This is a genomic window from Megasphaera massiliensis (genome assembly GCF_036305205.1).
GTDB classification, from domain to species: domain Bacteria; phylum Bacillota; class Negativicutes; order Veillonellales; family Megasphaeraceae; genus Megasphaera; species Megasphaera massiliensis.
Window position 1 is genome coordinate 1 of record NZ_JAXIXE010000038.1, and the last position, 57,671, is coordinate 57,671.

Below are 57,671 nucleotides of genomic sequence, written 5' to 3' on the forward strand. Positions count from 1 at the left end.
AGAAATCTGGGAGTAGTAACGCCAATGGAAAAACATGCCAGCTATTGGCTGGCAGCATAAAAAACTGCCACCGGAAACCGGTGGCAGAAACAAAATCTATTTATGTTTTTTCGAGTGTCTACTTGACGGGTAGCAGTTCAACCAAGGGCTCATTCTATTTTTATTTCAAGCGTAAAAAAGACGTCGGTTTTGCAGCTGCGGAATTTTATGAAAAACGGGTCTTGGGGATGATGGAAGAGATCGCCGACCGGGAAGGAGCTTGGGAACCTTTTATACGAGGCGTCGCAGCGACTATGATACAGGAGGCCGAAGAAGGCCGTTTTTATGGGTGTCCCTTTTCGGTGCTGGGCATGGAAATCGCCTTTAGCGAACCGGATTTGGCAGCAGCCTTCTTACAGGGACTGGAAAAGATACGGGTCTTGTTTCAAACCGTCCTTCGTCAGTCGGGGGTGCCGGAAGGGAAGGCGGAAGGGATGTCGCGGTTGCTATTGACCTCTTACGAAGGCTACCTCCTGCAGTACCGACTGAGCAAGGATATTCGCTGGCTGACATGGATGAGGGACGACTTGTCAAGGGCAAAGAGCCAATCAGATCTGGTGGAATCGGAGGAAGATTGAGGGTAAGTCTGTTTTCATCCGCTCGGGTCAGCTCGCTCCGACAGAAATTTTATTTCTGAAAATAAAAATCAAAAAGCGTTAGAAAAGCAACATACCTCCTGTACATAATCTGGTAGGATAAGATCATCAAGCGAGAGCTTATGAAGATAAGAGATTGCGTCAGGAGGTATTCCTATGTATAACGAATGGAAAGATAAAAAAGAACAGTTTAAGGTCATCGATCTGCGTCAGGCGAAGGGCAACTTTTCCCAGGGCCTCTTCAAACAGGCCGACCAGGTTGAAGCCGGCAGCGGACTGCACCTCATCCAGAGTTTTGAACCGTACCCGCTCTATGAAGCCATGACCGACCGGGGATTTGAATACTATGTCGAAGAAGTACAGCCTCATGAATACCACATCTGGTTCTATCGCCGTGAAGCCAAGGCGGCATCGGGGAAGAAGCCCTTCGGTCCGGCAGCCCTCTTGAATTTCCCCATCATCGATAAGAATTTGGGCCGCATTGCCGTCGAATTCTGGGATGAAACGTGGAACGACGAACGCCATTACCTACCCTATGAAATACGGCTCATGTTGTCCCTGGCCAATGCCGTCGGTGCCGGCCGCCATCGCCAGGCTGTGCGGGAACTGGTCAAAGCCTATATCCACGGCATCGATTCTAGGGCTTTAGACGACGTATTCGAACTCATTGCCTGGAATCAGGGCATCGGCTTCTTCAGTTCTGAAATCGGCCCGTCGCCCTTATTCGGAGCCTATAAATTAATCAAGCAGGAAGAAGAAAAGGGGACCGATCGGGAATCCATTAAGCACCTCTTGATGGAACAGTTCGGCGAAAAGAATCAGCAAGTCAAAGTATTATAAGCGATGGCATAGGATGTTGAAAGAAGGATTGCACAGAAGGGCTTGAAGGGGCCTTAATGCAGCGATCCTTCTTTTTTGTTATAATAGAGGCGTAATATTGTAGTACAGAAAAGGAAGTGTTACCATGCTCCATCGCGATGCATTGATCAATCGTTTTTTGAAATACGTCTCTTTTGATACCCAGTCGGACGAAGAAAATGACGCCGTTTGCCCGAGTACGCCGGGCCAGCTCGTCTTTTCCAAAGCCTTAGCCGAAGAATTGAAAGGCCTCGGCCTTTCCGACGTTTCCATCGATGAACACGGCTACGTCATGGCCACCTTGCCTGCTAACGGCGTCGACGGCCCCGTCGTCGGCTTCATTTCTCACGTCGATACCAGCCCCGATGCCTCGGGGAAGGACATCAAGGTCGTCCGCAAAGATAATTACGACGGCAAGGATATCGTCTTGAATGAAGAAAAGAACATCGTCTTTTCGACGGAATCCTTCCCGGAAATCCTCAAATATAAGGGTCAGGACATCTTGTTCACCGACGGCACGACCCTCCTCGGTGCCGATGACAAGGCCGGCGTCACGGCCATCGTCAGCGCCGTCGAATATTTGATCCAACATCCGGACGTGAAGCACGGCAAGATTCGCATCGGCTTTACGCCGGACGAAGAAACGGGCCGCAGTGCTGCCTTGTTCGATGTCGAAAAATTCGGCGCTCACTTTGCCTACACCGTCGACGGCGGCGAATTGGGCGGTCTTGAATATGAAAACTTCAACGCTGCTAATTGGACCATTACCTTCCACGGCCGCAGCGTCCATACCGGCGATGCCAAGGGCAAGATGAAAAACGCCCTGACCATGGCCGCTGAATGGCAGCAGCTCCTGCCGGCCGGGGAAAAACCGGAATACACCGAAGGCCATGAAGGCTTCTTCCACGTCTATAAACTGAACGGCGACGTCGAAACGTGCACGATGCACATCCTCATCCGCGACCACGACCGGAAACTTTTTGAACAGCGAAAGGCCTTCCTGCGGCAGATGGCTGCTCTCTTTACCGATAAATACGGCCAAGGGACGGTGGACCTCGACGAACGGGACGTCTACTATAACATGCTGGAAAAAATCGAAGACGGTCATATGGACGTCGTCGACCTGGCTAAGACGGCCATGGAAGCCGTCGGCGTTACGCCGGAAGTCGCTCCCATCCGCGGCGGTACCGACGGGGCTCAGCTCTCCTTCCGCGGCCTGCCGTGCCCCAATCTCTTTACGGGCGGTGCCAACTTCCACGGCCGTTTCGAATACCTGCCCATTGAGTCTTTGGTCAAAGCCTGCGAAACGGTCATTGAAATCGCCAAACGGGCTTATACGTTACAGAAATAGGAGGTACCATGAAAGAAATTACGCAAGACTTGTTACAGGGCTTTCACAAGGCCTATGCATCCGATAAAGAAGCTCAGGTCCTCCATTCGGCCCTGGCTAAGACCGATATGGCGGAACTTTCCTACGTTCCCGCAGCGGGGGCGAAATTAAAAGGCGCCTTTTCCGTCGAAGTCGTGACCCGAGGGATTACGGCCCAACAGAAATCGGGGCGCTGCTGGCTCTTTGCGGCCCTCAATATCCTCCGGGAAAAGGTGGCTGAAACCTGCCGTCTCGACAGCTTTGAACTGTCACAGAACTACCTCTCTTTTTATGACAAATTAGAAAAAGCAAACAACTTCTTGGAAATGGTCATTGAAAATGCCCATGAACCGATCAAGGGACAGGCTATGCAGTATGTCCTGCGCGGCATGACCGACGGCGGCTACTGGACGGAAGCCGTAGACCTCATCGAAAAATACGGCGTCGTTCCTAAACAGGTCCAGCCCGAATCGTACCAGTCGGACCATACGGACCGCTTCGTGGCCATGATGAACCGCCTCCTGCGCAAAGACGCCATGGAGCTGCGGGAATTGGTCCTGGCCGGCAAAGATCCTTATGGACGTAAACAGGGAATGTTGGCTGAAATCTATAAGGCCGAATGCATCGCCTTCGGTCAGCCCGTCCAGACCTTTGACTTCGCCTATCGCGACAAGGACAAGGTCTATCACGAAGAACGGAATCTGACGCCGCAGGAGTTTTACCAAAAGTACGTCGGCATCTCCCTTCGCGATTACGTACCGGTCATCCACGAACCGACGCCGGATAAGCCCCTTCATCGCCTCATCCGCTTCCATGGGATTGAAAATATGGCCGGCTCCGATATGGAAGCCCTCCACCTGTCCCAAGAAGAGCTGGAAGATTTGTGCATCACACAGCTGAAAGCTGGCCAGGCCGTGTGGTTTGCCTGCGATGCCGGTGCCTTCGGGGCTCGAAAAGACGGGGTCTGGGATCCGGACAGCGTTCAGTATGAAGCCTTATTAGGCGGTTTTTCGACAGACATGCCTAAGGGAGAACGCCTGCAGTACGGCAGCAGTTCGGCGACGCACGCCATGCTGCTCACGGGCGTCCACTTCGATGGCGACGGCAAAGCCGACCGCTGGAAAATCGAAAATTCCTGGGGCAAAGACGTCGGCGATCAGGGCTATTTCGTCTGCTCGGCCAAGTATTTTAAAGAATACGTCTATGAAGCCGTCATCGACCGCCGCCACTTCAGCCCGGATCAGACGGCCATGCTGGAAACGGAACCGGTCGTCATCAACGCCTGGGACGAAGATTGTTAGTCCGTACCGTTGGATAGTAAACATAGCTTTGCCAGTTCGACGGCCGGAGCATGAATGAGAGAGGACTGCCGCTCGAGCGGCAGTCCTCTTTGTTTAGTTCAATATTCCCTACGGAGATACTTTTTAAAAGGAGTGATTTCTATGGCTTTTTCAATCGTTCACGGCGATATCGTTACCATGGACACCGACGCTATCGTCAATGCGGCCAATTCTCAATTGCTGGCCGGAAGCGGCGTCTGCGGGGCTATTTTCCGCGCCGTCGGGACGCGGGCTGATGAACTTCAAAAAGAATGTCTGGCCAAGGCTCCTTGTCCGACAGGGCAGTCGGTCCTTACCGAGAGTTATGGCCTGAAGGCCCGATACATCATCCATACGGTCGGTCCCGTTTGGCAGGGAGGAGGGCAAGGCGAAAGGGAACTCTTGTACAGCTGTTATGAGACGGCTTTAGGCTTGGCCGCGGAAGCGAATTGTAAGTCTATCGCTTTTCCCCTTATTTCAGCAGGTATCTTCGGTTATCCCAAGGAAGAAGCCTTAGACGTTGCTCGAAAGGCTGTACGTGACTTTTTAAGACACCATGACATGGACGTTCGCCTCGTCCTCTATCCTTGAAAAAGTTCCGGGGACTCTTGGCACCGAGGGCGATGGGAACCGGCTGCTCTTACGGGAAAATGCTGTTTTTGCCTTGTGCCTTTAGCTTCTTTGCTATAAAATGAAATTAAGCGTGAATCTATGATTATGGGAAGTGGAACCTGTTATGAATCGAACGATGATTGCCAATTTGATGAAGCCTTTGACCTTGGTACTGCTGGTCGGCATCTGTCTGGCCATTCATTGGCTTATGCCGTCTTTTTACAGCACCCTGTGGCAGCTGACGCTGCAGCATGATATTCCGGGACTGACCGATTATATCTCGTCCTTTGGCAGCGTAGCCGTCTTTATCATGATCCTGCTCATCGTGCTGACCAATATGACCGGTTTGCCGTCGGTCCAGTTCGTCACCGTCAACGGCATCCTCTTCGGCCTCGTGCCGGGGATTCTCATCTCCTGGGCCGGGCAGGTCATCGGCAACGTATTGGCTTTCATCATCATGCGCTACGTCTTTCGGCATAAGGCCCAGGCCTTAGTCGATAAGAGCCGATGGTTGTCGCAGCTCAACGGGAAAATCGACTGTAAGCTGGTCTTCTTCTTTCGGGCCATTCCCTATTCTCCCAACTTTGTCGTCACGGCCTTTGCAGCCCTGAGCCGCATCGGTTTTGCCGAACACGGTGCAGCGACCATGGCCGGGAAAATCCTCGCCGTCTGTATGGAAGTCTGGCTGGGCTACGACCTCATCCATTTTAACCCCCACAGCCTGATAGCCGTCTGTCTGATGGTCTGTCTTTTGGCGGTCCTGCTCTTCGGCAGCCGCCGCTGGCTGAAGCATAAAAGTAGTTTAAAATAATATCACATATATGTAGGAGGTATTTCTTATGGGCTTAATTAAGGCAGCTATCGGCGCCGCAGGCGGTGTCTTGGGCGACCAGTGGAAAGAGTTCTTTTACTGTGACAGCCTGAACGAAACGATTTTGATGGCTAAGGGCCAAAAGCGAATCAGCCGGTTCGGCCGCAGCAGCAATACGTCAGGCGAAGACAACATCATTTCCAACGGCTCGCGCATTGCCGTCAATGACGGCCAGTGCATGATGATCGTCGAATCGGGGAAGGTCGTCGAAGTCTGTGCCGAATCAGGGGAATATACCTACGATACGTCGACGGAACCGTCTATCTTTTCCGGGGACTACGCCGGGGATTTAGGCGAAATGCTGCATCAGCTCCTGTCGCAGATGAAGGAACGCTTTACCTTTGGCGGCGACGCCGGAAAGGACCAACGGGTATACTATTTCAACTTAAAGGAAATTATCGGCAATAAGTACGGTACGCCCAGTGAAGTGCCTTTTAAGACCTATGACGATACGACGGGCCTTGCGCTCCTCGTGCGCCTGCGCTGTTTTGGCGAGTACAGCTACCGCATGGTGAACCCCATCTTGTTCTATACGAATGTTGCCGGCAATGAAGCGGATTTTTATGACCGCAGCCGTCTCGACAGCCAGCTGAAATCGGAACTGCTTACGGCACTCCAACCGGCCTTTGCTAAATTGTCGGCCCTGCGCATCGACTACTCGCAGATTCCGGGCCATACGGAAGAACTGACGCAGGCCCTGAACGACGTCTTATCGCCGAAGTGGCGCGATTTGCGGGGCATTGAAATCGTCTCCATGGGAATGAACAGTGTCAAGGCCAATGAAGAAGATGAAGAAAAGATCCAGAAGGCTCAGATGGGCATGACCATGGGCCGCCCCGATATCGGACTGGGGACCTTGGTCGACGCTACGGCGGACTCTATGCGGACGGCTGCCGGAAACGAAGGTGCCATGGGCGCGGCTATGGGCTATATGGGCATGAATATGGCCGGTCAGGCCGGTGCCGGATTGGCTCAGGAATTGGCGGCCCGCCAACAGGCTCAAGCACCGGCAGCGACTCCGACAGCGGAGACGGGCTGGACCTGCTCCTGCGGTCAGCAAGGGAATACGGGGAAATTCTGCATGAACTGCGGGAAGCCGAAACCGGAACCTGCTGCTTCCTGGACCTGCCCGTCCTGCGGTCACAGCGGCAACGAAGGGAAATTCTGCACCAACTGCGGCAAGCCTAAACCGGTGGAATCACCGGACTGGACCTGCCCGTCCTGCGGCCAACAAGGGAATACGGGGAAATTCTGCATGAACTGCGGTACGAAGAAACCTGAAGATTGAGGTGATTCCCATGGCCGATACGTCAGTCAGTTATAAATGCCCTCACTGTGGGGCGCCGATTCAATTTAAGCCCGAGGCGCAGACTGTCACCTGTGACTACTGCGGTACGAAATTCGATGTCGCCATACTCGAAGGGCTGTACGCGAAAAAGGAACAATTGGCGGCTGAAGCCGATGCGGCCCGACAGGCTAAGTGGCAGACCGAAAAGGCCGGCAACGAATGGAGCGATGAGGAAGCGGCCCGGCTGAAGGGCTATACTTGCTCTTCTTGCGGGGCTGAAATCGTCTGCGATGACAATACGATGGCTACCGAATGCTGTTATTGCGGCAATCCGACCCTCATTCCCAGTCGTTTTTCGGGGATGCTGCGGCCCGACTTCATCATTCCTTTTAAAAAGACGAAAGACGAGGCCGTGGCGGCCTTGAAACGATTCTATAGAGGCCATTGGCTCCTTCCCAAGGCCTTTACGGTGAACAACCGCATCGAAGACGTTCAGCCCATGTACGTCCCTTTTTGGCTGTTCAATGCCAAAGTTACGGCGTCGGCCTCCTTTCGGGCTGAAGACGATTCGTATCTTGAGACGGAACATGAACGCATCGTCGAGACAAGGGTCTATCAGTGCGACCGCATCGGTCAGCTGACTTTCAACCGGATTCCCGTCGACGGCAGTAAGAAAATCAATGACCTCTATATGGAGAGTATCGAGCCCTTTGACTACAGCGAAATCGTGCCCTTTAACTCGGCCTACTTTGCCGGCTGCTTAGCCGATAAGTACGACGTCGATGCCGAAGCCGCCGTGCCTCGGGCCGATTCCCGCTTAGAGAAAAGTTCCTTTGACCTCCTCAGCAATACCGTCGTCAATCATCAGCGCCGCTCCTTCGAAGGGGGCTTCGTCCATAAAGATGAAGACTCGGTGGAATACGCTATGGCACCGGTATGGATCTTGACGACGCGCTATCAGGACAAGCCCTATACCTTTATGATGAACGGCCAGACGGGCCGCTTCGTCGGTTCTCTGCCCTATGATAAGGTGAAATCCTACTGGGCTTTTCTGATCGCCATGCTGGTTACGCTGCCGGTATTCTATCTGATTGTTCACGCCATTATGGGTGGTAAACCGTGGCCAATATAAGGGGGGGAGTCTTGTGTTGAAAACTATCATGCGGACGGCCCTGTTGGTCCTATCCTTTTTGATCCTCATGGGGACGGCCCTGGCGGAAGGCGTTCCCAATGTCGTCGATCAGGCCGGCGTCCTTACGAAGTCGCAGCAAAGCCAACTGGAGAGGTCCTTAAAGAACGTCAACTTTACCTACGATGTGCGCCTGGCCGTTTACATCGTTCGTTCGACGCACGGCATGAAAATCGGTGACTATGCCGACCATGTCCTCGATGAGCAGTACGGCGATGGAAAAAATGGCAATATGGTCTTCGTGGTAGCCATGGACCAGCGCCAGTGGTATATCGTGACGGACCGTACCATGCGCGACAAGGTCAGCGATACGGATGGGTTGAAGCATATCGAAGATGCCGTCCTGCCCCTCTTAAAGAAGGGAAATTACATGGAGGCCTTCGAGGAATATGCCCATTCGTCGGGCCAGCTCTTGGCCTACTATAACGATCAGGGCAAGGCCTATGATAAGGACGATGCTTATCAATGGCTGGATTTGGCGACGGCGGCTGTCTTGGCCGCGCTGGCTGCCATGATCTTCCGCAGCTACCTCATCATGAGGATGAGCAACGTCCGAAGGGCAACGGCTGCCGATACCTATTTTGATTCGCACAGCTTCCAGTTGTCTGAGCAGACCGATACCTTCTTATTCCTCACGGTACAGCGCATTCCCAAACCTCGCCGTCGTGATGACGATGACAGCGGGCCGGGAAGCTTCAATCTGGGAGGAGGCGGAGGCGGCCATGGCGGCCGCGGAGGTTCCTTTTAAAAGACGATGATATACGAAACGACCTGTTGATGAAAGAACGATGCTTTCGTCAACAGGTCGTTTTTTTGATGGATTATTACGATTCCGGTTGGAAGAATTCGATGATCTTATGGATGGCCAGGGCCATATGATTGGGATTTTGGAAGGGGTGGTTGGCGTCTTCGACGGGGTAGAATTCGATGACGTTATTTTCGGCAAATTGCCGGGATAAGGCGATGGGAATCATTTCATCCTTCGTCCCGTGGATGATGAGGATGTCGTCGGCGACGTCGAAGTATTCGTGGTCATTGACGTCAAAACTCTTTAAATCATCCATGAAGGCCTGGTCGATTTTCATTTTCCGTTCAAAGCCGACTTGGATTTCCTTGCCCTTTTTGAGCTTGGCGAAGCCTTCTTCGGCGATATGGTTGCTCATGCTGTCATACATGTTGACGCCGGGGCTGCGCAGGGCGATTTTTCGGAAAGGATTGCCGACTTCGAGGATGTAGCGCAGGGTGAGATAGGCGCCGAAGCTGGTGGAATAGTTGTACAGGAATTTCGCGCCCAACGTGTCTTTGGCATAGTTTGTGACCAAGGTCAAATAGGTCATGCATTCGGGAACGGCCAGCTTTTTGCGGGCGTCTTCACCGTGGCAGGGCCAGTCGAAAGCGATGACGGCAAAATCTTTATACTTCGAGGTCAGCTGTTCGGCAAAGTGGGCCGTGCCGGCCGTGTCTTTACTGCTGCCGAAGCCGTGGGTGACGATGGCTACGTGGTCGAAGGTGCGTTCATTTTTATGGCTGTCGTGAACGAAGAGCCGGCAGCGGACGCTGTAGCCCTCTTCGTTGATATCAAAATGTTTTTCCATGGGAATGCCTCTTTTATCTGGATTCGTCTGTACGACGTTCGCCCTTAGTATACCATAAAAAAAGACTGCCGCGTAAGGGCAGTCTGAAGGGGTATGAGTCTGTCAGGTCCGCAGGCCGTATTTGATGATCAGCCGGCTGATTTCTAAGAGGACGATCATGGGCATGGCTAAGAGGCACTGCGATAAAATATCCGTCGTCGGCGTGATGACGGCAGCGGCTACGAAGGATAGGAGAATGATGTATTTCCGCTTTTTCGCCAGCATGTCCGAGCTGATGAGGCCGAGTTTTGCCAAGACGATGAGCACCAAGGGCAGGTTGAAGATGAGGCCGAAGGGCAAGACCAGCATGAAGACAAAATTGAGGTAGCTTTCCATGGAGAGCAGGGGCTGGACGGCATCTGACGAAAAGTTGAGGAAAAACTGGAGCCCCCTGGGGAGGACGATGAACCACGAGAAGGCGATGCCCGACAGGAAGAGGCTCAAGGACGTCGGCACTAAAAAGAAGAGCAGGCGCTTTTCGTGGGTCGTAAAGGCCGGGACCAAAAAGGCCCAAAATTCGTAAAAAAGAACCGGCGCGGTGATGATGGCGCCGGCAGTTAACATGACTTTGAAATAGATGAAAAAGGCTTCGGCCGGTTTCATAAAATAGAGCTTTCCTGCCGGCGCTGACAGAAAGGCCATGATCTCATCGAGCCAAAAGTTGCTGAGAATCATGCCGACGGCCAGCATGGCGATGGAAATGATGAGGCGGCGGCGCAGTTCCGACAGATGCCCCGTGAGGGGCATGACGGCTTCTTTACTTTCCATGATTGTCAGTCGACGCCGGCGATACGGCTTCGGAAACCGTTTCTTTGATGTCTTCTTTGGCAGCGGCCGGTTCGTGGACGGCTTCTTTGAATTCCTTCAGGCTCTTGCCGAGGGCATTGCCGATGCTGGGCAGTTTGCCCGGCCCGAAGATGACCAGACCGATGACTAAAATGAGGACTAATTCAGGAACACCTAAACCAAACATAAGAAAAACCTCCTTGCTTTTTTTATCAGTATAGGTAAAAAATGTGGCCTTTGGGTAAAGAAAGAATCGCTTTTTTGTAAAATTATCCCTCGCTATTTATTTTTTCTTTATCTTTTCTCAGCATATACATTTTTTATACAAAACGGACTTATACTGTCCTTAGTTTGTACTTTTAGGAGGGATTATACCATGGAACAACATAATTTTTCACGACGGACATTTTTGAAGATGGCTGCAGGAACGGCTGTAGGTGCGGCCTTATTCTCCATGCCCGGGCTTTCTTTGGCGAAAGGGAGCGGGTCGAGTCTTTCAAAACAAGAATTGACGCCCGTATCGTTTAGCCAGTTGCCGAAAGACGCCGAAGTCTGTGCCAAAGCATCGAAATTGGTTACCCGTAATTATTCTTACATATTGGAACAGGCTCGTCAACTGAAAGACGGCTGGCTGCGCGATACGGTAACGACCATGATCCAACATCCGACGCCGATGTTCATGCAGCAATATACGTCGGCTTCGTCCATCAGCATGCTCTATTCGAAGCTGGCAGCAGCCGGTCTTATCGATACCGGAAAAATCGACGTCCAGCATCTGCTGCCGCCCTTCTCGGGTAAGGTACAGCCCTTCATGACGGCACCGGGCAGCGGCTACGGCAGCCACCATCCCTATCCGGGCGGCCTGTCCACCCACGTCAGTGCCAACGTCCATATTACGGAAAGCATCATCCGTACCTATGAAGAAGTGTTCTGCTACAGCGTGAAGTCTGACATTGCCTTAGCCGGTCAGCTCCTCCACGATATCATGAAACCCTTCGTATTCCAGTGGCAGGCCGACGGCTCGTCCTTAAAGGAATACACCATTGCCGGTCAAGGCGCTCATCACGTCCTGTCCATTGCCGAATCGATGTACCGCAGCCTGCCGGCGGAAGAAGTCGTCGCTCAGGCCTGTGCCCACGGCGCACCGAACGATGCCAAAGGGGAAGCCGACGTCGTATCGTGGATCAAAGCGGCGGCCATCATCGCTCAGAAAGATCCCATTGCCTACGGCGCCCTCAATAAGATGGGCGACGGTCTTCCGGCACCGCATCGTCAGGAAGGCTATATCGTTCACCTCGGCGACCACGATTGGGTCCTCAGCTCCCCGTCTGCTCAGAAAACATCAGCCCTCTTAAAGAAAATCGCCGTTCAGAAATACGGCATGAGCGACAGCGACAGCAACGGTGCAGCCTTCAATTACTTCAAGAATTATGCCGAAGCTCAGCTGTCCTGTATGTATCTCAACATGCTCCATTCCGAACCGAATGGGGAAGCACTCGTCGCCCAAGCGGTGGGTAATGTAATTCTGAAATAACAAGGGTCTTGTGATGCATACTTTATAATTGACAGCGCCAGCTTTAAACTTTAAAATAGACGGAGGTAATGTCTACTCAGAAAGGAGTTATCCCGTTTATGTTCAAAAATGGAGCACAAGTTGGATTGCTATTATTCGGTATGTTCTTTGGCGCCGGGAACCTTATTTTCCCGCCGTCCTTAGGCTTTCAGGCCGGTCAGGCTTTCACGCCGGCCATCCTCGGTTTTCTCTTATCCGGCATCGGCATGCCCGTCGTTGCCGTCATCATGGGGACCTTTAATCCCGGAGGCTTCCGAGCCGAAATGAATCGTAAGATTTCGCCCTTATTTTCTCTTATTATTTTAACGTTGATGTACTTGGCCATTGGACCTTTGATGGCCATTCCCAGAACGGCAGCGACGTCCTTTTCCATCGGCATCCTGCCCATTACCGGTGACGGCATGATACCCCTGGCCATCTTTACGGCCCTGTATTTTGCCTGCGGATGGTGGCTGTCCATTACGCCGTCGAAACTCCTCGACCGCGTCGGCAAGGTATTGACGCCGATCTTCGTCGTCATGATCATTCTGATCATCATCGTCGGCATGATCGCCTATACGACGCCGTCGGAAGCGGTTCCCATGGGAAAATACGCGGCCTCGGCCTTTGGCACCGGCTTTATCGAAGGCTATAATACCGTCGATACCCTGGCTTCCTTTGCCTTCTGCATCATCGCCATCGGCGCCTTGAAGCGGATTCAGTTCACTTCGAAAAAGGAACACATGGCCAGTGTCTGGATGGCCGGCGCCGCCGTTGCCGTCCTCATGGGCTGCTTGTACCTGGGGCTGGCCCTCCTCGGCAATCATTTTCCCATTCCCCAGTCGGTCTATTCCGACCCTGGCGTCAACCTCGGCGCCTACGTCTTATCCCAGACGTCGTTCCAGATTTTCGGCACCGTCGGCATGGCCTTCCTGGCCGTCATGGTCACCTTGACCTGCTTTACGACGACGGTCGGACTCATCGCTGCCGTTTCGACCTTCTTTGCCGAAGAATTTACCGTCCTGTCCTATAAGCAGTACGTCACCCTCATCTGTGTCGTCAGCTTCCTGTTAGCCAATTTGGGTCTGAACCAGATCATTCAGATTACCCTGCCTTTGCTGCTCTTCGTCTATCCCATTGCCATCGTCGTCGTCATGCTGACCATTCTCAATAAATTCGTCAGCCTGTCGAAGTTAGGCATGCGCTGCACCGCAGCGGCAGCCGGCATGGTATCGGCCATCGACATCGCCTATCAGTTCTTCGGTGTCCGGTCGGCAGGGACGTTGATTCAGGGACTGCCCTTAGGGGACAGCGGCTTAGGCTGGCTGGCACCGGCGTTAGTGTGCATGGCCTTGTCTTTGGTCCTTCCCGGCAAGATTACCGGTGACAGTGCCTTAGCCAGTGAATAGTAACCTAAATCCAAGCTTTCAGATAAAACCAGGGCTTCCCACGAGGGATATTCAGGCCTATGAGACGAAGTGTTCAAGCCCCTTGTCCATAGCGATTTGCATCTTTGGTGAAACTTGGGTTTTTACAACGTAATATAATCGAAGTCAGGAAAGACTATAATTTATTGTTGCACCCGTCACGATGATTATAGTCTTTTTTGCTGTCCCGTTTGTGATTTCCTTTCCGCCGAGCCGAGCGAAATGAAAACGGCTGGAAATTGCGGATTAATCCCATTTTCAACGCCTTTAGGGTCATTGACAGGAGGGCCGCAGATAGGTAAAATGAAAGGAAAAATATAGGAAATGAAAGGGGTTTTACTATGGACAGTACAATGAACAGTGCCATTATTGGCATTTTAATTCCTTTTGCCGGGACCTCCTTAGGGGCCGCCTGCGTCTATGCCATGAGGGGGGAATTGAATCACCAGGTTCAGCGTGGTTTGACGGGCTTTGCCTCAGGCGTCATGATTGCCGCCTCGATTTGGAGTCTCCTCATTCCGGCCATGGAAGAATCGGCCCATTTAGGCCGCTTTGGTTTCGTGCCGGCTGTCGTCGGCTTCTGGCTGGGGATCTTTCTGCTCTTGGCCTTGGACCGCCTCGTTCCTCATCTTCATATGTACAGTGAAGAGGCCGAAGGGCCGCACAGTCATTTGCAGCGGACGACGATGCTGGTCTTGGCCGTCACTTTGCACAACATCCCTGAAGGGATGGCCGTCGGCGTCGTCTATGCCGGGCTCCTCGCCGATCAGACCGGTATCAGTGCCGCCGGTGCCTTGGCTTTGTCACTCGGCATTGCCCTCCAGAATATGCCCGAAGGGGCCATCATTTCCATGCCTTTGAAGTCGGCCGGAATGGGATCCCATAAGGCCTTTATCGGCGGTGTCCTTTCCGGTATCGTCGAACCAATCGGGGCTGTCATTACCATCGCTCTTACGGCTTTTATCCTGCCTGTCTTGCCGTATCTCCTCAGTTTGGCAGCCGGCGCTATGTGCTATGTCGTCGTCGAAGAATTGATTCCGGAAATGTCGGCCGGCGAGCACTCTGATATCGGCGTCTTGTCCTTTGCCCTGGGCTTTACGGTGATGATGGCCATGGACGTAGCCCTGTCCTGACCGGCCGTATCGGAAGAAGGTGAGGGGACATGAAGGTCCGCATTACCGATGAATTGGCTCAGCAAATCGTCGATTCGGCGAAGGCTGTCATCGGCTGGAATATCAATTTTATCGACCGTCACGGCCGCATCATGGCCAGTACCGATGAGAAACGGATAGGTACGTATCATAAAGTGGGGGCAGCGGCAGCCAGGCTGCGCCAGGTTCAAACCGTTCATGAGAACCGACCGGAAGATGGTGTCAGTAAGGGCGTCAACTACCCGATTATCATGGACCGGCAAGTCCTCGGCGTCATCGGTATTACGGGTGAACCGGAAGTCGTCAGCCAGTACGGTTTTTTGCTGACCAAGATCTGTGAAGTATTCCTTAAAGAATACGGCCTCAATGAAGAAGCCTTCAGTGAACAGGAGTACCGCAGCCGCCAGGTCATGGCCCTTATTTATCATGACCGGGATACGATGCAGCAGATGGCTGACGAACGGCCCGAACTGACGGAACATTCCTATGTGGCAGCCGTCTTTCGTTGGCAGGATGGGGCCGGCCGTGCCGACGATTTTCGCAAGGCCATGACGACAGCTTGCGGGGAACTCCGTATTTCCCTCTTTACCTATATCTATCCCGACAGCTTCGTGCTCATCATACCGCAAGATATCTATCCTCTTTGGGATAAGCGGCTGTCCCGGTGGAAGGGGCAGTTTTATCCGTCTGTCCGCGTCGGGATCGGGACGGAAGAGCCTTTTCACCACGTCTATGAATCGTATCGCTTTGCCAAATTAGCCCTTCAGGCCGCGGCCGACCGAGAGGTCTTCAGTGTCCATGCCGACGACATGAAACTGGCCTTTTTACTGCAGAGCCTGAGCGCACCCCTTCGGCGCCGCTATCGGCAGGATGTCTGCCAGGGCCTGACGGACAGTGAAATTCATTTGCTGCAGGTCTATTACCGGCAAAACCTTTCCATTCAGCAGACAGCAGACATCCTCTCTATCCATAAGAATACCCTCCAGTACCGGCTGAAAAAAATCGCCGAGACGACGGGTCTCGACCCGCGGTCTTTCGGCGATGCCGTCACCCTGTATATCGCAACGCTGCCATGGTTCTAAAACCGAAAAATGGCAGCGTTTCTTGGTATGGGTAACATAGAAATGAAAAAACTCCTCTGTTACACTAGAGGCACAATAAATATGTAGATAACTCATAGTGTATAAAGGAGTGGGGAATATGAAAGTTGTCATTGCCATCGATTCATTAAAAAATAGTCTGACGTCGGTCGAAGCCGGGAGAGCCATCGAAGCCGGCGTTCGTAAAGCCTATGGAAGCCAGCCCGTACAGATCGTCGTCAAACCCTTGGCGGATGGCGGAGAAGGGACCGTCGAAGCCCTTGTCGAAGGCATGAACGGGGAGCTTCGCAGCGCCGTCGTTCAGGGTCCTTTGGGAAATGATGTTTCTTGTTCCTACGGATATTTGCCCGAGACGAGAACGGCGGTCATTGAAATGGCAGGGGCTGCCGGTCTCGGTTTGGTACCGGAAGAGCTGCGCAATCCTCTCTATACGACGACCTATGGTGTCGGCCAGGTCATGGCCAAAGCCATGGAAGGAGGCATCCGCCACTTCATCATCGGCCTTGGCGGCAGTGCGACCAGTGACTGCGGCGTCGGCATGCTCCAGGCTTTAGGCTATGTCTTTCGCGATAAAGGAGGACAAATCGTCGGGACCGGGGGCCTTGCCGTAGGGGACATCGCCTCCGTCGACGACAGTCATGTTCTGCCGGCCTTAAAAGAATGCACCTTCGACGTCGCCTGTGACGTGACCAATCCCTTATATGGGGAGTTAGGAGCGGCCGCTGTCTTTGGCCCTCAGAAGGGGGCGTCAGCGTCCGATGTCAAAGCTTTAGATGAGGCCAGCCGTTCCTTTGCTGCCGTTACCGAAGCCTATTTGGGAAAAGACTACAGTCAGGCCTCCGGTGCCGGAGCGGCCGGCGGACTGGGCTTTGCCTTCTTGGCGTATCTGAAAGGCAGCCTTCGTTCAGGCATCCAAATCGTACTCGATTCTATTAAATTAGCCGATGTCGTCGCCGATGCCGATTATGTCATCACTGGCGAAGGCCGCCTCGATGCCCAGACGGCCATGGGCAAGGCCCCAATCGGTGTGGCCAAGCTTGCCAAACAGTACGGGGCTAAGGTCATCGCCCTGGCCGGCTGCACGACGGAAGATGCCGGCGAGTGTAACCGGCAGGGCATCGACGCCTTCTTTTCCATCGTCGATAAGGCCATGCCCTTAAAGGAAGCCATGGACCGCGACACAGCTATGGGCAACATGACCCGCACGGCTCAGCAGGTCTTTAACCTCATCCGTGCCGTAAGCTGACGTCTCAGCGATATTTCATCGCTTCGGCCTTGGCCAGTTGGTCGCAGCGTTCATTTAAGGCGACGCCGACGTGGCCTTTGACCCAGTGGAAGGTGACTTTATGAGAGCCGTAGAGCTTATCGAGTTCCATCCATTGTCCTTGGTTTAAGACGGGCTGGCCGTCGGCTTTCTTCCAACCGCGGCGCTTCCAATTGACCATCCACTTAGTGATGCCGTTTTTCAGATATTGACTGTCCGTATAGAGGGCGACTTTTGTGCCTTCCGGTGCAAAGCGCAGGGCCATGATGGCCGCCTGAAGCTCCATGCGGTTATTCGTCGTCGACGGATGGCCGTCCGAGAGTTCGGTCACTTCGCCTGTGGCCACGTTGCGGGCGACGACGGCCCAGCCGCCGGGACCGTCGGGGTTGCGCAGGCAGGACCCATCGGTGTAGATGACAAAATCCTGGTCCTCATCGGAGGGCAGGGACGCTGTCGTCGGTCTTAAGGTCGGAGCCTTTGATCGCACCGGTTTTCGAACCGATAGTACGTCTTCACCGTTCAACCATTTCCAGGCTTCGTCGGCATCGGTAAAACTTTTATAGCGAGCCCCCGGGAAGGCATCGACTTGTTTTTTGCAGTCATCCCAAGACATGAATAATCCCGTCTTGCGGCCGTTCCGGACGGCATATACTTTCTTTTTCATGAGACACCTCGTTCTTTCGTCGTCAATTACGGATTTGATTGTACCACAAAAAATAAAAAGAAAACAGGCGCAGTCAGTGACTTTAGCGCCTGTTTTCTATATAATGGAGGTATACAACTTATCGTTCCTCGTGTTGGGAGGGATTTATTTGAAGATTCAGAAAGTCTATGCTGTTTATTTCAGCCCGACCGGTCACACGAAGGACATCGTCTGCGCCCTTGCCGGCCAGGTGGCCGAGGCCCTTCAGGTGCCCCTTGAGACGATATCCTTGGACCTTCCGGCTGAGCGAAAAGAGACACATCGCTTTTCCGCGGAGGATCTCGTCGTTGTCGGCGGGCCGACCTACGCCGGAAAGCTTCCCAATAAGATTATGCCGACGTACAGAGAAAAATTATTCGGTAAAAAAACGCCGGCTGTCGCCATGGTGACCTACGGCAACCGCTCCTTTGACAATTCCCTGGCCGAACTCTGTGCCATCTTAAAGGAAAACGATTTCAACCTCGTCGGTGCCGGTGCCTTTGTCGCCCAGCATGCCTTTTCTAAGATACTGGCCTCAGGCCGTCCCGATGAGGATGACCTGGCTGACGTCAGGAGCTTGGCCCATGGCGTCGTTCACTTCCTTCAAGGAGAAAATCGGCCGACCGATTCCCTGGTCGTAGACGGCGATGCCGAAGCCCCTTACTATATTCCTAAAGGGGAAGACGGGCAGCCGGCGAAATTCTTAAAGGCCGTCCCTAAGACTGATATGGAAAAATGCACGTCCTGCGGCCTCTGTGCCCGCCAGTGTCCTATGGGTTCCATCGATAAGGACCGGCCGGACCGGGTAACGGGCATCTGCATCAAGTGTCAGCGCTGCGTCCAATCCTGTCCCTATGGAGCCAAGTATTTTGACGATCCGGCCTTCTTGTCTCATGTGAGGATGCTGGAGCAGAATTATAGGACACGGGCTTTTAATAAAATCTTTACCCGTTAAGCACCTTACGTCTCCGCGGCAGCTGCGTTACATTCGCTGGCAGCAGCCTCGTATGAAATTTGTTTATCATTGGGATAAACAAGGGAAGACTAGTCCTGAAAACGGTTATTTTTGCTTACTATTTAAATTTTTTATATATTTTATAAACTGAAGGAGGGTTTTTCTATGGATTTACAAGAAGCTCGCGAACTCGCTCGCAAAAAGATGAAGGGCTGCTTCGTCTGTCCCGAATGCGACGGCAAGGCCTGTAAGGGGATGATTCCCGGCTTTGGCGGTCTGCGGACGGCAAAATCGTTCCTGCGCAACGTAGAAGCACTGGCCGAATATGGCCTGGTCATGCGCAGTATGGACAGTGAACTTGACCCCAATCCGGCGGTTACGATTTTCGGTAAAGAAATCAGCATGCCGGTCCTCGTCGCTCCCGTCGGCGGCGTCATCCTCAATTCCAAGGTCCCCGGTGACCCGGCTACGGTTGAAATGGATTATAACGAGTCCGTTTCCAAAGGCGCCTTCGATGCCGGCACCCTGTGCTTTACCGGTGACGGCGGCATGGAATACATGTTTGAATCGGGGATCGTAGCTTCGAAAAAACGGGAAGAAACGGTCATTCCGACGATCAAACCGCGCAGCAACGACCAGATCATTGAAAAGATAAAAGTCGCTGAAAAGGCCCATGCCTTTGCCGTTGCCAGCGATATCGATGCGTCGACGCTGATCAATATGCATATCTTTGGCCAGCCCGTCGGCCCTAAGAGCGCCAGTGACATTGCCGAGCTGGTCAAATCGACGTCCCTGCCCTTTATCGTAAAAGGCATCATGTCTCCTGAAGAAGCCGTTGCCTGTGCCGATGCCGGTGCCAAAGGCATCGTCGTCAGCAACCACGGCGGCCGCATCCTCGACGGTATGGTCGGAACGGCCGACGTCCTGCCGGAAATCGCCAAGGCTGTAAAAGGCCGTCTTACGATCTTCGTCGACGGCGGTGTCCGCCATGGGGAAGACGTCCTTAAGATGTTGGCCCTCGGTGCCGACGCCGTCCTCATCGGTCGTCCTGTCGCCATCGCCGCTATCGGCGGCCAGGCTGAAGCCGTCAAGCTCTACTTAGATGCTTTGAAACGGGAAATCATGGATGCCATGATGATTACCGGCGTTCATGATTTGTCCAACGTATCGCCGGACATCTTAAGACGGTTATAAGCTCTTTTAAAACATGAATAATTGACAGCCCGCCGGCCTGCCCGTATAATAGGTCTATTGGATTGTACTTGATAGGAGGAATTTCATGCGTAGTATTTCCTATTTTTGGCACTTGTCGCGACTTATATACGGACCTCGGAATTTTCAAGAGAACAAGCGGGCTGTCGTTTTTTTTGCAAGGGCGGTCTCTAATCGGGCTTTGTTCGAAGAATTGTACGATTTCTTTGACCATTATGAGCCGATGCAAGGCTTTTTTGAGCAGCATGACCCGGACTTCCAGGAAGTCATGACCCGGGTCTTCTTGTTCAAAAATTCGACCATGCGCCAACGCCTCGACGCCTTGAAGGATCATTTCACGATTTTGCGGACCTTCTTTTCCGATGATGTCATCCGCGAAATCTATTGGGGCAAAGGCTATACGCTCTGGACGTCTGACGATCCGTCCATGCCCCTTGAAGTGCGGCTCATCTTTGATACGGGCCAGCGAAAAGAAGGGTTCTTGTCGCTCTATCTCTATCATGAAGGTCAGATGATCTACCATTTTAACTTCCGCTTCGATTACAACGGAGACGGTACGCCGTCCATGTATATCGGTACCATCCAAGGCTCGAAACACGGCCTGGAAACGACCAAGATCCTGACCAAGAAGCTCTTTGGCTACCGGCCTAAGAATTTCATCCTCTATTTGATGCGTATCTTTGTCCAGACCTTGGGCATCCGCGATATGTACGTCATCACTGACGACGGCTTCTATACCAACAGCCACATGCTGCGAGGCAACCGTTCCAAGAAGACCAACTTCAATGACTTCTGGATTGGGGAAGGGGCCGTGCCCGATAAAAGCGAATCGTGGTATTTCCGCCTTCCCATTGAGGAAAAGCGCCGTAAGTACGACGAAATTAAGTCGCAGAAGCGCAATCTCTTCCGCAAGCGGTATCTCCTCATGGATGATATTGTTCCGCCGTACATCGAAGCTGTTCACAAGCTGTTCCGCGACGGTTTTGATCCGGCTCCGTCTGCCGTCGATGAAGCGTCCATCGTCGATAAACCGGCCGATTACGACCCCATCGAGGCGCCGAAGGGGTGACTGACCATCTTTAATCAGTAGCCGCCATCCCTTTTAAAACAGCACAAAGCACCTTTTGCTTCTATCCCATAAGGGGTAACGGCCGTCTGAGAGGGCCTATTCAAAAATGCATCCTTTTTCCAGGACGCAGAGATCTTCTGCCAGTTCCCGCGTATTCATACGTTCCGGGAGCTGGCTTTTTTTCGTGCTTCTTCTAAGGCTTCATAGACTTTGGCCAGGATGGAAAGGCGCGTCTTGTCACTGACGTCGTCCGATTCCGGCGGCTGCAAAGCCAAGAAGCGCTCCCACGGGCCAAAATCCGGAGAAGCGCTTTATCAGGTGAGTCTGTGGAGTTGTTTGTGGCAGTGTCTTACGAAGGACGGCCCTTTTGGGCGGTGCCCATGACGACGAGGCGGCCGCCTTGGGCTTCGTAGAGGCGGTGAGAAATGGACAGAACGGTCCGGTTTTGGGAGGCAGCCTTAAGGGCTGTCAGTACCTGTTGTTCCGTTAAGGCGTCGAGGTTGGCCGTGATTTCATCGAGTAAGAGGATTTGCGGATTCATGACGACGGCTCGGGCGATGGACAGGAGTTGGAGTTGGCCGCGGGAGAAATATTCTTGTCGGAAGGGCGTGTGAAGTCCCTCGGGGAGGGAAGTGCAGAGATCCCACAGGCCGACGAGTCGCAGAGCCTTTTCGACGGCTTCTTCCGAGACGCGAGGGTCTTTGAGGGTCACTTGGTCTTCGATGGTACCGGCGACGTCGTGGAACTGTTGCTCTACGTAGCCGAAGACTTGGCGCCGAACCGATGGGGCCAGGCGAGAAGGCTCGCAGCCGAAGACGCGGATTGAGCCTTCTTGGGGCGCGTACAGGCCGAGGATGAGTTTGAACAGGGTACTCTTACCGGAACCGGTGCGGCCCGTAATGGTGACCGTTTCCCCTTTCTTGACGGCCAGGGACAGGTGGCGGAAGACATTTTCACGGCCGTAGCTAAAGGCAGCATCGTCGATAACCAGCGGCGGGGCGGTAAAATTCAAATCGGCTGTGGATCCTTGTTCTTCTACGGGATGGGCGAAAAATTCTTTCAGGCGGCTGATGCCGGCCATAGCCGACTGAATATTCTGGATCTCCATGCCGATGCTTTCAATCGGCGAGAAGATGAGGCGGACATAGGCGATGAGGGCGACGACGGTACCGACGGTCATGCCGAAGAGGTCCTGCAGGAAGGAGCTGCTGACCGAGAGGGCCATCATGATGCAGATGATGAGCGTCGACAGGGTAATGACGATGGGCGAGTAGATGGCGTCGCAGAAATTGCTTCGCTCCATAGCGGAAAAACTGGCCTTGATCGTCTGTCCGTACCGGCGCCGCAGGTGGCGCTCTTGCTGGCAGGTGTGGATGGTGCGGATGTTGTGGACTGTTTCCGGGATGAGTTCGTTCGTCCGGCCGATGGCGATGCGGTTGTCCCGCTGGGCTTTCAGCATGCGCTGTTGGAAGTAGCGGGTCAGGAGAAACAAGAGGGGCAGGGCGATGCACAATAAGATCCCCAGGCCGGGACTGAGGTGGAAGACGACGACGAGGATGCTGAAGATGGTCAGGACGTCGGCAATCATGCTGACGACGCCGGAGTCAAAGAGGTCTTCCAAGGTATCGACGTCGTTGACGAAGAGGGACGTAACGGCTCCCGATTCATGGCTGACGAAATAAGGAGCCGACAGGATGCTGAGCCTTTGGCACATGGCCGTGCGCAGGCTGTGGGTAATCTTTTGGCCGAAGATGGTAATCAACGTTTCTTTCAAGGCGTCGACGAGGCCGCTGCCGGCGTTTACGGCAAAATAGACGACGCCTGCCGTCAGTAAGGGCAGGGCTGTAAAATGGCCGCCGGCCAGGCTGTCCACGATGTACTGCAAAATGAGGGGCGGAGCGACGTTGACGCCGATAGAAGCGGCGATGGAAAGGCACAGGCCGACGATGAGCCGGACATTGGACCTTACGGTTTGCCAAAATATCTTAGTCATGGCGGTCACCTCGCTGGGCTTGCTGCATCCGGTAGAGCCTCCGATAATCGTCATGAGTTTCATACAGGCTTTGGTGGTCTGCCGTCACGGCCGTACCGTCAGGGTTGAGCCAAATGACCTGGTCGAGCTCAGAAAAGAGGGACAGGCGGTGAGAAATGAGGAGGATGATACAGTCCCGGTAGGATTGTCGCAGGTGCTCGAAGATTTTTCGTTCCGTCGCCATGTCGACGGCGGCAAAGGGATCGTCGAAAATCATGAGCGGCCGGCGATGGAAAAGGGTTCGGGCCAGGGCGATACGGGCCTGTTGACCGCCGGAGAGGCGCTGACCTCCTTCGCCGATCGGTGTCTGAATCCCTAAAGGGAAGGTCTTACAGTCTTCATCCATACAGACTTCGGCAATGACTTTGGTGACGTCTCCGGGAAGGCCGAAGCGAATGTTTTCTTCGAGGCTCGCCGAAAACAATTCACTGTCGTGGCCGCAGTAGCCGACGATGCCTTCTGCACCGGTCTGCCCGTTTCCTAAGGGACGGTTACCGAAGAAAATCTCCCCGCCGTGGGGCTTTTCACCGAGGAAGGTAAGGCCCAGTGTCGATTTGCCACAGGCTACGGGGCCGGTGATGCCGATGATGTCACCGGGGGTCGCCGAAAAGGACAGGCCGTGATAGATGGGTTTATCACCGGGGTTATAGGCAAATGACAGGTCGGAGACCGTCAGCGATGCCGGCGGATAGGTCGGTACCGGTTCCGGCAGAGGATGGGAGGCCTGCAACCGGGGCTGGATGCGATTCCACGACACCTGGGCCTTCTGGACGGCATTGAACAGGCGGGCTGCATGGGAGGTCTTGATGGACATCTTGACAAAACAAGAGAGGTACGTCGAAAAGGCAGCGATGTCCCACACTTGCCAACCCTCCCCGAGGACGTTGCGGCCGCCGAGCCAGACGACGAGGATCGTGCCGGTCATAGCGATGATTTTATAGATGGGCTGCATCGTATTTTCCCAGAGATTGGCTAGAATCATCTTCTGTTCATAGTCTTTCAGGTAACGTTCGTACTGGGTATTTTGCACGTCTTCTTCGCCGTAGACGCGGTAGGTCAGGGCATTGCTGATGCGGTCCAGGGTGATGCCCGACAAGGCGCCGCTGCTTTCTTTGCTGCGGGCAGCCGTTTCCGCAACCAGGCGCCGCAGTCGATTGGCCAGAAAATAAGCCAGGGGCGGGAAGGCCAGGATGCAGAGGGTCAGTTTCCAGTCGTACACCAAGAGCATGATCAGGTAGGTCACCATGACGACGCCCGTATCGAAGATTTCCGTCGTGAATTTACGCATCCCTTCGACACAGGTGTCGATGTCGGAAATGACTTTGGTCATCAAGGTTCCCGTATGTTCACCCTCCATGGCCGCTGTCGGCGTCTGTACCAGCTGCTGATAGAGGAGGTCCTTCATGGTCAGACTGACGTTGTTGGCAAACTTTCGGACGTACAGCCGCTTTACGTAGCGCAGACTCTGGACGGCAATGATGACCAGGGCGTATATCAGGCAGAGGGCGTACATGTCGGATGCCTCTTTGGTGCCGCCGAACATGTCGTAGAGGGACTGGGCCAACTGGCCGTCGAACCAGGGGCCGGCGATCATGCCGACGTTGTAGCATAGTCCGCTTAGGGTGATGATAAGGAGTAATTTCTTTTCTTTTAAAAAGTAGTAATAAACGGAACCGGGTCCCCGCTGTTTCAAGAGTAACACCTCGCTTCTATAATTCATCTATCATACACCAAATGGGCGGCATTGGCGAGAAAAAAGGCGGTTATTTTTCGTAATTTGAGAACTCTTTACATTCTTACCTCTTGCGTAAAGTCAAAAAGACGAATATAATATACCTATACGAAAGTCAAAAAGAAAAATTAAACCCGTCGATTTTTTTAAGAGGTGATTTACGATGAGTGTATTAGCGGATAAAATCGAACAGTTTATCTTACATAAATTATTGGAAGAAAACAATTCCGATATCGTGTTGCGACGCAATGAGCTGGCTGATGAGCTGCAGTGTGCACCGTCGCAGATCAGCTACGTGCTGAGTACGCGATTTTCTAACGACCGGGGCTATCTGGTCGAGTCGCGGCGCGGGTCCGGCGGATTCGTCCGCATCATCAAACTGACGCCCAAGAAGGAGGACCGCACGCCGGTATTGCTCCACGAACGCCTGCCGGCGGTCAGTATTTCCATGGAAGACCTCGATGCCTTGCTGTATGAACTGCTGAAAAGGCGCAGTCTCACCAACAACGAGGCGGTCATCCTCCATTTAACCTTTGAATCACTCTATCGCCGCATCGATGATGAGGCTTCACGCTTACTCGTCATCAGCGACATTTTGAAAAATCTGAACCTTCATTGAAGATAGAAAGGACGTGAGGGCCATGCTCTGTGATGCCTGTAAAAAACGCGAGGCTGTTGTCCATATCGTCAAAATTGAAGACGGGCAGCGTACGGACGTCCACCTGTGTGCTACCTGCGCTAAAAGACAGTCAAACTTTTCGAATATGCGAGATGTCAATATTATCGATAATGATTTTTTCCGTAAGATGGCCTATCCCGATTACCAAGGGGCTAGCGGCGATGAACCGCGCTGTGCCAGCTGCGGCATGACCTACGGGGAGTTTAACCATGTGGGAAAATTCGGCTGCCCCGATTGTTATGAAGCTTTTAAGGAAGAAATTCCGCCTCTCCTGCGGCGCATTCACGGCCACAGCAAGCACGTCGGCAAGGTGCCGAATCGCGGGACCGGCGTCTTTCGGACGGCAACGCAGGTTAAGCGCCTGCGCCAGCACCTGCAAAAGCTCGTGCAGGAAGAGCGCTACGAAGAAGCGGCCAAGGTCCGCGACGAAATCCGGGCGCTCCAACGCCAGCTTCCGGCTGATGGAAAGGGGGAATAAGCCGTGGTACGCGATATGCTCATGGCGCCGCTCTGTCCTTGGCAGGACGGGACCGGTGAATTCCGGGACATCGTCCTCGACAGTCGGGTCCGCTTGAATCGGAATTTAAAGAAATATGTATTTCCCGATAAAGCCTCGGATACAGAACTGTCGGCCGTCCTCGACGAAGCCAAAGGACAGCTCGGTACACTGAACACCCTGGGACAGGGCCATTACCGCTTCATTTCTTTTGAAGACTTGTCGCCTCTCGAACGGGAGGTACTGGCCGTCAAGCATCTGTCGTCAGCCGGCCATATTGAACGGCCGAACCATCGGGGGATTCTCCTCCGCGACGACGGTGCCGTGTCGATCATGGTCAATGAAGACGACCATTTCTGTATCCAAGTTGCCGCCCCGGGCTTTGACCTGCGGCGCGTTTGGGATCAGGCCGCCCAGATCGACGATGCCTTGGAAAGCCATTTGGATTTTGCTTTCCGTGATGATTTCGGCTACCTTACGGCAAGTCCCTCCCTGACCGGTACGGGCCTGACCGTCGGCGTGACCCTCCACGTCCCGGCCTTAGTCCTTATGAAGCGTTTTAACCGCATCGTCCAAGGGACGACGAAATTTGGATTTACCTTCTCCGGTATCTACGGGGAACGGAACGACTCCATCGGCAATATTTTCCAGATCACCAACCAGATTACCCTGGGGGTGACTGAAGCCGATACGATGGAACAACTGCGAAAAATCGTGACCCAGATCGTGCAGGAAGAACAGAACTGCCGCACCTTGGTTTGGGATCACAATAAGAATAACTTGAAAGATAAATGGCTGCGCACCTGGGGCACCCTCAGTCAGGCCTGGCTCCTCGATGACCGGGAAACGCTGAACTTTGCCAGCGATCTTCGCTTCGGCATCGACATGGGGGTCATCCCCGTGCAGCCCCTGGCTTATGAAGCCATTATGGCCGCTTCGGATCCTGCCTGGATCCAACTTCAGGCAGGATCGGAATTAAGCGGCGAAGACTTAGAGCACCAACGCGCCAAAAGGGTGCAGCAAGTGCTCCGTGAGTACAGAAGGAAGTGATTTCCCATGGCGAACAACAGATTTACCAACGATGCCAAAGCCGTGCTTCAGTTTGCACAGGATACGGCACAGAAATTTCATCATGACTACGTCGGAACAGAGCATATCCTGCTCGGTCTCGTTTTAAATAAAGACGGCATTGCCGGACTGATCCTCTCTCAGCTGGGCCTGACGTCAGAGAATGTTACCCGTGCCATTGAACAGCAGGTCGGTTGGGGGACCGATACGACGGGAAAACTGCGCCTGACGCCGCGCACTAAACGGGTCATGGAAATGGCCGTCCGTGAAGCCAATCGGCTGGAACAGAACTACGTCGGAACCGAACACCTCTTGTTCGGCATCCTGGCCGAAGGAACGGGCATGGCTGTCCAGATCCTCGAAAATATGGATATCGATCCCGACCTCGTGTCCCAGCGCTTGAGCGAGCTCATGAACGATGGCGACGCAGCCGGCAGTGAGCCTGCCGGGGATAAAAAGGGCAGCGATTTGTCCCAGTTCGGCCGCGACCTCAATGAATGGGCCAAAAAGGATAAGGTCGATCCGGTCATCGGCCGAGAACAAGAAATCAGCCGCGTTATTCAGATTTTAAGCCGACGGACGAAGAACAATCCGGTCCTCATCGGCGCTCCCGGCGTCGGTAAGACGGCCATTGCCGAAGGGCTGGCACAGCGTATCATTACCGGCAACGTCCCGGACAGCCTGCAAGACAAGCGCGTCTTTTCCCTGGACCTCGCCAGCATCGTCGCCGGTACCAAGTACCGCGGTGAATTCGAAGAACGGATCAAACGCATCTTGGATACCATTTCCCGCGACGATACGATCATCCTCTTCATCGATGAAATCCATCAGCTCATCGGCGCCGGTGCCGTAGAAGGCGCTATGGATGCCGCCAATATCCTGAAACCGGCCCTGGCTCGCGGCGATCTGCAGTGCATCGGGGCGACGACGGCTGACGAATATAAGAAGCATTTTGAAAAAGATGCCGCCTTGGCTCGGCGTTTCCAGCCCGTCCAGGTCGGGGAACCGAATGAAGACGACGCCGTATCCATCCTCTTCGGCCTGCGCGATCGGTACGAAGCCTTCCACAAGGCCCGTATCACCGATGAAGCTGTACGGGCTGCCGTCAAATTGTCGGCCCGCTATATTTCCGACCGCTACCTGCCCGATAAGGCTATCGACGTCATGGACGAAGCGACGGCACGGGTCCGCATGAAAGTCTATGCGCCGTCTCATGAACTGCAGGTCCTGGAACAGAAGCTGGCCGATATCAAGAAGGAAAAAGAAGCCGCCCTCGATGGGGAAGACTTTGAAAAATGCGCCGCCCTGCGCGATGCCGGCAAAAAAATCGCTTCGGAAATTTCGGCCCTGCAGAAGGAAAAGAAGCAGCATGACGATGAAAAACTCGTCGTGACCGAAAATGACATTGCCGACGTCGTTTCCATGTGGACCGGCGTCCCCGTCCAGCAGATTACGGAAACGGAATCGCAGCGCCTGCTCCACTTGGAAGAAGAGCTGCATAAGCGGGTCATCAGTCAGGACGATGCCGTTACGGCCGTAGCGAAAGCCGTTCGCCGTGCCCGGGCCGGACTGAAAGATGCAAACCGTCCTATCGGTTCCTTCCTGTTCCTCGGCCCGTCCGGTGTCGGCAAGACGGAATTGGCCCGTACCTTAGCGGCCCAACTCTTCGATAGCCCCGACAACATGATCCGTATCGACATGAGCGAATTTATGGAAAAATACAGCGTCTCCCGCCTGGTCGGCGCCCCTCCGGGCTATGTCGGCTATGAAGAAGGGGGCGAACTGACCGATGCCGTCCGGGAAAAACCCTACAGTGTCATCCTCTTCGACGAAGTCGAAAAGGCCAGCAGCGACTTCTTCAACCTCTTGCTGCAGGTCCTCGACGAAGGCCGGCTGACCGATTCGAAAGGTCGGACCGTCGACTTCCGCAATACGGTCATCATCATGACCAGCAACCTCGGGGCCTCCCATCTCCGTCCGTCCGGTCCGGTCATGGGCTTTGCTACCGGCGGTGACGGTGACGGCAGTGAAGAAAAGGCTTTCAACGAAGCGCGAAAGGCAATCCTCGAGGACGTGAAACGCTTCTTCCGGCCTGAATTCTTGAACCGTATCGATGAAATGATCGTCTTCAAGCCCCTGGCTCAGTCCGATCTTCGTCAGATCGTCGATATCATGCTCAAAGAGCTGACGGCGCGTCTTGGCGAAAAGGGTGTGGGCCTGAACTGGACGACGGCCGCCGATGACGTCCTCGTCAAAGATGGAACCGATTTTGCCTACGGCGCCCGTCCGCTGAAGAGAGCTATCCAGAAACTGGTCGAAGACCCGATTTCGGAAATGCTCTTAAGCGGTGACGTCAAAGACGGCAATACGATTCACGTCGACAGCTTAGATAAGAAGAAGCTCGTCTTTACGACAGAATGATGAAAGGGCTTCGCATGAAGGCAGTGCTTGTCATGCGAAGCCTTTTTTATGAATCGCACTAAAACACAGTGCAAAGGAGAAAGTATGGCAAAAGCAAAAACTCGTTACGTTTGTACCAGCTGCGGCAGCGTTTCCAGCCGCTGGCTCGGCCGCTGCCCTCAGTGCGGCGAGTGGAATACGATGGCAGAAGAACAGGTGGCTCCTGAGGCCCCTAAGGCGGCCCAAAGCATGGCCCGCAGCGGACCGGCGTCGCGGGCCACCTCCTTGTCGGACATCGCCTTAGAAGATATGACCCGCGTCGAAACGGGAATCGGAGAACTCGACCGCGTCCTCGGCGGCGGCATCGTGCCGGGAGCCCTCATCCTCTTGAGCGGTGATCCGGGCATCGGCAAATCGACACTGGTCCTCCAATTGGCGGCGGCCGTCTGTGATAAGAACGGCGCCGTCCTCTACGGCTCGGGCGAAGAGTCGGCCGGTCAAATAAAGTTACGGGCTCAGCGCTTAGGCATTGCCGCGCCGAATCTCGTCATTCAGGCCGATACGTCCTTGGACAATATCTTAAGTGAAGCCCATAAACGGCGGCCGGCCCTGGTCATCGTCGACTCGATTCAGACCATGTACAGCCAGTCTGTCGAAGGGACGCCGGGCAGTTTATCCCAAATCCGCGAAGGGACGAGCCGCCTTATGACCTTTGCCAAAAGTGAAGCCATTCCGGTCATCGTCATCGGCCACGTCACGAAAGACGGGGCCATTGCCGGGCCGCGCATGATGGAGCACATGGTCGACGTCGTCCTCTATTTTGAAGGGGAACGCAACTACCAGTTCCGCATCCTTCGGGGCATTAAGAACCGCTTTGGCTCGACCAACGAGTCGGGCCTGTTCACCATGACCGGCGGCGGCTTGTCAGAACTGGAAAATCCGTCTCAGCTCCTCCTGGCGGAACGGGCGGCCGACCAAGCCGGCTCTGCCGTTGCCGCCGTCCTCGACGGCATGCGGCCCATGCTGGGGGAAATCCAGGCCCTGACGGCCCACTCGGTCTTTGCCGTTCCCCGGAGGACGGCGTCGGGCATGGATTATAACCGCCTCATCATCCTCCTGGCCGTCCTTGAAAAGCGCCTCGGTGCCGCCCTTGGCAGTCAGGACGTCTATATCAACGTCGTCGGCGGCCTGCGCCTGACGGAAACGGCAGCCGATCTGCCGGTCCTCCTGGCCGTCTATTCCAGCCTGCGCGACATCTCCATGGACAGCCGGACCGTCGTCATGGGAGAAGTCGGCCTGACCGGCGATGTCCGCCGCGTGCCCCAGGCCCTGCGCCGCGTCAAGGAAGCGGCGAAAATGGGCTTTCGCACCTTTATCATGCCGAAGGGGAACCTCGAAGACGTCGATCCCGGTGCCTTTCCGGAGGACTGCCGCTTCGTCGGCGTGGCCACCCTTCGGGAGGCTATTGAAAAGGCCTTTGCTTGATTTTGGCGGATCATCCCGATTCTGTTGGGAAAAGCCGGCTTTCAGTAGGCAAAAAGTCTTTACCATGGTAAAATAGGGAAAAACGAGGAAAGAAGGACGTGTGATGAAGCATTTGGAAGTGGTGGCAGCGATTTTAGAATACGACGGAAAGATCCTCTGTATGGAACGAGGACAGGGGAAGTTCGACTACGTCAGCTTTAAGTATGAATTCCCGGGCGGGAAAATCGAGCCCGGTGAGGCGAAGCACGAAGCGATTGAACGGGAACTGCGGGAAGAAATGGACGTCCATGTATCGGTCCGGGAAGAAGACCTCTATATGACCGTCCATCACGACTATCCCGATTTTTCCATCAGCCTCCATGCCTTTTACTGCCGGCTGGATAATCCTGATTTCATCCGAAAAGAACACGTCGCCGCCAAGTGGTTGGCGCCAAAAGATCTGCCGACCTTGGACTGGGCTCCGGCGGACGTGCCGATCATGCTTAAATTAGCCGGAAAGTAGGCGGAGTCATGGCGGAATACGGAGCCCTTGAACAGTGCCTGCGCGAAGGCTTTATCGACTATACCATCGAAGCCGACCAGCGCTATGTGCCGAAAATCCTGACGAATAATAAAGAAAAGAAACGAAAGGTCCTCGACACCATCTTGTCGCAGCTCTACGTCTGCGACCAGTTTCTGTTTTCTGTCGCCTTTCTGACCAAGAGCGGCATTGCCTGCCTGAAGGATGCCCTCATCGAAAATCACAGGGCCGTAGGGAAGATACTGGCCTCGCAGTACCTGAATTTTACAGAGCCCGATGCCTTGCGGGAGCTGTTGAAATTTCCCAATGTAGAACTGCGGATGGTGACCGAAGAACGGGCCTTCCATGCCAAAGGCTACCTCTTTCACCGCGCTCAGGCCGGGCCCGAAAACTATACCATGGTCATCGGCAGCAGCAATATGACGGCCAATGCCTTGACGCACAATCAGGAATGGAACGTCTTTTTTACGTCGGCTGAAAACGGGGCCCTCATCCGTCAGACACAAGAGGAATTTCAAGCCTTATGGGATACGGCGGAAGTCGTCGATGAAGATTGGATCCAGGCCTATCAAAGCATTTATAAACGCCAGAATCCGAGAAAAAGGGGCTTGTATCTGCCTTTTCATAAGATTCAGCCCAATGCTATGCAAAAGGCGGCCCTCGCGGGCATTCAGAGGCTGCGTGACCAGGGGGAAGACCGGGGGCTGTTGATTTCGGCGACGGGGACCGGCAAGACCTATCTGTCGGCCTTCGATGTCATGAAACTGAGGCCGCGGCGGTTCCTCTTCGTCGTCCATCGCGAGCTCATCGTCAAAAGCGCTCGTGCCAGCTACGTCAAAGTCGGCGTCGATCCGGCCGACACGGGTCTATTGACAGGGCACGACAAAGACGTCGACAAGCCTTATCTCTTTGCGACGATACAGACCTTATCCCGTGATGACATCCTCTATTCCTTTGCTCCCGATGCCTTTGACTACATCGTCATGGATGAAGTCCATCATGGGGGAGCGGCGACGTATCAGAAGGTACTTGACTACTTTAAGCCAACGTTCCTCTTGGGCATGACGGCGACGCCGGAACGGTCCGATGATTTCGATATTTACGCCTTGTTTCACCACCAGATTGCCTATGAGATCCGCCTTCACGACGCCTTATCCGAAAATATGCTGGTGCCCTTCCATTATCATGGTGTCAGCGAAATCACGGTCAATGGCGAGGTCCTCGATGACAACAGTGATTTTACGGCCCTGACCTGTGAAGAACGGGTGCGGCACATTCTCCATTATGCCGACCTCTACGGCAGTGATACGGACCGCGTCAAAGGCCTTGTCTTTTGCCGCAGCGTCGAAGAAGCGCGAACCCTGGCGGCTGCTTTTGTCAAACACGGCCGACGGGCCGTGGCCTTGACCGGCGCCTCGACAGAGCGTGAACGGCAGGACGCCATCGGTCATTTAGAAGCCAGGGCCGAAGAAGACGGTGACTATTTGGATTATATCTTTACCTGCGATATCCTTAATGAAGGCGTCGATATTCCTCAGGTCAATCAAGTCATCATGCTGCGTCCGACGGCATCGGCCATCGTCTTCGTCCAGCAGCTGGGGCGCGGCCTTCGAAAGTATCCCTATAAGCGGTATTTGGAAGTCCTCGACTTCATCGGCAACTATGAAAATAACTTTTTGCTGCCCATTGCCCTCTTTGGCGACCGGACCTACGATAAGGATTTTGTCCGCAGTCTGATGCAGACCAATTTCCTGCCCGGACCGACGTCGGTCCACTTCGACGACATTGCCAAGGAGCGAATCTATGCGGCCATCGACAAAAAGAAGGCTTTAGCCGATTTAGACGACTTGAAAAACGCCTATCGCGACATGAAATGCCGTTTGGGCAGAGAGCCCATGATGATGGATTTCGTCCGTTTTGGCGATAAGGATCCGATGCTGTTCATTGCCAAAAAAGAGTCCTTCTATGAATTTTCCCAGTATATGGAGCCGCAGCCGTCGACGCTGAATGAGGCCCACCGGTCCGTGCTGAAGCTGATGAGCCTAGAACTTTCAAATGGGAAGCGCATCGAAGAAATCCTGATCCTTCGTCATGTCCTGGCCGAACCGTCGTGGTCGACGGCGGACCTTGCGGCAGAGATGGAGCGATTGTACGGATTCCTGCCTTCGACGGAAACGATGGACCATGCTGCCCGGGTATTAAGTCTGCAATTTTTTGGCAAAAAGGCGCAGCAGAAATACGGAGGTTTGCCCCTCCTTTCTTTTGAAAACCATGTCTATCGGTCGACGCCGTATTTTGAATCCTTGAAACAGAACGCCGAATTTAAGGCCTATGCCCAGGATGTCCTCGATTATGGGACGTATCGCTTTGAATCCCTGTATATTCAAGATGATCCCGATATCGTCGGCGGTTTTGTACGCTATGGACGCTATTCCCGAAAAGACGTATCGCGCATTCTCAATTACGATACGAACCGCGAAGGGACGCTGAACGGCTATCAAATCGTCGGACATACGTGTCCCATCTTCGTTACCTATGAAAAGTGTGACGATATTTCAGCCAATACGAAGTACGAAGACCGATTCATATCCCCGCAGGAGTTCAGTTGGATGACCCGGGCCCGCGTTCGCCTGACCTCTTCCCAGATTCCGGCTATTCAGGACAGCCGTACGCGGAAGCTGCTGTTCGTGAAAAAGAGCGATGCCGAAGGGTCAAACTTCTACTATATCGGCGATTTAAAGGTCCTCGGCGATCCCGTAGAGACGACCATTGCCAACGATGCCGGCGTGCAGCTGCCCATCGTCAATTTTCGATTTGTCATCGATAAGCCTGTCGAAGAGAAACTCTACACCTATCTTTGTGAATAATTGTCTGTTGCTGAAATGTCATGAACGGGTCGTCATGGCATTTTTGGCGTTACCTTTTAACCTTTGAAGGCAGTGAAACGGTCGAGCCAGGTGCCGCCTGCCTTCAGAACCAAAAACTTTACGGGGCAATTGTGGTACATTGTCCGGAAATGTGGTAAACTAGTGTAGTTACAGTTGAGATGTGGAGAGAGAGGTGTCTTTTTACGTATGGAAGATAAAACGGGTTCAGACTATAAAGAACGGAAACCGAAGAAGTTTAATGCCCGCATTGTAGCTGATAATATCATGAAAGGCGTCATCATCCTGATCATGGTCGTCATTTTTGTCATGATTGCCGACCAGCTTATCGGGACGCCGTTTATCAGTGCAGAAATCGAAGGGGAATTTTTCCACGGCAGTATTTTTGGGACGACCATCATGGCCGTCATGACTTATATTGTCGGCATCATTCTCGGGGCCCTCGTGGGCTACGGCATTTCGCCTTTTGCGCTGCGCCTCATTTGGGCAGCCATTCATCGTATCGAATTGGGTCTTAATGATTTTGAAAGCCAGGATATCATCGTCGGGACGTTAGGTTTGCTTTTTGGACTTATCATTGCAAATTTAATTGGATTGGCCTTCGCTCGACTGCCGATTATTGGCGCTTACGGACCGATTGTATTCAATATCGTCTTTGGGTATGCCGGCATGAGCATTGCCGTCCGCAAGAAGAGTGAAATCATTGCCCTCGTCGGCAACCTGCGTCTGGGTCGTCCGAACAAGGAGCACAAGCGCAGGGAACTGGAATTTTCCGGGAAGCTCCTCGATACGAGTGCCATCATCGACGGCCGCATCGCCGAGATCTGCAGCACCGGTTTTCTCGAAGGACCGCTCTTGGTGCCGGTATTCGTTTTGGAAGAGCTCCAGCTCATTGCCGATTCGTCGGACTTATTGAAGCGCAATAAGGGACGCCGCGGCCTCGATATCTTAAAGCAGATGCAGGAAGACAACTACGTCGAAGTACGCATCATCAATGACGATTTTGACGACGTCCAGGGCGTCGACTCCAAGCTCGTCCGCCTGGGCCGTAAAATCAATGCCAAGGTCGTCACCAACGACTACAACCTGAATAAGGTTGCCGGCCTTCAAGGCGTCGCCGTCCTCAACATCAACGATTTAGCCAACGCGTTGAAACCGGCCCGCGTTCCCGGTGAGCAGATGAATGTTCTCATCGTCAAGGCCGGCAAGGAAGAAAACCAAGGTGTTGCTTACCTCGACGACGGTACGATGATCGTCGTCGAAGACGGTCAGAAATATATCGGCTCGACTATGCCGGTTACGGTTACGTCTGTCCTGCAGACGTCTGCCGGCCGCATGATATTTGTAAAAATCGCAAATGAGTAGGTGAAATGTGTGAAAGTATCTGTCATCGTGGTAGCCGCAGGCACGGGGAGCCGCTTCGGTTACGAGCGGAATAAGCTCTTTTATCCGCTGTGCGGCGAACCTGTCCTGACCCATACCCTGCGGAACATCTTCGCAGCCCGCTCGGTCCATGAAGTGGTCATCGTCCATTCCCGCATCGATACCAAGGAGATCCGCCGTATCGTCGATGATCTCCATCCCATTCAGCCTGTGCGCTATACCTTAGGCGGGGCGGAACGAGAGGATTCGGTGTATAACGGGCTCTTGGCCGTCGGCTCCGATATGGATGTCGTCATGGTCCACGACGGAGCCCGTCCCTTTGCGCCGCCTGATTGGTATGATCAGGGAGCGGTCATGATGGAAACGGCTCGGGCCGCCATCTACGGGATTCCCTTAAAGGATACCATTAAAGTTCGCGGTGACGACGGCCGGCTCCATACGCTGAACCGCAGCCGCTTAGTGGCGGCCCAGACGCCGCAGATCTTCCATCGGGACTTATTGATGGAAGCCCATAAACAGGCGCGGCTGAAAGGACTCAAGGCGACGGACGACTCGTCCCTCGTCGAGGCCATGGGCGTACCCGTCGTCATCCTTGAAGGCAGCGATAAGAACCGTAAGGTGACGACCCGCGACGACATTCCCATCCTGTCCCTGTATTTGAAAGGGAGGGAGGTCCAGCGCATCGGCACCGGTTACGATGTCCACCGCCTGATCAAAGGGCGGCCGCTCATTCTCGGCGGCGTCGAGATTCCCTTTGATCGGGGCCTTGAAGGCCACTCCGATGCCGACGTCCTTATTCACGCCGTCATGGATGCCTTATTAGGCGCGGCAGGGCTTCGTGATATCGGGACCTATTTTCCCGATACAGATGAGACCTTTAAAGACATTTCCAGCCTGGTGCTGCTCTCTAAGGTCCGCCATCTCTTGCAGGAAAAGTGCTGCCGCATCGTCAATCTTGACGTAACGCTGTTGGCACAGCAGCCTAAAATCAAACCCTTTGTGCCGCAGATGATTGAAAATATTGCCGAGGCCCTGCGGATTTCTAAGTCGGCCGTTTCCGTCAAAGCGACGACGACCGAAAAATTAGGATTCGTCGGCCGGGAAGAAGGCATGGCAGCTCAAGCGGCGGCCATGATCCTAAGCTATCAATCGTACCTATAAGTATGTATTTAGGAGGAATTTTTTATGTCACAGGAAGTACGCGTTCGTTTTGCTCCGAGTCCGACGGGACCGTTCCATATCGGCGGCGCCCGTTCGGCACTGTTCAACTACCTTGTCGCTAAACACACGAACGGCAAGTTCGTCGTCCGCATCGAAGATACGGACCGCAAACGTTCGACGTCCGAATCGGAAGAAAATATTAAAGAAGCTTTGAAATGGCTGGGCATTACCTGGGATGAAGGTATCGATGTCGGCGGTGCCGACGGCCCGTATCGCCAGACCGAACGCCTGGACATTTATCAGAAATATACAGATAAGCTCTTGGCTGAAGGCAAAGCCTACTACTGTTTCTGCACGCCGGAAGAATTGGAAGCCGAAAAGAACGCCCAGCTGGCTAAGGGCGAAACGCCGGTATACTCGGGAAAATGCGCCGATCTTCCGAAAGAAACGGTCGAACAGTATTTAAAAGAAGGGCGTCCTCATGTCATTCGCATCAAGACGCCGAAAAATGAAACCATTGAACTCGACGACCTGGTCCGAGGCCACGTGTCCTTCGACTCCAACAACGTCGGCGACTTCGTCATCGTCAAATCCGACGGCATTCCGGTCTACAACTACTGTGTCGTCCTCGACGATGCCCTGATGCACATTACCCATGTCATCCGTGCTGAAGAACACTTGTCGAATACGCCGCGTCAGCTGGTCATCTATAAAGCGCTTGGCTTTGAAGCCCCGCAGTTTGCCCACGTATCGCTGATCCTCGGCGCCGACAAGAAGAAGATGAGTAAGCGCCACGGCGCCACTTCTGTTCAGCAGTACCGCGATATGGGCTATCTGCCTGACGCCCTGGTAAACTTCCTGGCTCTCCTCGGTTGGACGCCGGACAGCGACCAGGAAATCTTCAGCCGCGACGAATTGAACGAACAGTTCTCCCTGAGCCGCGTGGCTAAGAATCCGGCTGTCTTCGATATTGAAAAATTGAACTGGATCAACTTCCATTACATGAAAGAACTCGATGAAGATCAGCTCTATACCTTGTGCCTGCCGCACCTCCAGAAGGCCGGTTATGCCAGTGAAAATCCGAATCAGGCCGAAGCCGATTGGCTGAAAGCTGTCTGTGCCGCCATGCGCGAACACGTCCAGTACGGCGCTCAGATCGTCGATGCCGCCAAGGTTTTCTTCACCGAAGACTATGCCCCGGAAAACGAAGAAACGGCAGCCGTCCTCGCCGAAGAAACAGCCCCGGCCGTCCTGTCCATGTTCCGCGATGAACTGACGGCCCTTGATGAAGTCACGGCCGATACGGTACAGCCCTTGTTCAAAAAGATTCAAAAGGGACTCAAGGTGAAGGGGAAATTCGTCTACATGCCGATCCGCGTGGCCATTACGGGCGTCATGCACGGTCCCGATTTGAACGTCATCGTCGCCCTCATGGGCCGCGAAAAAGTTTTGAATCGCCTGAGTGCCGTCCTTGATAAATAATAATGATTATATCTTGACAGATAAGTGATTATTGGGTACTATATACGTACATATTAATTAATAACATGTATCAAATAGTATGTTTGAATACGCATCTGCGATGAGCAAAATGAGTTGCAGTGGCATCCGCCAGAGAGAAAAAGCCGTGGCTGAGAGCTTTTTCAGGTCATAAGACTGCAACGCTGCCTTTGTGAGCAGGCCGGGTGAATGGAGTAATCCGGTCCGGGTGCGCCCGTTACTGCGCAGTAAAGATTACGGCTGTGCCGTAAAAACAGAGTGGAACCGCGGGCCACCGTCTCTGTCATAAGGGATGGTGGCTTTTTTGGTTTAATTTTCAGGGGGGTAACAGTATGAGAGAACTGAAAGTATACAATACGCTGACTCGTAAAAAGGAGACCTTCGTTCCCGTCACGCCGGGCCAGGTCAAAATGTATGTCTGTGGCATTACGCCGTATAACCATTCCCACATGGGGAATGCCCGTCCCTTCGTAACCTGGGACGTCATCCAGCGCTACCTGGAACACCTCGGCTACGAAGTCACGCATATCCAGAATTTCACCGACGTCGATGACAAGATCATCAACGCTGCCAACGGGGAAGGCGTCAGCTGGGATACGATTTCCAACCGCTACATTGCGGCCTACTTCGATGTCATGGATAAGCTCCATATCCGTCGGGCTGACCGTTATCCCCGCGTTTCGGAACATATGGATGACATCATTGAAATGGTAAAGGGCCTGGTCGATAAGGGCGATGCCTACGTCATCGACAATGACGTCTATTACAGTGTCGAAAAATTTGACGACTACGGTGAATTGAGCGGCCGCAGCCTCGATGACATGGAAGCCGGCGCCCGCATCGAAGTCGACGACCGCAAACATAATCCCATGGACTTTGCCCTCTGGAAGGGTGCTAAACCGGGCGAACCGGCATGGGACAGCCCTTGGGGCAAAGGCCGTCCGGGCTGGCACATCGAATGCTCGGCCATGAGCCATAAGTACCTCGGCGATACCTTTGACTTCCACGGCGGCGGCAGCGACCTCATTTTCCCGCATCATGAAAATGAAATTGCCCAGTCCGAAGCCTACACCGGCAAGAAACCGATGGTTAAATACTGGCTGCACAACGGGTTCATTACGATCAACTCGGAAAAGATGAGTAAGTCCTTGAATAACTTCTTCCTGGTAAAAGACGTCCTGGCTCATTACAGCCCCGATGCCCTGCGCTTCTTCCTCATTTCCAACCACTATCGCAGCCCCTTGGACTTCAGCGATGAACGCCTGGACGAAATGACGCGCAGCCTGGAACGCTTGGGCACGGCCATCGACAACGTCTTGGAACTCATGGAAATGCCGGCCGGCAGCAAATCGACCGAAGCCGAACAGCTCTTGGCGGCAGCTAAGAAGGACGAAGACGACTTTGAAACGGCCATGTGCGACGATTTCAATACGGCACTTGCCAGTGCTGCCATGTTCGACTTGGCGAAGAACGTCAATATCTATAAAAATGCCGTCGTCACCAACAACGTTCCCGTCGATTCGGCGATTATGTCGGAAGTAAAACGAATCTTCAAGACCTTTACGGATATCCTCGGCATCCTGGAAGAACGCTGGGAAGGCCAGAAAGCCAATGCCAGCAGCAAGGACTACGACGATTTGATGCAGGTCATCCTCGACATCCGTCAGGAATGCCGCGTTCAGAAACAGTTTGCCCTGGCCGACGCCATCCGCAATAAACTGGCCGCCCTCGGCATCACCATCGAAGATTCTCCCCAGGGAGCACGCTGGAAAAAGTGAAATTCAAACAACTCCAAGCCTTAAAAAAACGGGCCTACGAGGCCTTTGCCGAAGGCAAGCGCCTCGATGTCCCTGAAAGCGATGCCGCCCGTCTCGATTCCATCAACCTGGCCTTCGTCGGCGACGCTTATTATGCCCTGACCCTGCGCAAGCGCCTGGTGGAAACGGGGATTCCCCAGGTACAGGTCCTCCACGGCCTGGCTGCGGAATTCGTGTCGGCTAAGGCCCAGGCCTGGGTCTACCGCCGCCTTCGCGATAGCCTCACAGAAGAAGAAAAAAGCGTCTGTCAAAGGGCGCGGAACGCCCATACTATGGCGCCTAAAAGTGCTACCGTTGCCGAATACCATGACAGTACGGCCCTTGAAGCATTAGTCGGCTTTTTAGTCATGGCCGGGCAGGAACAACGGTTGGCTGAGATCATGGAACAGATTTATGAAGAAACAAAGGCTTACTGCAGCCAAACCAGAGGAGGTAAGGAATGAGCGCGGATACACTGATCATCGGCCGCAACAGCGTCACCGAAGCCTTGAAGGCCGGCCGGTCCATTACCAAGATATACGTCACGTCGGGCAATGAAACGAAGCCCTTGCAGCGGATTCGTGACTTGGCAGCCGAGGCGGATATCCTCGTCGAAGAGACGCCGTTAAAGGTCTTGAACCGCCTGGCGCCGGATAACCGTCACCAAGGCGTCGTGGCCTTTGCCAAAGCCGTTGAATATGCCGACCTCACGGACATCCTCATCGCCGCCGATGAAAAGGGCAAGGTTCCCTTTTTGGTTCTCCTCGACGGCTTGGAAGACGTCCACAACGTAGGGGCCATCATCCGGACCGCCGAATGTGCCGGTGCCGATGCCGTCCTCTTGCCGAAACGCCGGTCCGCACCGATCAATGAAACGGTGGGCAAGACGTCGGCCGGGGCCATCGAATACCTGCCGCTGGTGCAGATAGGGAACATTTCCCAGACGCTGAAACAACTCAAAAAACGGGGGTTTTGGGTTATCGGCGCCGATATGGAGGGGGAAACCGATTACTTCCACAGCTCTTTGACCGATCCCGTCGTCCTGGTCATCGGAAGTGAAGGACGGGGGATTTCTCATTTGGTCAAGGAGACCTGTGACGTCCTGGTCCAAATTCCCATGTTTGGCCACGTCAATTCTTTAAACGCCTCCGTAGCAGCGGCACTGCTCATGTATGAAGTCGTGCGCCAGCGTCAGGCGAATACCATCAAATAAGTGAGGTGACGATAATGCAGGCAGCGTCTCATGAAACTGAAAAAAATGACCGCTTTGCAGGCATGAGTGATGAAGAAATCGTCAGGATTGCCCAGTCCGAAAAGGACGGGCAGGCTACCGATTATATCGTCCACAAGTACCGTAACTTTGTAAAATCGAAGGCTCGCGCCTACTTTCTTGTCGGTGCCGACCGGGATGACATCATCCAGGAAGGAATGATCGGCCTTTATAAGGCGACGCGGGATTTTCGCGGTGATAAATTGTCGTCCTTTCGGGCCTTTGCCGAACTGTGCATTACCCGGCAGATCATTACGGCCATTAAGACGGCGACGCGGCAGAAACACATACCTCTCAATTCTTACGTATCCCTCAATAAGCCCATCTATGATGAAGATTCCGACCGGACCCTTCAGGATATCTTGTCGGGCATTCGCGTCAGCGACCCGGAAGAGCTCATCATCGGACGGGAAGAATTCAACGACATTGAGATGAAGATGAACGAAATCCTCAGTGATCTGGAATGGAACGTCTTGACGGCCTATTTAGACGGGAAATCGTATAATGAAATGTCACGGGAACTCCATCGTCACGTAAAATCCATCGATAATGCCCTCCAACGGGTCAAACGCAAATTGGAGCACTATTTGGAAACACGCAATGAAGAGGAAGGAACAGAAAAGATTGAGAAAGAGCCGAAATCAACTATTGATAGAAAGGCTAAATAAGTGTACAATAATACTGTTAGCGTCATTGTGTGAGGAGGATTAACGTGATCACTGCATTAGAAATCATCGTTGTCATTTTGGCACTGCTCATCATCGGTGTTGTCGTAGCGCAGAAGAGCAAGACCCAGGGGATGGGTGCAGGCTTTGGCGGCGGTGCCGACGACCTGTTTGGCAGTCGTGCCCGCGGCATGGATGCCTTGCTTTCCAAAATGACTATCATCTTATCGGTATTGTTTGCCGTCTGTACCTTCGTGTTGGGCAGATTGATGCATACCTTTTAATGAAACTAATGAGGGCTGTCGCATATGCGGCGGCTCTTTTTTATAAGCGGACATGTCGGGAGGAGCACTATGGATTTAAAGCTGGCTCATGATATAATAAATATATGTACTGCCATGGCCCCCGAAGGGGCGACCGTCGAAGACTGTGCCGAACAGCTCGGCATTGCCGGTGCAAGATTAGCTGACGTATTTGAAACATTTGATGAATTGGTGAGGAGTGAGAAGCTCATGAGAATTACAGGCGATCGATATATTGCTGCCAAAACGCCGCAGGAAATTACCGGTATCTATAAGGGATACACGCCGACCTTTGGTTTTGTCATCAGCGAAGATCTGACGGAGGACGTCTATATTTCCGAGCAGAACCGCAACACGGCCATGAATAACGACAAGGTCACGGTCCGTATCATCCATGCCGGGAACGGCCGCCACAAGCAGGAAGGGGAAATCATTTCCATCGTCGAACGAGCTAACCAGACCTTAGTCGGTACCTTCCAATTGGAAAAACACAGCGCTTTTGTAAAGCCTGATGATGAACGGATTCGTGAAGATATCTACATTCCTCTCGATAAAACGGGCAATGCCCGCAGCAGTGCCCGCGTCTTGGTGACGATTACCAAATGGCCGACACGGAATCGCAAGGCCGAAGGGGAAGTGACGGAAGTTCTCGGCTATAACGGCGACCGCGACCTCGACATCAAGGTTATCATGGCCCGCCACGGCCTGCCGTTTGCCTTTCCGGAAGAGGTAACGGCCGAAGCCGATGCCATCGACCAGACCGTCGTCCTCGAAGACGGCCGCCGCGACTACCGCGACCGTCAGCTCATTACGATTGACAGTGAAGATGCCAAAGACCTTGATGATGCCATCGACGTCGTAAAACTGCCCAACGGTCATTTCCGCCTGGGCGTCTACATTGCCGACGTCAGCTACTACGTCCGTCCTCACTCGGCCATCGATGAAGAAGCCTATAATCGGGGCACCAGTGTCTACCTCGTCGACCGGGTCATCCCCATGCTGCCGGAAGTCCTGTCCAACGGTATTTGCAGCCTCAACGCCGGGGAAGACCGATATTCCATGACCTGTGTCATGGAAATCGATGATAAGGGCAAGGTCGTCAAATCTGACATCGGACCGGCTGTCATCCGCGTCAAGCGCCGCTGTAACTACGTCGAAGTCCGAAAAGCCCTGGTCGACGGCATCATCCCTGAGGATTTGCAGCCCTTCATGCCCATGCTCCGGGATTTGCAGGAACTGTCGGCAATCTTAAAGAATATGCGCCTTCGCCGCGGGGCCATCGACTTTGATTTCCCGGAATACAAGGTCATCCTCGACCCGGAAGGCGTGCCCCTTCGCTTAGAAAAGCGGGAACGGACCCTGGCCGAACAGATCGTCGAAGAAAGCATGCTCATTGCCAACGAAACCGTCTCTTGCTATCTCCGCGACAGCGATAACCCGTCGGTCTACCGAATCCATGAAATTCCCGAACCGGAACGGCTGGATATGATGCGCACCGTTCTGTCGAGCTTCAACCTGCCCGTACCCGATTCGGAACACGTCAAACCGGCTGATTTCCAAAAACTGCTGGAAACGACTAAGGGCACCGATGAAGCCGCCGTCGTTCAGACCATCGCCCTGCGCTCCATGCAGCAGGCCCGGTACGCTACGGCCAACGCCGGCCACTTCGGCCTGGCCTCGGATTGCTATACCCACTTTACGTCGCCGATCCGCCGCTACCCTGACCTCATGGTCCACCGCCTCATTCGCCAGTATCAGCGCCGCGGCAAACTGCGGGAAGAAGAAGCGCAGCAGTCCTTGTCTTTCCACACCATGGCCGCCAATCAGGCCAGCTCGCGGGAACGCATTGCCGTTGAAGCCGAACGGGAAACGGACGACCTCAAGAAATGCCAGTACATGCTGCCCTTCATCGGCCAGCCTTTCGAAGCCCATGTCACAGGGATCACGTCCTTTGGTCTCTTTGTAGGCCTCGAAAACGGTATCGAAGGTTTGATCCACATTTCCCTGTTGACCGATGATGCCTACGAATTCGACGAAACGTCTTATACGCTTCGAGGTCAGTTCGGCGGTAAGATTTATCGTCTCGGCGACGCCATGGAAGTCACCTTGGCTCAGGTCAACGTCGAAAAAGGAGAAATCGACTTCGTTCCCGGCCGCTATGAATCGCTGGAAGACGTCCAGAAGTTGATGGCCGCCAGCAGTGAACGGCGCCATAAACGAAAGAGCAGCGACAACAAGGAAGGCAAGACCAAGCGCAATTGGTTCGCCGGCGCAGGCGGCTCGAAGAAAGATAAAAAGAAGGATAAGAAAATCCGCAAGGATAAGAAGAACAGCCGTAAAAACGACCGCAAAGGCAAGAATACCAAAGTGCGCCGCAATAAAAAGAGTAAGAAGTAGGAGGAATCACTAGTGTCAACATCACCGACTAAAGGTGTGAAATATATTTCGGATAACCGCAAGGCCCGTCACGATTATTTTATTCATGAAACGTATGAAGCCGGCATCGCCCTGACCGGTACAGAAGTCAAATCCCTGCGCCAGGGCAAGGTCAATTTGAAAGACAGCTTCTGCCGCATTGAAAACGGCGAAGTCCTGCTCTTAGGGATGCATATCAGCCCGTACGAACAGGGAAATCGCTTTAACCATGACCCGCTGCGGACGCGGAAGCTCTTGCTCCACAAGTATGAAATCATCAAATTGTTGGGCAAGATCCAGGAAAAAGGCTATACCCTCATTCCCCTCAATCTCTATTTTAAGAAGGGGAAGGTCAAGGTAACCGTGGCCTTAGCGACAGGGAAGAAACTGTACGATAAACGCCAGGCCTTGGCTGAAAAAGAAGCCAAACGCGATATTGAACGCCGTATGAAAAACAGAAATTACTAAAGATAGGAGTATTACGTTATGAATTCAGAAGATCCCAAAATTCTCTCGGATCACGAACGAGACAACTTCAGCGGACCGACCATTGATGAAGACGGTACGGTCCACGACCAGCAGTCCCTTTATGAAGAACGGCTGCGGGAACAGCAGAACGCGCAGCAGCAGCGAATCCATATCGTGACCAGCGGTCTGTCATGGCGCGTAAAATTAGCCATCGGCGTCATCGTCTTCTGCGTCGTCGCCGTCATCATCGGTGCCTTGGGACTCATCGTCATGGCCATGCCTTATCTGCTCGGCATCTTTGTCATCTACTGCCTGTACAGCATCCTGAGCTCCATCCTGCACCGCTAGACTATATATTAAAGAAAGGGCCAATTAGAGTATGAAAGAGAATATCGTCATCATCGACGGCAGCAGCCTGCTCTATCGGGCTTTTTTTGCCATTCCCCATCTGAGTGATCCTCAGGGACGGCCGACCAATGCCGTCTATGGTTTTTTGAATATGTTATTGAAGCTTTACAGCGAACTCGATCCGCAGTACGTCGCCGTCGCCTTCGACAAGGGAAAGTACACCTTCCGCAACGACTTGTATGACGGCTATAAGGCGACCCGTAAGGAAGCGCCCGACGACCTGCGCCCTCAGTTCGCCTTGATCCGCGAAGTCCTCGACTGCCTGGGTATCTCCGTCCTCGAACAGGAAGGCTATGAAGGGGATGACATCATCGGTACCCTTGCGAAAAACATGGCCGCTGAAGGCTATGCCGTCGACGTCGTTACCGGTGACCGCGATGCCCTCCAGTTAGTCACTGACGACGTTACAGTCTATCTGACCAAGAAGGGCATTACCCAGATGCTGGCTGTCACGCCGGCCGTTATGGAAGCAGAATACGGCTATACGCCGGCTCAGGTCATCGAAATGAAGGCCCTCATGGGCGATACGGCCGACAACATCCCCGGCGTCCCCGGTGTCGGCGAAAAAACGGCCTTGAAGCTCATCTCCCAATTCAGCAGCGTCGCCGGCGTCTATGAACACCTCGACGAGGTGAAAGGGAAGAAGCTTCAGGAAAAATTGGCCGACAATAAGGATAAGGCCCTCTTGTCCAAAGATTTGGCGACCATTCGCTGCGACCTCGACCTGACCTATACCATCGACCAGTTCCAGCCCCAGCCTCGTCAGGCTGACGTAGCTGAACTCTTTAAAAGCCTGGGCTTCCGCAATCTCTTGGAACGATTTGCCGCCTTTGACCGCTTTTCTCACCTCAGCACAGGAACGGAGTCCGAAGAAGCTGCAGTCACGGCCGTCGATGCGCCGCCGACTGAAAGCTTGAAGGGGAAAATCGTTGCCGTAGCCGCCGAATTTGACGATCATCAGCCCGTTCCGGGGATTACGGGCCTTGCCATGGCGACGGAAGAGGGGGCTTTTACCGTACCTCAGGGGGACTATGCAGCCTACCTCACCGTGTTGCCGGAAGCTAAAGCCGTCATTACGGCTGATGGAAAAAATCTTATCAAGGCCGTTTCCGCCGTGACTTCGGGTCGACTGCCTTTAAAGGACATCATCCTGGCAGCCTACCTTTTGGATCCGACGCGGACGTCTTACGGCCTGACCTATATTTCAGAAACCTTCGACGTCAGCCTTCAGGAACCGGCTGATGACGATGTGCAGCGGCTGGTCAGTGATGCCGCCTTTGCCCTTGCCGTTTGGCCGAAAGTTGAAGCACAACTGAAAGAAGGGAATCTGACCGACCTCTACGATTCCATCGAAGAACCTCTGGTCCGTACCCTGGCAGTCATGGAAATGAACGGCTTTACTGTCGATACGGAACGGCTCATGGCTATGAAGAGCGAGTTATCGACCCAGGCCGATGCCTTGGAAGAAGCTATTTACGACGACGCCGGCGAAACGTTTAACATCAGCTCACCGAAACAGCTCGGCGTCATCCTCTTTGAAAAATTGAAGCTGCCGGTCATTAAAAAGACCAAGACCGGTTATTCTACGGACAGTTCCGTCCTCGATGCCCTTTTAGATAAGCATCCCATGATTGATAAGATCCTCCGCTTCCGGGCCTTGAAGAAGCTCATCTCGACCTATCTCGACGGGCTGGAACCGCTCATTTCTTCGGAAACAGGACGTATCCATACCCATTTCAACCAAATGGTGACGGCAACGGGCCGTCTCAGCAGTTCCGATCCCAACTTGCAGAATATCCCCATCCGGACTGAACAGGGCCGCAAGATACGGTCCATCTTCATTCCCGGCAAGGGCTATGACTATATCGTATCGGGCGACTACTCGCAGATTGAGCTGCGCCTTTTGGCTCATCTCTCTCAGGACCCGACCATGATCGACGGCTTCCAGAAAGGGCAGGATATCCACCGCCGGACGGCGTCGGAAGTCTTCGGCATTCCCTGGGATGAAGTTACGCCGGAAGAACGGTCTCACGCCAAGGCCGTCAACTTCGGCATCATTTACGGCATCAGTGACTTCGGCCTGGCTCGTAACATTTCCATTTCCCGTCAGAAAGCTAAGGATTATATCGATTCCTACTTTGCCCGCTACAGTACGATTCACGATTATATGAACGGCCTCATCGAATCGGCGAAACAGAGCGGTATGGCCGTCACCATGTTCGGACGCCGCCGGGCCCTGCCGGACATCAACAGCAAGAATTTCACGCGCCGTTCCTTTGCCGAACGGACGGCCATGAACACGCCCATCCAAGGCAGTGCCGCCGACATCATCAAGTTGGCTATGAACGCCGTCCAAGATGAGCTGGAAAAGCGGAAGCTGAAAAGCAAGCTCTTGGTCCAAGTCCATGACGAACTGGTCTTAGAAGTGCCGGCTGGCGAAAAAGAGGAAATTGAAAAACTTTTAAAAGATACGATGGAACACATCGTCGACCTTTCCGTTCCCCTCGTCGTAGACATTCACAGCGGCGCTAACTGGGAAGAAGCGAAGTAGGTGAGTTTATGCCGGAATTGCCGGAAGTAGAAACGATACGCTCCTTCATCGAAAAGAAGGTACAGCACAAGGTCATCACGGCCGTCGACGTATCCCTGCCGCGGCTCATCCGCAATACGACGGCAGAAAATTTCGTTTCGTCCCTGACCGGAACGGAAATCGAAGGCGTCAGCCGCCGTGGAAAATACCTTTTTCTCCGCTGCAGCGGCCCTTGGTCGGTCTTGGTGCACCTTCGGATGACGGGCAGCCTCCTCTATGAAGCTATGCCTGGAGAGTATGCCGGACGGGCCGTTCACGTCGTCTTTTCTCTGACGGAAGGCCGACTCCTGTATCGCGATATCCGAACCTTGGGCTGTTTATGGCTCGTACCGACAGAAGGACCGACGGGGATCAAAGGCTATGACAACCTCGGTCCCGATGCCATCAGTCCGGCTTTTACAGCAGAGGGCTTGTATCGTTTCTTAAAGGAAACGCGCCGGCCGGTAAAGACGGTCCTTCTCGACCAGACCAAGGTGGCCGGCATCGGCAATATTTACGTCGACGAAGCCCTGTTCCGCGCCGGAATCCGTCCCCTGCGCCGAGGCTGTAAGGTTACGAAAAAAGAAGCGGTGAAACTCCATGAGGCTATCACGGCTGTTCTCCAAGAAGGCCTCGCACACGGCGGTACGACGATACGGAATTTCATCAGCGGCAATGGCAAAGAAGGGCAGAACCAGGAAAACCTCCGCGTCTACGGCCGCGAAGGGACGCCGTGTACGGTCTGCGGCACGACTATTGAATACGTAAAACTAAACGGCCGCGGCACCCATTACTGCCCGACATGCCAGAAGTGAGGAGCCGGCTTAACGCTAGATGTCATTCACATACAAAAGGGAGTTGTCTTTTTAGACGGCTCTCTTTTTTCGTGACGGAGTGTCTTTCTTGCACGTATCCTTTCTCGATTCGCTTGGCCCGTTGGGGCGTTGCGGGATTGAGACATGTCGACGGATTCCATCGGCATACGGCATTGAGGGTGTGTGGCGTACTTCGTTGGAGGGTCGTTTTTCAGTATTGGAATTTCATTATCTTTAATATGTAATTATTGACATGATTGCGGAGAGGCGGTACAATGATAATACAATATCAGATGGTAGTATCCTATCGTTAGGAGGTTTTGTTATGCGTCATTTTAAACGACTGTTGGGCCTTTCTTTACTGACCTTGGGCCTCTTCTCTATGGGGACCGGTGTCGGTGCCGCTCAGTCCCAAGACGTCACCATTGACGGCGATCACGGAAAACTGTCGGCTGTCCTTCAGCGGCCTGACGGAAAGAGCGAATATCCTTTAGTCATCATCATGCACGGCTTCATGGGGAATAAGGAGCGGCCCCTTCTGACGAAACTCGCCGATGACTTAGAAAAAGACGGCATTGCGTCCATCCGCTTCGATTTTAACGGTCATGGGAAGAGCGAAGGACGATTCCAAGATATGACCGTCCTCAACGAAATCGAAGACACCAAAGCCGTCTATGACTATGCCGGTAAGCTTCCCGGCGTGACGGGAATCGCCCTGGCCGGTCACTCTCAAGGCGGCGTCGTTGCCAGTATGACGGCCGGCGAACTGGGGACACAGAAGGTGAAAGCCCTGGCCCTCATGGCGCCGGCCGCCGTCCTTCGGGAGGATGCCATTCGCGGCCAGCTTTTTGGGATTCACTACGATCCCCTCAATCCGTCGGAAACCATCAAGGTACGGGATTATCAGGTCGGAGCCAACTATGTCAAAACGGCTCAGACCCTTCCCATTTATGAAACGGCGTCCCAGTATCAGGGCCCGGCCTACATGATCCACGGCACGGGTGACGTCATTGCCCCTTATACGTACAGCCAGCGTTATCAGCGCATCTACTTTAACGGCCAACTCCATCTCATCGACGGCGAAGACCATGTCTTCAGTCACGATACAGACGGGGCAGCCCGGGCGGTTGCCGATTTTTTCAAAGAACAACTGACATAGAATCCTTGCCTCGGGATTTTCACCGATAAGAAAACCAGCACCATGGCGATGGTTGTCGTCATGGTGCTGGTTTTTGTGTATCTTGTTGTTTAGCGGATTATTTCAAGTATCGATGCTGCGATACAGCTCTTTATCGAGCCGCGTCCTGAGCGGCAGGGCCGTTTAAGAGAACCGTGTAGTCTTCGTCGGTAATGCGCCGAGCCGGAGGTGTTCCGACGACGCGCAGGGCTTCTTCCAAGTATTTCTTTTCGACGACGATGACGGCCGGCTTATCGCTGTTCCAGAGGGCATACAATTCGTTGCTGCCATAGTACATGCCCGTCCGCTCCGTGTGATGGATGCCGAAGTTCAATTCGCCCATGAAGTTGCCCGTGGCAATGGGACGGTCGAGGTAATAGACCAGGCCCGGGATGAAGTAGCCGTACATGATGATGGGCGTACTGTCCGGTACGTTCAGCTTTTTAATATCCTGACTGACCGTATAGGCCGTCTGGTGGTCGTGGATCTGGCCTTGAATCTGATGGGCACCGAGGCCGAAGCCATAGGCCATGATGGTGAGGATGACGAACACCGAAAGGAAGCTTCGCCGCTTGTGCCACGACCAGGCTGCGGCTGCCGTCCCGATGAGGAGGGAGGCGATGAGCAGGCCGCCGTGACTGAAGAAGTCGGCAATCGTCAGAAAATCGGTGTGCATGAGGTAGACGACGCCGGCTGCCGTAAAGAGGAGGCAGAGCAGGGAGTTGATGAGGAAACTGTGGCCGAGCCAGGATTTTTCGCGGCGGCACCGTTCCAGGGAAGCTGCCAAGAGGACCGATAAGGGCAGCCAGCAGGGCAGGATATACGTCGGCAGTTTGGAATCGGAAATGCTGTAAAAGACGTAGATCAGGCCGGCCCACAAGGACAGGAGGATGAGATCCTGTTTGTGACGCAGCGTGCCCGGCGCGCGGAAGATGCCTTTTTTACTGAAAAAGGTCGCCAGAAAGCCCGTCCAGGGCATGAGACCGGCAATGAGGACCGGGACGAAGTAGTACCAAGGATGGAAGCGTTCGTGCATCTTGGTGGCAAAGCGAAGGAAGTGTTCGCGGATGAAGAAGAAATAGAAGAAATCCGGGTTGGCTTTCGATACGAGGTAGTACCAAGGGACGGAAATCGCCAGGAAGAGCAGGATTCCGGGCACGTAGAAAAGTTTTAAAAAGAGCCGCGGCCGCCGCGTGCACAGGGCATACCAAAAGAGGATGCCCACGGGAAAGGCGATGGCAATGAGCCCCTTGGTCAGCATGCCAAGCCCCATGGAAGCATAGAAGAGGAGGAGATATTTCTTCTCTTCCGTCCTTTCAAAGAGATAAAAGGTGACCAGGCAGGCGTCGACGAAAAAGGTCAGGGCCATGTCGAGGACTCCGATGGAGGCGACGATGAGCTGGAGTGCCGACGTAGCCAGGATGATGGCGGCCATGAGGCCCGTTCGTCCGTTGTACATGGTTCGGCCCAGGACGTAGGCTAAGATGACGTTTCCAAAACCGGTCAAGGCCGGCAGGACGCGGCCTGTAAATTCCTTAAAGCCGAAGAGTTTCATAGCCAGGGCCGTCACCCAATACTGGAAGATCGGTTTTTCAAAGTAGGGCATGTAATTGAAATGGGGTGTCAGATAGTCGCCGGACAGGACCATTTCCATGGGAATACGATGGTAGCGGCCCTCGTCGAGCTCGATGAGATGGTACGAGTCGATGTGGGCGAAGTAGAGAAAAGCGGCGGCCAGCAGGAAAAAAACGAATACCAGGCGCCGGTGGTGCCGTAAGGCAGAAAGCATAAGATCCCTCCTAATGGTAATGATACTTTATGGTACAGAGACAGCTTAAACAATTCATAAATAGAACGACAACGTTACGTATATTTTGGCGGGGTTACCCTTTTTGGTACTCCTTAATCCGCTGGTGGAGCAGGCGGGCAAATTCCTCGACGTAGTAGGTACTGTTGTCCTTATGCCAAAAGAGACAGTAATGGCGCATCATGGGACTGCCGCCTCGATAGAGGGGCAGACAGCGCGAGGCCGTGCCCGACGGCGGCGTCGGTGAAAAACTTTCCAAAGGCAGATAGCCGCGGTTGCCGGCCACGAGGAGCCGTGCTTCTTCGATGGTACGGGCAAAGAGAAAATTATCGGCAAAGCCCAGGGTCTCGGTATAATAGGCAGCTTCTGACGCTTCCTGATTTTCCGCCGTGACCAGGATGCAGGGGAAGCGCTTCACGTCTTCCAAGGTAAGGAATTCCTGTTGACTCCGGGGATTCTGACGAGATATCTCGGCATAGACCGTACCCTTTATGAGAATGTCATTTTCGTATAAGTCGGAAAAGGCCCGGCGCTGGTCGCTGAGAACCAAGTCGGCTTTTCGCGTACGCAGTTCCCAGTACAGGGATTCGTGAGTTCCATTGAAGATATGGATGGTCACTTCCGGGTAATCAGCAGAAAATGCGGCAATCGTTTCATAGAGCTCGCTGCCGACGTAGTTGTTCAGATAGCCGATAGATAGGTGCAGCTCTTTATCTTCGCCTTGCCTGCGGGTTTCCGCCTTGAACGCTTCGATTTCTTGAAGCAGTTCCTTTCCGTGGCGGTAGAAATAGTCACCGGCCGGCGTCAGGGAAAAATGCCGATGATGGCGAATCAATAAAGGAACGCCTAAGTCCTCTTCGAGGGCCTTGATCTGCTGCGATACGGCAGATTGGGAAATTTCCAAGGCATAGGAGGCTTCGGTAAAGCTCTTGGCGTCGACGACGGCCATGAAGTATTTCATTTGGCGAAACAGCATGGACTCACTCCTTTCTTTTGAAACGTTACTGCTATTATACCGTAGTTTTGACATAAGTAAAACTAATGGAACGCCTTTTGATTTCGAATTGTGTTAAATGGACGAATTCGGTACAATACCAATGTCGACAGGAACCAGCATCCTGCCACTATCCATGATTTATCATGTATTGTATATATAGGAGGAATCTCTCGATGAATGCAAATGAAAAGGAAGTCGTCGTCTTAGTCGGTTCCGGCCAGATCGGCCAGGCCATTGCCCGCCGCGTCGGAAGCGGCCGTCACATCGTCTTGGCCGATGTGAATCAGGGACAGGCTGACCGGGCGGCTGCAGTTTTAGAAAATACAGGCTTTAAAACGAGCACTCTGGCCGTTGACATTTCGTCGCGCTCGTCCATTTTGGCCCTCATCGATCATGCCAAGCAGTTCGGCGCCATTAAGTTTCTCATCAATGCCGCCGGCGTATCGCCGTCTCAGGCATCGATCGAAACGATCTTGAAAGTAGACCTCTACGGCACGGCGGTCCTGTTGGAAGAATTCGGCAAGGTCATCGAAGCCGGCGGTTCGGGTATCATCATTTCGTCCCAGTCCGGCCATCGATTGGGCGCCTTGTCTCAGGAAGAAACGGATCAACTGGCCCTGACGCCGACGGAAGGACTGTTGGACCTGCCCTTTCTCAAAACCATCACAGATACGTTGAAGGCCTATCAGTATTCAAAGCGCTGCAACGTCCTGCGGGTCATGGCCGAAGCCACGAACTGGGGGAAACGAGGCGCGACGGTCAATTCCATCAGCCCGGGTATCGTCATTACGCCCCTGGCTAAGGACGAACTGAACGGTCCGCGTAAAGACGGCTACCGCAAGATGCTGTCCCTCAGCCCGGCCGGCCGCGCCGGTACGCCCGATGAAATCGGTGACTTGGCGGAATTTCTCATGAGCCACAAAGGCCGTTTCATCTCCGGCAGCGACATCCTCATCGACGGCGGTACGACGGCTTCGTACTGGTTCGGTGATTTGCAGTATTTGAAAGAGACACACTGATATTTTTTCGATAAAGCCTGATATCAAAGCACGGCTGCTTGACAGACAGTCGTGCTTTTTTTGCGGCCTGTTTTGCATTGTCGTATAGGAAAGGGATGTATTAAGATTTTGAAAAAGGGATTCTGCCGGGGGCGGCGAATTACATATATATAGAATCATTCTTTAAGAAGGGAGTTTTACGATGAACGATTTCGTATTTCAAAATAAAACAAAAATTTACTTTGGGAAAGATCAATTAACCCACCTCGGTGAAGAAGCGGCGGCTTTTGGCAAAAAAGTCCTCCTCGTCTATGGCAGCGGATCCATTAAACGCATCGGCCTTTACGATAAGGTCATCGATGTTTTGACCAAAGCCGGCATGACCATTTCCGAACTGGGCGGTGTCGAACCGAATCCGCGCCATACGACGGTCAATAAGGGCGTCAAGATTTGCCGGGAAGAAGGCATCGATGTCATCCTGGCTGTCGGCGGCGGTTCGACCATCGACGCTTCGAAAGTCATGGCAGCCACGGTAGCCGCCGATACAGACGACTGCTGGGATTTGGTCATGAAGAAGGTCGTAAGTCCGAAGGCCCTGCCCCTCATGACGGTCCTGACCATCGCTGCTACGGGGTCTGAAATGAATGCCGGCGCCGTCATCAGTAACGTCGATACGAAGGATAAGCTGCCGTACTTTTCGCCGGCTGTCCAGCCTGCCGTATCCTTCCTCGACCCGACCAACACCTTCAGCGTGCCGGCTTACCAGACGGCTTCCGGAAGCGTCGATATCATGGCCCATATCTTTGATATGGTGTACTTTTCAAGACAGCCTCGGATGGACATGATCTACCGCGTCCAGGACGAAGTGCTGAAAACCGTCGTGAAATTTGCTCCCATTGCCCTTAAGGAACCGGATAACTACGAAGCCCGAGCCAACCTCATGTGGGCGTCGACGTGGGCCCTCAACGGCTTTTTGGCCGGCGGCGTTTCTCAGATGACGTCGTGCCACCGCATGGAACACGAACTGTCCGCCGTCTACGACATTACCCATGGTCACGGCCTGGCCATCCTCATCCCGCGTTGGCTCAAATATGTCATGAACGATGACAATGCTTGGCAGATTAAGCGTCTGGGAACCAACGTCTTTGGCCTCGACGACAGCCTGTCCGATCGAGAAGGGGCTGAAAAGGCTATCGAAGCCTTGTCGGATTTCTTCTTTAAGACCTTAGGTCTCGACAGCCGCCTGTCTGACCTCGGCATCGACGATAAACACTTCCGTGATATGGCCGAAAACGCCTGCAAACAACTCGGTGGAACCCTCCACGGCTTCATCGACCTCACGCCCGACGACATCGTAAAGATTTACGAAATGTGCCTCTAAGATATACGAATAAGAATTATAAATCAGGTTATTGCGACAAATTAAATCTAATGAAAGCATAGCTGTATTTTGCAGCTATGCTTTTAATTTGAAGCATAAGGAAAGGACGTTGATGCATACAAATGGATTTTATAGCCCATATCGTTAATGCAGTGCTCGATAATTCTTCTACAATCGCTGCGATTTGTTCAGCATTAACAGCCGTTTTTATGTATCGCTTTAATAGAGGGCAAGCCGAGAAGGCGTTCAAAAGTAATTTATATAGTACGATGGTACAGCTTTCCGGCTTTGTTAATTACGTACAGTATTTATATGAGTTTCACAGTGCACTGACTGATGCCCATGTCCATGGAATTGCCCAACAAATCATGCATGTCAATAAGGACATCATAGATACGACACAATCTTTTTATTTCAATGATATGTTTTCTTTGGCAGTGAAATGTAAAGTGAATGGTTTTTTAGAATGCTACATGGGATGGAAAGCATTTAAGCCTGTTGAATATGGGGAGATTTTCTTAGAAACGAAGAACATATATGTCTTACAACAAGAGGCTTTAGAAACATTAAAGTGTATTAAAGAGGAATATAAAAATAACTCAAAAATCACTGATATAATGAATGAAATGATGGTTAATTATGATGGTCTCGTGACCCACTGCGAAAAGAGTAATCATAGAATAAAATATATAGGAGAAAATTTGAACTTTATATTTCATGCAACGCCATTACTAGACAGTTTGGCACAATCTGTTAATACAGAGATATTGAACAGGCAAGAAATTTATTCTTTGGTCATAGAGAAATGTTTTCGGATTTTTTTGACTGATGATATCGATAATGAAAGATATCACGGTGTGACTGAATTTTTATTTTACTCTGAAATTATTGAATTTAGTATTAAGACAGGGCAGGGGATAAAACTAGTTAATGCAGCAGGAGAAGATATGTCATATAGGAAGGTATATGATTTTTTCCATACCTTCATTTTTAAAGAGTACGAACGAAGAATGGATGAAAAGAATGGAAAACATGGTAATCAATAAAAGCAAGTTTACGGCATGCTGCCCTTTTATTAAAGAAACACAAGGCGGCGTTGGACAGAAGATCATTCTATCAGTATAATAGAAGTATATTGCACGGAGAGGGAGAGATTTTTATGCTTCATATCGGATTGACCGGCGGCATTGCGTCGGGGAAGAGTACCGTTGTGACCATGCTCAGAGAGTATGGTGCCGGCATCGTCGATTGCGACGTCATCGCTCATGACGTTGTCCTGCCGGGGACGAAGGGCCTTGCCGCCGTTGCCGCTGCTTTTGGGCCTAAGGCTCTTTGTGAGGACGGTTCTATGGACCGGGCCTATATCGGCAGTTTGGTCTTTCAAGATAAGGAGAAAAAGGCAAAACTCGAAGGCCTGCTGTTTCCCCTCATCCATGACGGCATCGAACGAGAAATCCGAAAAATCGAAGAAGATAAAAAAAATCCGGTCATCTTTCTTGACATGCCTTTACTTTATGAGATAAAATACAATTCGTACGTTGACGAAACATGGCTCGTATACGTCGATCCGAAGACTCAGCTTTTGCGGCTGATGAAGCGCAACGGGTATTCGGAAGAAGAGGCGTTGGCGCGGATTCACGCCCAGCTTCCCATCGACGAGAAACGGTCTTTGGCACAGGTTGTCATCGATAATAACGGGTCGCCTGAAGCGACGCGGGCACAAGTGAAAGCCGCTTGGCAGGACTTGATGGACCGCATTGAAATGTAGGGAAAAGACGTGAGAAAAAAGGGAAGTACCAAAGGGACAATCATCATAGCAGCACTGTTGCTTTTCTTTTCGGCATCGTATTTCTATTCATGGAAAGACGATGTCATGCGCAAGTTCGTCTATCCCCTTCAGTACGATTATCTCGTTCGGCAGTATACTTATGAAACCAAGATCGACCCGGCCCTGGTGGCCTCCGTCATCTTAGTTGAGAGCAAATTCGACGAACGGGCTTCGTCTCAACCCGGCGCCCATGGCCTGATGCAGGTCATGCCCGATACGGCCCAATGGATTGCCGATGAGATGGGAATGACTGACTACACGCCGGATAAACTCAGTGACGTCCGTACCAACATAAGGCTGGGAACATGGTATCTCGCTTATCTTTTGAAAGAGTATGATGGGAATCAAATACTGGCTCTGGCTGCGTATAATGCCGGTCGGGGACACGTCGATTCTTGGGTCCGGGAATATGGCTGGACAAAAGATTTTCAAGAAATTGAAAAAATACCCTTTTCAGAAAC

51 protein-coding genes (1 of these 51 running past the window's edge) are annotated in these 57,671 nt (G+C 53.1%); 43 read left to right on the plus strand and 8 right to left on the minus strand.

The features are described from left to right. Positions 1 to 122 precede the first annotated feature (122 nt). From UCI88_RS07775 to UCI88_RS07815, 9 genes are all read left to right on the plus strand, one after another. Entirely contained in the window at positions 123 to 617 is a 495-nt protein-coding gene (locus UCI88_RS07775; protein WP_330024169.1) for a TetR/AcrR family transcriptional regulator, read from the plus strand. Positions 618 to 791: 174 nt separating this feature from the next. Further along, a complete protein-coding gene (locus tag UCI88_RS07780; RefSeq protein WP_044503503.1) occupies positions 792 to 1,475 on the plus strand; it encodes a DUF2249 domain-containing protein in 684 nt (227 codons plus the stop codon). Positions 1,476 to 1,599: 124 nt separating this feature from the next. Next, entirely contained in the window at positions 1,600 to 2,844 is a 1,245-nt protein-coding gene (pepT, locus tag UCI88_RS07785; protein WP_044503504.1) for a peptidase T, read from the plus strand. Between the two features lie 8 nt (positions 2,845 to 2,852). Continuing rightward, positions 2,853 to 4,163 carry a C1 family peptidase gene (locus UCI88_RS07790; protein ID WP_256179395.1) on the plus strand — a complete coding sequence of 437 codons (1,311 nt, stop codon included), beginning with the start codon at positions 2,853 to 2,855 and terminating at the stop codon, positions 4,161 to 4,163. Positions 4,164 to 4,304: 141 nt separating this feature from the next. Next, positions 4,305 to 4,772, plus strand: coding sequence for a macro domain-containing protein (locus UCI88_RS07795; RefSeq protein WP_044503506.1), 468 nt, complete (start codon positions 4,305 to 4,307; stop codon positions 4,770 to 4,772). Positions 4,773 to 4,917: 145 nt separating this feature from the next. Continuing rightward, positions 4,918 to 5,604 (plus strand): TVP38/TMEM64 family protein, encoded by a 687-nt coding sequence (locus UCI88_RS07800; RefSeq protein ID WP_225069186.1) that lies wholly within the window; start codon positions 4,918 to 4,920, stop codon positions 5,602 to 5,604. A gap of 28 nt (positions 5,605 to 5,632) precedes the next feature. Beyond that, entirely contained in the window at positions 5,633 to 6,952 is a 1,320-nt protein-coding gene (locus UCI88_RS07805) for an SPFH domain-containing protein (RefSeq protein WP_256179394.1), read from the plus strand. 10 nt (positions 6,953 to 6,962) lie between these two features. Continuing rightward, entirely contained in the window at positions 6,963 to 8,084 is a 1,122-nt protein-coding gene (locus UCI88_RS07810; protein ID WP_256179393.1) for a TFIIB-type zinc ribbon-containing protein, read from the plus strand. A 13-nt stretch (positions 8,085 to 8,097) separates the two neighbouring features. Further along, positions 8,098 to 8,889, plus strand: coding sequence for a TPM domain-containing protein (locus tag UCI88_RS07815; RefSeq protein WP_049917285.1), 792 nt, complete (start codon positions 8,098 to 8,100; stop codon positions 8,887 to 8,889). Between the two features lie 76 nt (positions 8,890 to 8,965). Here the strand turns inward: UCI88_RS07815 and UCI88_RS07820 are convergent, their stop codons facing one another. The 3 genes from UCI88_RS07820 to tatA form a co-directional block, all read right to left on the minus strand. Next, positions 8,966 to 9,736 (minus strand): alpha/beta hydrolase, encoded by a 771-nt coding sequence (locus UCI88_RS07820; protein ID WP_256179392.1) that lies wholly within the window; start codon positions 9,734 to 9,736, stop codon positions 8,966 to 8,968. Positions 9,737 to 9,838: 102 nt separating this feature from the next. Further along, a complete protein-coding gene (gene tatC, locus UCI88_RS07825; protein ID WP_044503510.1) occupies positions 9,839 to 10,543 on the minus strand; it encodes a twin-arginine translocase subunit TatC in 705 nt (234 codons plus the stop codon). Next, on the minus strand, positions 10,533 to 10,748 hold the full coding sequence (tatA, locus tag UCI88_RS07830) for a twin-arginine translocase TatA/TatE family subunit (RefSeq protein WP_225069192.1): 216 nt from the start codon (positions 10,746 to 10,748) through the stop codon (positions 10,533 to 10,535). Before tatA ends, tatC begins: the two co-directional genes overlap by 11 nt. A gap of 189 nt (positions 10,749 to 10,937) precedes the next feature. Here tatA and UCI88_RS07835 point away from each other — a divergent pair, with 189 nt between their 5' ends. The 5 genes from UCI88_RS07835 (at position 10,938) to UCI88_RS07855 (ending at position 17,037) form a co-directional block, all read left to right on the plus strand. Further along, a complete protein-coding gene (locus UCI88_RS07835) occupies positions 10,938 to 12,095 on the plus strand; it encodes a twin-arginine translocation signal domain-containing protein (RefSeq protein ID WP_256179391.1) in 1,158 nt (385 codons plus the stop codon). Between the two features lie 98 nt (positions 12,096 to 12,193). Beyond that, a complete protein-coding gene (gene brnQ / locus UCI88_RS07840) occupies positions 12,194 to 13,522 on the plus strand; it encodes a branched-chain amino acid transport system II carrier protein (protein WP_256179390.1) in 1,329 nt (442 codons plus the stop codon). 359 nt (positions 13,523 to 13,881) lie between these two features. Beyond that, positions 13,882 to 14,673, plus strand: a complete 792-nt coding sequence (locus UCI88_RS07845; RefSeq protein ID WP_230198025.1) for a ZIP family metal transporter — start codon at positions 13,882 to 13,884, stop codon at positions 14,671 to 14,673. A 29-nt stretch (positions 14,674 to 14,702) separates the two neighbouring features. Further along, a complete protein-coding gene (locus UCI88_RS07850; RefSeq protein WP_256179389.1) occupies positions 14,703 to 15,773 on the plus strand; it encodes a CdaR family transcriptional regulator in 1,071 nt (356 codons plus the stop codon). Positions 15,774 to 15,891: 118 nt separating this feature from the next. Beyond that, on the plus strand, positions 15,892 to 17,037 hold the full coding sequence (locus UCI88_RS07855) for a glycerate kinase family protein (RefSeq protein ID WP_256179388.1): 1,146 nt from the start codon (positions 15,892 to 15,894) through the stop codon (positions 17,035 to 17,037). A 4-nt stretch (positions 17,038 to 17,041) separates the two neighbouring features. Here UCI88_RS07855 and rnhA read toward each other — a convergent pair whose 3' ends face one another. Continuing rightward, positions 17,042 to 17,719 (minus strand): ribonuclease HI, encoded by a 678-nt coding sequence (gene rnhA / locus UCI88_RS07860; protein ID WP_044503515.1) that lies wholly within the window; start codon positions 17,717 to 17,719, stop codon positions 17,042 to 17,044. Between the two features lie 148 nt (positions 17,720 to 17,867). On the opposite strand from rnhA, the gene UCI88_RS07865 reads away from it, so the two are divergent. The 3 genes from UCI88_RS07865 (at position 17,868) to UCI88_RS07875 (ending at position 20,973) form a co-directional block, all read left to right on the plus strand. Continuing rightward, the gene (locus tag UCI88_RS07865; protein ID WP_256179387.1) at positions 17,868 to 18,692 is read left to right on the plus strand and encodes a 4Fe-4S binding protein; all 825 of its coding nucleotides are present in this window, start codon (positions 17,868 to 17,870) and stop codon (positions 18,690 to 18,692) included. 165 nt (positions 18,693 to 18,857) lie between these two features. Further along, positions 18,858 to 19,886 carry an alpha-hydroxy-acid oxidizing protein gene (locus UCI88_RS07870; protein WP_044503517.1) on the plus strand — a complete coding sequence of 343 codons (1,029 nt, stop codon included), beginning with the start codon at positions 18,858 to 18,860 and terminating at the stop codon, positions 19,884 to 19,886. Positions 19,887 to 19,971: 85 nt separating this feature from the next. After that, a complete protein-coding gene (locus tag UCI88_RS07875) occupies positions 19,972 to 20,973 on the plus strand; it encodes a VirK/YbjX family protein (RefSeq protein ID WP_256179386.1) in 1,002 nt (333 codons plus the stop codon). A 349-nt stretch (positions 20,974 to 21,322) separates the two neighbouring features. On the opposite strand, the gene UCI88_RS07880 is transcribed toward UCI88_RS07875, so the two are convergent. Beyond that, positions 21,323 to 22,966: an ABC transporter ATP-binding protein gene (locus tag UCI88_RS07880; protein ID WP_256179385.1), complete on the minus strand. Its 1,644-nt coding sequence runs from the start codon at positions 22,964 to 22,966 to the stop codon at positions 21,323 to 21,325. After that, positions 22,959 to 24,698: an ABC transporter ATP-binding protein gene (locus UCI88_RS07885; RefSeq protein ID WP_276535302.1), complete on the minus strand. Its 1,740-nt coding sequence runs from the start codon at positions 24,696 to 24,698 to the stop codon at positions 22,959 to 22,961. The genes UCI88_RS07880 and UCI88_RS07885 overlap by 8 nt, the downstream gene beginning before the upstream one ends. 202 nt (positions 24,699 to 24,900) lie before the next feature. Here UCI88_RS07885 and UCI88_RS07890 point away from each other — a divergent pair, with 202 nt between their 5' ends. The 21 genes from UCI88_RS07890 (at position 24,901) to UCI88_RS07990 (ending at position 50,181) form a co-directional block, all read left to right on the plus strand. After that, positions 24,901 to 25,356, plus strand: a complete 456-nt coding sequence (locus UCI88_RS07890) for a CtsR family transcriptional regulator (RefSeq protein ID WP_044503520.1) — start codon at positions 24,901 to 24,903, stop codon at positions 25,354 to 25,356. Between the two features lie 22 nt (positions 25,357 to 25,378). Next, a complete protein-coding gene (locus tag UCI88_RS07895; protein ID WP_044503521.1) occupies positions 25,379 to 25,894 on the plus strand; it encodes a UvrB/UvrC motif-containing protein in 516 nt (171 codons plus the stop codon). Between the two features lie 3 nt (positions 25,895 to 25,897). Continuing rightward, positions 25,898 to 26,962, plus strand: a complete 1,065-nt coding sequence (locus UCI88_RS07900) for an ATP--guanido phosphotransferase (RefSeq protein ID WP_256179384.1) — start codon at positions 25,898 to 25,900, stop codon at positions 26,960 to 26,962. Between the two features lie 6 nt (positions 26,963 to 26,968). Next, positions 26,969 to 29,401 (plus strand): ATP-dependent Clp protease ATP-binding subunit, encoded by a 2,433-nt coding sequence (locus UCI88_RS07905; RefSeq protein ID WP_256179383.1) that lies wholly within the window; start codon positions 26,969 to 26,971, stop codon positions 29,399 to 29,401. A gap of 84 nt (positions 29,402 to 29,485) precedes the next feature. After that, positions 29,486 to 30,865 carry a DNA repair protein RadA gene (gene radA / locus UCI88_RS07910; RefSeq protein ID WP_256179382.1) on the plus strand — a complete coding sequence of 460 codons (1,380 nt, stop codon included), beginning with the start codon at positions 29,486 to 29,488 and terminating at the stop codon, positions 30,863 to 30,865. A gap of 103 nt (positions 30,866 to 30,968) precedes the next feature. Further along, on the plus strand, positions 30,969 to 31,367 hold the full coding sequence (locus UCI88_RS07915; RefSeq protein ID WP_256179381.1) for a (deoxy)nucleoside triphosphate pyrophosphohydrolase: 399 nt from the start codon (positions 30,969 to 30,971) through the stop codon (positions 31,365 to 31,367). Positions 31,368 to 31,375: 8 nt separating this feature from the next. Then, on the plus strand, positions 31,376 to 34,252 hold the full coding sequence (locus UCI88_RS07920) for a DUF3427 domain-containing protein (RefSeq protein ID WP_256179380.1): 2,877 nt from the start codon (positions 31,376 to 31,378) through the stop codon (positions 34,250 to 34,252). A gap of 207 nt (positions 34,253 to 34,459) precedes the next feature. Further along, on the plus strand, positions 34,460 to 35,635 hold the full coding sequence (locus tag UCI88_RS07925) for a PIN/TRAM domain-containing protein (protein WP_044503525.1): 1,176 nt from the start codon (positions 34,460 to 34,462) through the stop codon (positions 35,633 to 35,635). A gap of 9 nt (positions 35,636 to 35,644) precedes the next feature. Then, positions 35,645 to 36,814 carry a 2-C-methyl-D-erythritol 4-phosphate cytidylyltransferase gene (ispD, locus tag UCI88_RS07930; protein WP_256179379.1) on the plus strand — a complete coding sequence of 390 codons (1,170 nt, stop codon included), beginning with the start codon at positions 35,645 to 35,647 and terminating at the stop codon, positions 36,812 to 36,814. A 24-nt stretch (positions 36,815 to 36,838) separates the two neighbouring features. Next, a complete protein-coding gene (gene gltX, locus UCI88_RS07935; protein ID WP_256179378.1) occupies positions 36,839 to 38,296 on the plus strand; it encodes a glutamate--tRNA ligase in 1,458 nt (485 codons plus the stop codon). A 350-nt stretch (positions 38,297 to 38,646) separates the two neighbouring features. Further along, positions 38,647 to 40,092, plus strand: a complete 1,446-nt coding sequence (cysS, locus tag UCI88_RS07940) for a cysteine--tRNA ligase (protein WP_044503528.1) — start codon at positions 38,647 to 38,649, stop codon at positions 40,090 to 40,092. Then, positions 40,089 to 40,574 carry a Mini-ribonuclease 3 gene (locus UCI88_RS07945; RefSeq protein WP_256179377.1) on the plus strand — a complete coding sequence of 162 codons (486 nt, stop codon included), beginning with the start codon at positions 40,089 to 40,091 and terminating at the stop codon, positions 40,572 to 40,574. The genes cysS and UCI88_RS07945 overlap by 4 nt, the downstream gene beginning before the upstream one ends. Next, positions 40,571 to 41,323, plus strand: coding sequence for a 23S rRNA (guanosine(2251)-2'-O)-methyltransferase RlmB (rlmB, locus tag UCI88_RS07950; RefSeq protein ID WP_256179376.1), 753 nt, complete (start codon positions 40,571 to 40,573; stop codon positions 41,321 to 41,323). Before UCI88_RS07945 ends, rlmB begins: the two co-directional genes overlap by 4 nt. Before the next feature lie 14 nt (positions 41,324 to 41,337). Further along, positions 41,338 to 42,048, plus strand: a complete 711-nt coding sequence (gene sigH, locus UCI88_RS07955; RefSeq protein ID WP_256179375.1) for an RNA polymerase sporulation sigma factor SigH — start codon at positions 41,338 to 41,340, stop codon at positions 42,046 to 42,048. 44 nt (positions 42,049 to 42,092) lie between these two features. Then, positions 42,093 to 42,329: a preprotein translocase subunit SecG gene (gene secG, locus UCI88_RS07960; RefSeq protein ID WP_044503532.1), complete on the plus strand. Its 237-nt coding sequence runs from the start codon at positions 42,093 to 42,095 to the stop codon at positions 42,327 to 42,329. Between the two features lie 69 nt (positions 42,330 to 42,398). Beyond that, a complete protein-coding gene (gene rnr / locus UCI88_RS07965) occupies positions 42,399 to 44,744 on the plus strand; it encodes a ribonuclease R (protein WP_256179374.1) in 2,346 nt (781 codons plus the stop codon). Between the two features lie 12 nt (positions 44,745 to 44,756). Continuing rightward, the gene (gene smpB / locus UCI88_RS07970) at positions 44,757 to 45,230 is read left to right on the plus strand and encodes an SsrA-binding protein SmpB (protein WP_225069218.1); all 474 of its coding nucleotides are present in this window, start codon (positions 44,757 to 44,759) and stop codon (positions 45,228 to 45,230) included. Positions 45,231 to 45,248: 18 nt separating this feature from the next. Beyond that, positions 45,249 to 45,578: a hypothetical protein gene (locus tag UCI88_RS07975; RefSeq protein ID WP_044503535.1), complete on the plus strand. Its 330-nt coding sequence runs from the start codon at positions 45,249 to 45,251 to the stop codon at positions 45,576 to 45,578. A gap of 31 nt (positions 45,579 to 45,609) precedes the next feature. After that, positions 45,610 to 48,189, plus strand: coding sequence for a DNA polymerase I (polA, locus tag UCI88_RS07980; RefSeq protein ID WP_256179373.1), 2,580 nt, complete (start codon positions 45,610 to 45,612; stop codon positions 48,187 to 48,189). An 8-nt stretch (positions 48,190 to 48,197) separates the two neighbouring features. Beyond that, positions 48,198 to 49,022, plus strand: a complete 825-nt coding sequence (gene mutM / locus UCI88_RS07985) for a bifunctional DNA-formamidopyrimidine glycosylase/DNA-(apurinic or apyrimidinic site) lyase (protein WP_256179372.1) — start codon at positions 48,198 to 48,200, stop codon at positions 49,020 to 49,022. A gap of 325 nt (positions 49,023 to 49,347) precedes the next feature. Continuing rightward, the gene (locus tag UCI88_RS07990; protein ID WP_256179371.1) at positions 49,348 to 50,181 is read left to right on the plus strand and encodes an alpha/beta hydrolase; all 834 of its coding nucleotides are present in this window, start codon (positions 49,348 to 49,350) and stop codon (positions 50,179 to 50,181) included. Positions 50,182 to 50,311: 130 nt separating this feature from the next. Here UCI88_RS07990 and UCI88_RS07995 read toward each other — a convergent pair whose 3' ends face one another. Then, positions 50,312 to 51,988: a glycosyltransferase family 39 protein gene (locus tag UCI88_RS07995; RefSeq protein ID WP_256179370.1), complete on the minus strand. Its 1,677-nt coding sequence runs from the start codon at positions 51,986 to 51,988 to the stop codon at positions 50,312 to 50,314. Between the two features lie 94 nt (positions 51,989 to 52,082). Beyond that, positions 52,083 to 52,982, minus strand: a complete 900-nt coding sequence (locus UCI88_RS08000; RefSeq protein WP_044503539.1) for a LysR family transcriptional regulator — start codon at positions 52,980 to 52,982, stop codon at positions 52,083 to 52,085. Positions 52,983 to 53,176: 194 nt separating this feature from the next. Here UCI88_RS08000 and UCI88_RS08005 point away from each other — a divergent pair, with 194 nt between their 5' ends. The 5 genes from UCI88_RS08005 to UCI88_RS08025 all read left to right on the plus strand — a co-directional run. Continuing rightward, positions 53,177 to 54,022: an SDR family oxidoreductase gene (locus UCI88_RS08005; protein WP_044503540.1), complete on the plus strand. Its 846-nt coding sequence runs from the start codon at positions 53,177 to 53,179 to the stop codon at positions 54,020 to 54,022. 181 nt (positions 54,023 to 54,203) lie between these two features. Then, positions 54,204 to 55,382, plus strand: a complete 1,179-nt coding sequence (locus UCI88_RS08010) for an iron-containing alcohol dehydrogenase (protein WP_256179369.1) — start codon at positions 54,204 to 54,206, stop codon at positions 55,380 to 55,382. Between the two features lie 122 nt (positions 55,383 to 55,504). Then, positions 55,505 to 56,428 carry a hypothetical protein gene (locus UCI88_RS08015; RefSeq protein ID WP_256179368.1) on the plus strand — a complete coding sequence of 308 codons (924 nt, stop codon included), beginning with the start codon at positions 55,505 to 55,507 and terminating at the stop codon, positions 56,426 to 56,428. Between the two features lie 113 nt (positions 56,429 to 56,541). Next, a complete protein-coding gene (gene coaE / locus UCI88_RS08020; RefSeq protein WP_256179367.1) occupies positions 56,542 to 57,150 on the plus strand; it encodes a dephospho-CoA kinase in 609 nt (202 codons plus the stop codon). A 9-nt stretch (positions 57,151 to 57,159) separates the two neighbouring features. Then, on the plus strand, positions 57,160 to 57,671 hold the 5' portion of the coding sequence (locus tag UCI88_RS08025; protein ID WP_330024170.1) for a lytic transglycosylase domain-containing protein. 64 nt of this gene lie beyond the right edge of the window; 512 of the gene's 576 nt are visible here — the first part of the coding sequence; it begins with the start codon at positions 57,160 to 57,162; the stop codon falls past the right edge of the window.

Excerpts from the sequence above, each read along its gene's own strand:
- radA (WP_256179382.1), top strand. The coding sequence starts at position 29,486 with ATGGCAAAAGCAAAAACTCGTTACGTTTGTACCAGCTGCGGCAGCGTT.
- UCI88_RS07870 (WP_044503517.1), top strand. The coding sequence starts at position 18,858 with ATGGATTTACAAGAAGCTCGCGAACTCGCTCGCAAAAAGATGAAGGGC.
- UCI88_RS07790 (WP_256179395.1), top strand. The coding sequence starts at position 2,853 with ATGAAAGAAATTACGCAAGACTTGTTACAGGGCTTTCACAAGGCCTAT.
- brnQ (WP_256179390.1), top strand. The coding sequence starts at position 12,194 with ATGTTCAAAAATGGAGCACAAGTTGGATTGCTATTATTCGGTATGTTC.
- coaE (WP_256179367.1), top strand. The coding sequence starts at position 56,542 with ATGCTTCATATCGGATTGACCGGCGGCATTGCGTCGGGGAAGAGTACC.
- gltX (WP_256179378.1), top strand. The coding sequence starts at position 36,839 with ATGTCACAGGAAGTACGCGTTCGTTTTGCTCCGAGTCCGACGGGACCG.
- UCI88_RS07780 (WP_044503503.1), top strand. The coding sequence starts at position 792 with ATGTATAACGAATGGAAAGATAAAAAAGAACAGTTTAAGGTCATCGAT.
- UCI88_RS07915 (WP_256179381.1), top strand. The coding sequence starts at position 30,969 with ATGAAGCATTTGGAAGTGGTGGCAGCGATTTTAGAATACGACGGAAAG.
- UCI88_RS07925 (WP_044503525.1), top strand. The coding sequence starts at position 34,460 with ATGGAAGATAAAACGGGTTCAGACTATAAAGAACGGAAACCGAAGAAG.
- mutM (WP_256179372.1), top strand. The coding sequence starts at position 48,198 with ATGCCGGAATTGCCGGAAGTAGAAACGATACGCTCCTTCATCGAAAAG.
- cysS (WP_044503528.1), top strand. The coding sequence starts at position 38,647 with ATGAGAGAACTGAAAGTATACAATACGCTGACTCGTAAAAAGGAGACC.
- UCI88_RS07805 (WP_256179394.1), top strand. The coding sequence starts at position 5,633 with ATGGGCTTAATTAAGGCAGCTATCGGCGCCGCAGGCGGTGTCTTGGGC.
- UCI88_RS07990 (WP_256179371.1), top strand. The coding sequence starts at position 49,348 with ATGCGTCATTTTAAACGACTGTTGGGCCTTTCTTTACTGACCTTGGGC.
- tatA (WP_225069192.1), bottom strand. The coding sequence starts at position 10,748 with ATGTTTGGTTTAGGTGTTCCTGAATTAGTCCTCATTTTAGTCATCGGT.
- UCI88_RS08010 (WP_256179369.1), top strand. The coding sequence starts at position 54,204 with ATGAACGATTTCGTATTTCAAAATAAAACAAAAATTTACTTTGGGAAA.
- UCI88_RS07795 (WP_044503506.1), top strand. The coding sequence starts at position 4,305 with ATGGCTTTTTCAATCGTTCACGGCGATATCGTTACCATGGACACCGAC.
- rlmB (WP_256179376.1), top strand. The coding sequence starts at position 40,571 with ATGAGCGCGGATACACTGATCATCGGCCGCAACAGCGTCACCGAAGCC.
- UCI88_RS08015 (WP_256179368.1), top strand. The coding sequence starts at position 55,505 with ATGGATTTTATAGCCCATATCGTTAATGCAGTGCTCGATAATTCTTCT.
- UCI88_RS07835 (WP_256179391.1), top strand. The coding sequence starts at position 10,938 with ATGGAACAACATAATTTTTCACGACGGACATTTTTGAAGATGGCTGCA.
- UCI88_RS07995 (WP_256179370.1), bottom strand. The coding sequence starts at position 51,988 with ATGCTTTCTGCCTTACGGCACCACCGGCGCCTGGTATTCGTTTTTTTC.
- UCI88_RS07975 (WP_044503535.1), top strand. The coding sequence starts at position 45,249 with ATGAATTCAGAAGATCCCAAAATTCTCTCGGATCACGAACGAGACAAC.
- tatC (WP_044503510.1), bottom strand. The coding sequence starts at position 10,543 with ATGGAAAGTAAAGAAGCCGTCATGCCCCTCACGGGGCATCTGTCGGAA.
- pepT (WP_044503504.1), top strand. The coding sequence starts at position 1,600 with ATGCTCCATCGCGATGCATTGATCAATCGTTTTTTGAAATACGTCTCT.
- UCI88_RS07920 (WP_256179380.1), top strand. The coding sequence starts at position 31,376 with ATGGCGGAATACGGAGCCCTTGAACAGTGCCTGCGCGAAGGCTTTATC.
- UCI88_RS07855 (WP_256179388.1), top strand. The coding sequence starts at position 15,892 with ATGAAAGTTGTCATTGCCATCGATTCATTAAAAAATAGTCTGACGTCG.
- UCI88_RS07820 (WP_256179392.1), bottom strand. The coding sequence starts at position 9,736 with ATGGAAAAACATTTTGATATCAACGAAGAGGGCTACAGCGTCCGCTGC.
- UCI88_RS07890 (WP_044503520.1), top strand. The coding sequence starts at position 24,901 with ATGAGTGTATTAGCGGATAAAATCGAACAGTTTATCTTACATAAATTA.
- UCI88_RS08000 (WP_044503539.1), bottom strand. The coding sequence starts at position 52,982 with ATGCTGTTTCGCCAAATGAAATACTTCATGGCCGTCGTCGACGCCAAG.
- polA (WP_256179373.1), top strand. The coding sequence starts at position 45,610 with ATGAAAGAGAATATCGTCATCATCGACGGCAGCAGCCTGCTCTATCGG.
- UCI88_RS07850 (WP_256179389.1), top strand. The coding sequence starts at position 14,703 with ATGAAGGTCCGCATTACCGATGAATTGGCTCAGCAAATCGTCGATTCG.
- rnhA (WP_044503515.1), bottom strand. The coding sequence starts at position 17,719 with ATGAAAAAGAAAGTATATGCCGTCCGGAACGGCCGCAAGACGGGATTA.
- UCI88_RS07800 (WP_225069186.1), top strand. The coding sequence starts at position 4,918 with ATGAATCGAACGATGATTGCCAATTTGATGAAGCCTTTGACCTTGGTA.
- UCI88_RS07845 (WP_230198025.1), top strand. The coding sequence starts at position 13,882 with ATGGACAGTACAATGAACAGTGCCATTATTGGCATTTTAATTCCTTTT.
- UCI88_RS07875 (WP_256179386.1), top strand. The coding sequence starts at position 19,972 with ATGCGTAGTATTTCCTATTTTTGGCACTTGTCGCGACTTATATACGGA.
- sigH (WP_256179375.1), top strand. The coding sequence starts at position 41,338 with ATGCAGGCAGCGTCTCATGAAACTGAAAAAAATGACCGCTTTGCAGGC.
- rnr (WP_256179374.1), top strand. The coding sequence starts at position 42,399 with ATGGATTTAAAGCTGGCTCATGATATAATAAATATATGTACTGCCATG.
- UCI88_RS08005 (WP_044503540.1), top strand. The coding sequence starts at position 53,177 with ATGAATGCAAATGAAAAGGAAGTCGTCGTCTTAGTCGGTTCCGGCCAG.
- UCI88_RS07880 (WP_256179385.1), bottom strand. The coding sequence starts at position 22,966 with ATGACTAAGATATTTTGGCAAACCGTAAGGTCCAATGTCCGGCTCATC.
- UCI88_RS07810 (WP_256179393.1), top strand. The coding sequence starts at position 6,963 with ATGGCCGATACGTCAGTCAGTTATAAATGCCCTCACTGTGGGGCGCCG.
- UCI88_RS07895 (WP_044503521.1), top strand. The coding sequence starts at position 25,379 with ATGCTCTGTGATGCCTGTAAAAAACGCGAGGCTGTTGTCCATATCGTC.
- UCI88_RS07905 (WP_256179383.1), top strand. The coding sequence starts at position 26,969 with ATGGCGAACAACAGATTTACCAACGATGCCAAAGCCGTGCTTCAGTTT.